Raw genomic sequence first — 54,504 nt, 5'->3', positions numbered from 1 at the left:
GAGGGCGCCGAGGAGCTCGTCGTGCTCCTGGCACGGGACCGTCTGGACTTCGACCTGCTCGAGCTTGAACTCGTGGGACATGTCCTGTGGCCGGCCGGCCACGGCCAGCATCCGGTCCGCGAGGGCAAGAGCTCTGCCCGAGTGGGGGTCCACCACGAGCAGCTCTTCCTCTACCCCAAAGGTGCGCATTACGTCATTGTGTCAGCCTTGGTCGATCGTGCTCATGTCGCCATAGCGTGAACCGACGACGGCGTCGCGCGGCACGGCTTCCTCGAGGGACTTGAGATCGTCGTCCGAGAGCTGGATGTCCCGGGCCGCGGCGTTCTCCTCGAGGTACTTCACGCGCTTCGTCCCGGGGATCGGGACGACGTCGTCGCCCTGCGCCAGAACCCACGCGAGCGCGATCTGACCGGGGGTGACGCCCTTCCGCTCCGCGACCGCCTTGATCTGCTCGACGAGGCGGAGGTTCGACTCGAGCGCGTCGCCCTGGAAGCGCGGGAAGTGGCGGCTGCTGCGGGAGTCCCCTTCCTTCGAGAGGGACTCGGCCGTGATCCGGCCGGTGAGGATTCCGCGTCCCAGCGGGGAGTACGGAACGAGCCCGATGCCGAGCTCGCGGATGGTGGGGAGGATCTCGTCCTCGAGGTCTCGCGTGAAGAGCGAGTATTCCGTCTGGAGGGCCGTGATGGGGTGCACGGCGTGGGCCCGCCGGATCGTCTGCGGCGATGCCTCCGAGAGGCCGAGGTGCCGGACCTTGCCGGCCTCGACGAGTTCGGCCATCGCGCCGACGGTCTCCTCGATGGGGACCTTCGGGTCGACGCGGTGCTGGTAGTAGAGGTCGATGTGGTCGACGCCGAGCCGGGACAGCGAGGCGTCGCAAGCCGAGCGCACGTACTCAGGGCTTCCGTTGATGCCGAGGCGCTCGCCGTTCTCGCCGCGCACGTTGCCGAACTTCGTCGCGAGCTGGACCTCGTCCCGGCGTCCGGCGATCGCCCGGCCGACGAGCTTCTCGTTGGTGAACGGTCCGTACATGTCGGCGGTGTCGATGAAGGTGATGCCGAGATCGAGGGCTCGGTGGATGGTCTCAATGCCAGAGGCTTCGTCCGGCAGCCCGTAGAACTCTGACATCCCCATGCAGCCGAGGCCCATGGAGGAAACGGTCAGGGGCGAAACGGTACCGAGCGTTCTGCTTTGCTGAGTCATGTCTACAGCCAACCCCTAAGGGTGCACCCCAAGTCAAGTCCGGTGGGCAACTCCCGGGGACTTCTCAGGCACGACGGCGGGCCCGCACCTCGTGAGGTGCGGGCCCGCGTTCCCTGTGGCCTGCTGGGACTCAGCCCCGGGAGCCTATCGGGCGGCGACGTCAGCCGTTGGCGCCGGCCGGGGTCGAGGTCGCCGTGTAGCCCTCGAGCTTGAGCGCGGCCTGGGCGTACTTGTTGGTGAAGGTGTCGGCGTAGTTGATCTTGGAGGTGTCGACGCCGATCGTCTTCTCCTCGTCGAAGATCGTCTTCGGGCCGCCCGCGGGCATGATGCCGTCAGGCAGGAACTGGTCCTTGTCCTGGTTCAGGCCCGAGATGTACTGGTCCTTCGAGATGGTGCTGTTCTGGACGAAGGACTGCGGGAGCTTGTCCGCGATGTCGGCAGCAGAGTGCGTGCTGATCCAGTGCATCGTGTCGACGAGGGCGTTGACCACCTTCTGCACGGTGTCCTCGTTGTTCTTGACCCAGTCGGCCTGGGCCAGGAGGCCGGCCGAGGGCAGGGTCCCACCGAGCGCTGCCTTGGCACCATCGGAGGTGGCGAGGTCGATGGCGGGCACCGCGAGGTTCTTGTTCTCGAGCGCACCGACAGTCGGCTGGGTCGTCATGACGCAGTCGGCAGAGCCGCGCTGGATGGCAGCGATGGCCGTGGCACCGGCGCCCACGGCGATGGTGTGGTAGTCGTTCTTCGACAGGCCGGCCTTCGCCGCGATGAACTGGGTCAGCTCATCGGTTCCGGAGCCGAGGTCGGTCACGCCGACCGTCTTGCCCTTGAGGTCAGCGCCGGAGTGGACGTTGGCCTTGGGGCTGCACATGATCCGCTCGCCCGGTGCGCCCGAGAGCTGCACGAGGTTGACGACGTTCTTGCCCTTCGACTGGAAGTCGACCGTGTGGATGTACCAGGCTCCGGCGAGATCGACCTGGCCGGACGCCATGGCGTCCTCCGCGCCGACGCCGCCCTGCTGCTCGGTCGAGAGCTCGACGTTCACGCCGTACTTCTTGTAGTAGCCGAGGCTCTCGGCGAGCTGGTAGGGGAGGTAGATCTGCTTGTCGATGCCGCCGACCATCATCTTGACGGTGGGCATCGACGAGGAGTTGGCACTGCTGCTGGAGCCTCCGCTGGCCGAGGTGCTGCTGCCCGCGGTGTTGCTGCCACAGGCTGCGAGCGTCAGAGCAATCGCTCCGGCCGCGGCAACAGAGTAGATGGCGTGCTTCTTCATTGGCGCACTTTTCCTTTTTCCGGTGATTCGGGTGTTTATCTGGTGGTAAATCGAGGAATTCTTTAGATTGCCTGCGCCTCTGAACGGTTCGGTGGACGCCACTTCAGCAGCGAGTGCTCCAACAGGCTGATGAGGTATTCGGCGGCGAGCGTGATCACGGCGATAATCACCATGCAGGCAAATACCGTATTGGGATCGAAGGTCCCCTGCGCCTGGCTGATGATGAGGCCGATTCCCTTCTGCGCTCCGAGCACCTCGGCGACGAGGGCGCCGATGATCGCGAAGCCGAAGGCGGTGTGCAGGCTCGCGATGATCCAGGTCATGGCCGAGGGGATCGTCACGTGGGTCGCCACCTGGAGGGGTGACGCGCCGAGGACGCGGACGTTGGCCACGAGGTTCTGATCGACCTCACGGACGCCCTGGAAGGCGTTGAAGAAGACGACGAAGAAGACGAGGACCGCAGCCAGCAGCACCTTCGGGAAGACTCCGAGGCCGAACGCCACGATGAAGATCGATCCGAGCACAATACGGGGAATCGAGTTCACAATCCGGATGTACGGACCGATGACTGCGGAGAGGTAGCGGTTCGAGCCGAGGAGAATTCCGAGCACCACCCCGACGAGCGTCCCGAGCAGGAAGCCGTAGAACGCCTCCTGGACCGTGACCCACAGGTTTTCCCAGATCGTGCCGAACGCGGTCCCCTCGGTGAAGAGCTTGACGAGGCTGTCCCAGATCATGGAGGGCTGCCCGAAGAAGAACTTGTCGACCCAGCCCTCCTCGGTGAACCACTGCCAGCCCCCGACGACGGCGATCGCCAGGACTGCGCGGCCCACCCAGATCCACATCGTGCGACGCCCGTGGGCGTTCTTCGCTGGTGCCTTCACTTCGAGCGCCTGCTCCTTGTTGCCGTTGCGCGAGTTGCTCTGCGCTACTGCGGTCATGCTGCTGCACCTGCCGTTCGCTGGTAGGCCCGGGTGACCTCGTCCTTCAGGGACTCCCAGATCCGCCCCTGGAGGTCGAGGAAGCGCTCCTCGTGGCGGATCTCCTGGACGTTGCCGCGGGGGCGGGGAAGGTCGACGTCGAAGACGTCCTTGACCGATCCCGGGCTGCTGGTCATGATGACGACCCGGTCGGAGAGCGCCACGGCCTCGTCGAGGTCGTGGGTGATGAAGAGGACCGAGGGACGGAGCTCCTCCCAGAGCTTGAGCAGCTCGTTCTGCATGATGGCCTTCGTCTGGACGTCGAGGGCGCCGAACGGCTCGTCCATGAGGAGGATGCGCGGGTTGTTGATGAGCGCCGCTGCCATCGCGACGCGCTTGCGCATGCCGCCGGAGAGCTGATGCGGGTAGCGGTCCTCGAAGCCGGCGAGCCCCACCCTGCGGAGCCAGTCCCGTGCGAGCGCGGTGGCCTCGCGCTTCGGGGTCCCAACGAGGACCGGGCCCATCATGACGTTGCCGAGGACGGTCTTCCAGGGGAACAGCGCGTCTGCCTGGAACATGTAGCTGACGCCGCTCGTGATGCCGTCGACGATGTGGCTGCCGACCTTGACCGAGCCGGCGCTCGGCTTCTCGAGGCCCGACACCTGGGCGAGCGTGGTTGACTTGCCGCAGCCGGTGGGGCCGACGATCGAGCAGAACTGGCCGGGCTCGACCGTGACGGTGACGTCGCGGATGGCAGTGAACGTCTCACCCTTCGGGGTGAGGTAGCGCTTGGTGAGCCCCTTGATTTCGATGCGGGCGGCATCGTCGGCTGCGCCGTCGGCGGGCGGGCGTTGCGGATGGTTTACACCCATGGTGCAAAGACCTCTCTGTCTTTCGGAAAAGACCTCTCACGTCTTTCGGTGGAGGTCGCTGGGATTATGAGCCGGGCGCTCGTTCGAACCGGCGTCAGGTCAGCCGGCGGGCCGGAAAATTTGCACTGACGTCATTGTCTGGGGGATCCTTTCTTCATACCCGGTGAGCTGAATCACAGCGTCTGCACCAACAGTAGAAAGGACTGCGACGATGCAGCCAGAGTTGCGCGGATTGCGAGGATTCTTAGCTTTCTTTCACGTTTTGAGCCTTTTGATCGCGGGTGAATGGAATGAAACTCGCTAGAAACTGGTGGCGCCGCCGGCCCCTCGCGTCCCAGATCCTGGTCTGGACGCTGTGCATCCTCCTGCTCGTCGTCGCCCTCGGGGGCTTCGTGACAAGCCAGATCACCCGCCAGAATCTCGATGACCAGTACCGCCTCCGTGCGCTCGGGATCGCGACGACGGTCGCCCAGATGCCCGAGATCGCAGCGGATCTCGAGGCTAAGGATCCGAATCATCAGATCGAGGCCCTCGCCGAGGACGTGCGCCGCAGCGCGCACCCCGACTACGTGGTCGTCGCCGACCGGGACGGGATCCGCTACTCGCACCCCAACCCGTCGCTCATCGGCAAGCGGCTCGAGGAGCCCGTGGAGGTCCTCGACGGGCAGACGCACGTCGGTACCGATCCCGGCAGCCTGGGGCCTTCCGCCAACGCGAAGGCGCCCGTCTTCGACGCGAAGGGAAACGTGATCGGGGAGGTTTCGGTCGGCATCCTCGAGGCGGCCGTGGACACCGCGATCGGCCGCGAGGCCGGCCTCATCGTGGGCTACTCCGCTCTCGTGCTGCTCATCGGGGGCGTCAGCTCGGTCCTGCTCGCCAGGGCGATCAAGCGCGCGACCTTCGGTCTGGAGCCCGCCGAGATCGGCTCGCTCCTCCAAGACCGCGAGGCCCTGCTGCACGGCATCAGGGAGGCGATGATCGGTTTCGACGATGACCATCGGGTCACGGTGATCAACAACGAGGCGCGGCGCCTGCTGGGGCTCGAAGGCGTCGTCCTCGGCCAGCGGATCGAGGACCTCCTGCCGGAGGGGAGGCTCCGGGACATCCTCTCGGGCAGCGCGGATGGCGCTGATCAGGCGGTGCTCACCGACGAGGCGCTCCTCGTCGCGAACCGGATGCCGGTGAGCGTCGGGGGCAGGAGCATCGGCGCCGTCGTCACGCTGCGGGACCGCAGCGAGATCGAGGCCCTCGTCCGGGACCTCCGTTCCACGGAGGGCCTCATGCAGGCCCTCCGCGCCCAGGAGCACGAGTACGCGAACAGGCTCCACGTCGTGAGCGGCCTGCTCGAGCTCGGCGAAGTAGAGCAGGCGCGCAGCTTCATCTCCGGTGTCGCGGACACTTCCCGTTCGCTCGGCGAGGGCCTCCGCGGCCGCATCGAGCCTCCCGAGCTCGCGGCCCTCATCCTCGCGAAGATCACGGTTGCCGGCGAGCAGGACGTCAAGCTCACCGTGACGGACGACTCCCAGCTCCGCCAGCCGTTCCTCGGCACCCAAGACCTCGTCACGATCGTCGGCAACCTGCTCGACAACGCGGTCGACGCCGTCGTGGGCCAGCCGCCGCCGCACGAGGTGACGCTGCAGCTCGACGACTCGTCCGGGATCTTCATCTCGGTGACCGACAGCGGCCCGGGCGTGCCCGCAGAGTCGATCGACGCCGTCGTCCGCGACGGGTACACGACAAAGGTCCCGCGCCCGGGAATGCGGCGCGGGATCGGTCTCGCGCTCGTCGCGAGGATCGTCCACCGGGCGGGTGGCACGATGGACGTGTTCGCCGGGCCGGGCGGCCGCTTCGAGGTGTGGCTCCCGGCGCCGACCCCGGCGCACCCGACGGAAGGAGTGGCGGCACTATGATCCGGACCCTCGTGGTCGACGACGACTACCGGGTGGCGCGAATCCACGCCGCACACATCGAGCGCGTTCAGGGGTACGAGTGCGTCGGCGAGGCGCACACGGCCGCGGAGGCGCGGGAGGCCGTCGCCCGCCTCGAGCCCGACCTGCTCCTGCTCGACGTCTACCTGCCCGACGAGGACGGGATCGCCCTGCTGCGCTCCCTCCGCGAGACGCACGACGTCGACGCCATCATCATCACCGCGGCCCGGGACGTGGCGACCGTGCGGGCAGCGATGCGCGGCGGGGCGGTCTACTACCTCGTCAAGCCCTTCGGCTTCGAGCAGCTGACCGCTCAGCTGGCGACGTACAGGCGATGGCGCACCGAGGCAGAGTCGCGGCACATCTCGGGGCAGAACGACGTCGATGCGCTCTTCGCAGCCCGGCACGCACCCACACCGGGGCCCGCCTCCCGCAGCCTCCCGCCCACGATGCAGAAGGTGCTAGACGCCGTCCGAACGGCCGAACGCCCCCTCGGGGCCCAGGACGTCTCGGAGCTCATCGGCATCTCGCGGCCGACGGCCCAGCGGTACCTGAGCGAGCTTGAGCGGAAGGGGCGGCTCGAGCTGACGCTCGAGTACGGGACCACGGGGCGCCCCGTCAACATGTACACGGTTCGGCCGGGGGCCTGAGGCCGGCCGGGCTCAGCTCGCCGAGGGCGCGCTCACCAGGTGCGGCGGCTCGCCGAGCGGAGGATCTGCCGCCGGTTCCTGACGGCCGCGTGAGTGCGCCCGATCTTGGCCGCGATCTCGGCGAGCGAGAGGTCCTCGTTGAGCACGAGGGCCTCCTCCTCGGGAGACCAGGGCGCGCGGTGGCGCTCGTCGTCGGCCGTCGCGCGGTTCCGCCTCCTGGGGCGGCTCTCGTCCGCCTCCGCGCCGCTGTTCTCGGCCCACCAGGCCGCCCCGGGCGGGAGCATCCAGGCCGGGCCGAGCGCCCCCGCAAGGGCGTCCTGCTCGGGCTCGGGGAGCCGTCCGGCCTGATCACGCCGCCGCTGGCGGAGGAGCCACACTCCCAGTGACCGCTCGGCCGGGGTGATGATGCCGCCCGTCTGGGGGAGACGGCCGTTGGCGGCCTTGAAGTCGGCGACGGCGGAGAGCCGGCGCCGGAATTCGGGGCGGAGTTCGACGGCCGGGGAGGATTCCGGCGGAGCCCACGTCTTCCCGGGCGGAGGCTCCGGGAGCGCCACGGACCCCAGTTCGGGCACGCCCGCGAGCTCGCGCAATTGCAGAGCGAGCTCACGCAGTACGTGGGGTTCCAGAGTCATCCCTTTGAGATTAGCCCCCTTGAGGAGAAAAGACGTGCCCGGTTTGGGCCCGACCCCTCTGTTTCCGTGGTCAGTCGTGCCCGGGACACGCACCTGAGGTCATGAAAATGGCCTGCTAGGCTTGCGCAAGGATTGCACGAGCAGGACGAGGAGGCCCCATGCCAGCGACGCTGACGGACGTGGCCAGACGTGCGGGCGTCTCGCTTGCGACCGCGTCGAGGGCCTTCAGCGACCCGGGCAGGCTCGCGCCGGAGACCCGCCAGAAGGTCGTCGCTGCTGCCGAGGAGCTCGGCTACGAGATCCCCGGCCAGAGCGGGCCGCGAACCATTGGCGTCGTCGTCCCCGACGTCGCCAACGCCGTCTTCGCCGCCCTCATCAAGGCCCTCCAGGAACGCGCGTGGCCGGGCCGGCACCGCATGCTCCTCGCCCACACCGCCGAGTCCCCCGACCGCGAGCGCGAGCAGGTCGGCGCGCTCGCCGGGGTGGCGGACGGCATCGTCCTCTGCTCGCCACGCCTGCCTGCCGGCGAACTCCGCGGACTCACCGGAACGGTGCCGACCGTCGTCGTCAACGGCGAAGCCGAGCTCGCGCCGAGTGTCCTCCTCGATGCGGGCGAGGGCCTTCGCCAGGCCGTCGAGCATCTCTCCGCACTCGGGCACCGCAGGCTCGCGTACGTGCCCGGGCCGCCGTCGTCGTGGGCGGACACCCAGCGCCTCGACGCGGTGACGCAGCTGTGTGCGGAGCGGCAGCTCGAACTTGTCACGGTGGGTCACCAGAGCGCGACGGTCGACGGCGGGGCGGCCGCTGCGGCGTCGGTCGTCGCGAGCGGCGCCACGGCCGCCATCGCCTACAACGACCTCGTGGCCGTCGGCCTGCTCGCGGGCGCTCGGCTGCTCGGCCGGCACTGCCCCGAGGACCTCAGCGTGGTCGGCATCGACGACCTCGACGTAGCGGCCGCGGCCGAGCCCGGCCTCACGTCTGTCCGGGTGGCCATCGAACAGGGCGGAACGCTCGCCCTCGACCTCCTCCTCGGGATGCTCGCCGGGAAGCCCTACACCGCGTCGCCGGTGCGGCTCGGGGCGCAGCTCATCGTCCGTGGCTCGACGTCCGCCCCGCGATTGGCCCCCATCCCCCAAAGCTCCCCCATCCCCCTAGAGAAGAAGTGAGAATGACCCGCTCCATCGCCGCCGTCGATGTGCTCCTCACGAGCCCGTCCCGCAACTTCGTCACGCTCAAGATCACCACCGACGACGGAATCGTCGGCTGGGGTGACGCGACCCTCAACGGCCGGGAGCTCGCCGTCGTGAGCTACCTGCGCGACCACCTCGCGCCGGCGCTGCTCGGCAGGGATGCGGACCGCATCGAGGACACGTGGCAGTTCCTGTACAGGGGCGCGTACTGGCGGCGGGGCCCCGTGACAATGGCGGCGATCGGCGCCGTCGACCTCGCCCTGTGGGACATCAAGGGCAAGGCCCTCGGCGTGCCGGTTTACCAGCTCCTCGGCGGGGCTGCCCGGGACAAGGTCCTCACCTACACGCACGCGACGGGGTGGGACCTGCCGGAGCTGCTGGACTCGATCGAACAACGCCGGGAGCAGGGCTTCCGCGCGGTCCGCGCCCAGTCGGGGGTGCCGGGACTCGACAAGGTCTACGGGGTGACGCGCGGGGCCGCGTCGTACGAGCCCGCCGGTCGCGGCGGCGGTCCCGCAGAGGAGGTCTGGGACACCTCCGCGTATCTGCGGCACGCGCCGAAGGTCCTCCACGCCGTGCGCGAGCACGTGGGCCCCGAGCTCAAGCTCCTCCACGATGTGCACCACCGGCTCAATCCGACCGAGGCCGGGCGCCTCGCCCGCTCGCTCGAGGACGTGGACCTGTTCTGGCTCGAGGACGTCACGCCGGCCGAGAACCAGCGGCTCCTCCGTGCTGTCCGCGCGCAGACCACGGTGCCGCTTGCGATCGGCGAAGTGTTCAATACGATCTGGGACTGCGAGCAGCTCCTGAGCGAGCGGCTCATCGACTACATCCGGACCGCGGTCGTGCATGCGGGCGGCATCTCGCATGTGCGGAAGATCCTCGCCCTTGCCGAGGTGTACCAGGTCAAGGGCGCGCCGCACGGGCCCTCCGACGTCTCCCCCGTCAACCTCTCCGCCTCCCTGCACGTGGGCCTCGCGACGACCAACTTCGGCATCCAGGAGTACATGGGCTATGACCCGCTCGTCTCCGAGGTGTTCCGCAGCAGCTACCGCTTCGAGGACGGCTACCTGCACCCCGGCGACGAGCCCGGACTCGGCGTCGAGATCGACGAAGAGGCCGCCGCCCGCTTCCCGTACTCCCCCGCGTACCTGCCGATCGCGAGAGATCTCGACGGCACGATGAAGGACTGGTGATGATGGCCCACTCCCAGCCCCCTGCCCCCGCGGCGCTTCCCCGCCTTTCCGCGGCGTACGACGGCGCTCCTCGCCGGGGCGCGCTGCGTCCCGGGATCGTCCACCTCGGCCTGGGCAACTTCCACCGGGCGCACCAGGCCGTCTACACGCGGGCCGCGCTGGACGCCTCCGGCGCCACCGACTGGGGGATCGTGGGCGTCGCGAACCGCTCCGATGCCGTTCCGCAGGCCATGCACGCGCAGGACCTCCTGTACACGGTGGTGGAGATCTCGCCCGGCGGTGCGTCCTTCTCGATCCCGGGCGTCCACACCGACGCGTTCACCGCGGCCGGCGAGCCCGAACGGGTCGTCGCATCGATCGCGGCGCCCGGGACCCGCATCGTCTCCCTCACGGTGACGGAGAACGGCTACTACTACAGCCCGCGCACCGGGCACCTCGCCGTCGACGACCCCGCGATCCAGCACGACCTTCGGGAGGCGGCGCGACCGAAGACGCCGATCGGGCAGATCGTGCGCGGGCTGCAGGCACGGGCCTCTGGCCATGGTGAAGCGATCACCGTACTCAGCTGCGACAACCTCGCCGACAATGGGCACCACACCGAGCGGCTCGTGAAGGAGTTCGTGGGACTGTTGCCCGGGGGCGAGGCCGAGGAGCTGCTCGCGTTCGTCTCGGATCACGTCACGTTCCCCTCGACGATGGTGGACCGCATCGTGCCCGCCACGACGGACCATTACCGGCGGCTTGTCGCGGAGGGGCCCGGCTACCGGGACGACGTTCCCGTCCCCGCCGAGCCGTTCACGATGTGGGTCCTCGAGGACCGTTTCGCCGGAGGCCGGCCCCAGTGGGAAGCGGGCGGGGCCGTGTTCTCCGACGAGGTCGCGCGATACGAGGAGCTCAAGGTGCGGCTCCTCAATGGCACGCACTCGCTCCTCGCGTACCTCGGTGCGCTGACGGGCGCGGCGACCATTCCCGAATCCGTGCAGCACCCGGAAATCGAGGCCGCGGCTCGCGCCGTGCTGCGCGACGAATACCGGCCGAGCGTGACCGCGCCGCGCGGCGTCGACCTCGACGCCTACGAGGAGGAGCTCTTCACACGCTGGCGCAACACGGCCCTGGGCCACCGGACGAGCCAGGTCGGTTCCGACGGCTCGCTCAAGCTCCGGCAGCGGATCCCGGCGCCCGCGCTCAATCTGCTCGACGCCGGCCGGGTGCCGCACTTCCTCGCCCTGACCACCGCCGCCTACCTCGCGTGCCTCGCTCCCCTGCCCGGTTTCGACCCCGGCCCGAGTGCGGCCGCGATGGTGGACCCGGCTCGGGCCGCCATTGCGCGCGCTGCCGAGCTGTCGTCGTCGTCCGCCGAGCTGGCACGCCGGGTGCTCGCGGAGCAGCATCTCCTGGGCGAAGAGCTCGCGGGGCGCGACGGATTCATCGAGCGGACGGGCGAGCTCCTCGATGTCATCCGCCAGCGCGGCGCGCTCACTGCCGCTGCGGAGGCCCGGAGCGCCTCGGCCGCGTCCTAGGCGTCACGAGGGGAGGGCTCGATTCACCTCGGGCCCTCCCTCGGTGGCTGGCTTCAGTGGCCGCCGGCCGCCAGGTAGTCGGCCGCGCTGTAGTGGATGCGGAGGGTCTTGATCATCCCGCCCTCGAACTCGAAGAACTCCGCGAACCGGACCGTGGCATTCGGGAGGGCTGCGTCGTACAGCACTCCAGCGCCTTCGTCCGTCGCCACCGCCTCGATGAAGGTGATCTGGCGGACTGCCTCGATGAAGCCCTTGACCCCTTGCGCGAAACGGGCGGCGCCGGCAACCCGGCCGGCGGTGGGCCCCTCGAACTCGAAACCGTCGGCCAGGAAGGGCAGGAGCTCCTGGCCGTCTCCATAGCGTTCGACGCCGCCAAGGAGGATCGCGTAGTAGCTGCGGAGCGCTGCCGAGGTGTCGATAACGCCTTCTGCAGTCATGGGGTCCTCCTCGATGACCAGTCCTCGGACCAGTCTGATGCCGGCTCCCCGAGATCTCCAGCAGGAGTTCTCAGCTGCCGTGGACGAGCCCCTCGGCCAGCCGCTTCCCCTCCGCTTCGAGCCACGAGATCCGCCGTTCGATCCGCTCCCCCGCGCCCTCCTGCCACATGCGGAGCCATCCCCCGCCGTCGTGCTCGGCCCGGTACTTCATGAGGTACCAACTGCGCTCGCTGCGGCGGAGGGCGGTCGGGACCAAGCGTTCGCGGGCTTCCGGGGCGAGGCCGTAGGCATCGGCGATGAGGCGGGTGCGGGCGACGGCGTCCACCCCCTTGAGCGGGTCGCTTCGGTCCTCGTCCGGGGCGAACGGGGCCCACCACATGCAGAGGTTGAAGACCTCGTCGACGCGGGTGGCGGGCTTGGCGAGGTCGAAGTCGATCAGGGCGACGGCCTCACCGTCCCGGAAGACCACGTTTTCCGGGGTGATGTCCAGGTGCCCGACGAATTGGGGCTCCTCGGGCGGGGCTGCTGGCATGCCCGGGATTTCGGGGGCGGCAACCGCTTGAAGCATGGCCGACGACGGCGCGAAGCCCACCATGGCGTCATCAAGACGCCGGACGAGACGGGCCAGGGAGACGAGACGATTCTCGTTCGCGAGCCACTCCGGGTGAGGGCGGTTGGCTACCTCGCCCTCCACAAAGGTGAGCGTTTCGCGGCCTTGATCGTCGATGCCGAGGAACCGTGGGGCACCGTCGAATCCCCTTTGCTCGAGGTGCCTCAGGATCGCGTGGACAAGCGGCGAGTGAGGGCCGATCGGACGGCGGACGGTGTCGCCCACGCGCACGACGCCTTCGGTGACGTCGCCGCCGGGGAGGGGGATCTCTGGGTCCGAGTCGGCCACGCCTCATCCTATTCGCGCACTTGTCAGGCCTCCGAACCGAGCTAGGCGAGGGACGCTATTTTGTCGGCCCGGGGGCCTAGCCTCGCAGAACGGACCTGGGGCGAAGGAGTCAAGATGACAAAGCTAGGAGTGGGGGCCATGCGCTATCGCGGAGCGAGCCAAACGATTCGGGGGTTCTTGTCGCTGCATCGCGGACTCACCCACACCATCCATGCACTCTGCTCGGCCCAAGGCCCCGATGCGCTGAAGAATCATGCGGCTGATGCCCTGCAATGCCTCATCGGCAACGATCCGGTTCACCCGGCCCACTCGATCACCTTCTCGGGCTACGGATCCAGAATCACCTTGCGATCTTCGGACCTATGACCTTCGTGAAGGCAGTTGCGGCCGAGTACGACCTGGATTTCATCGCTGAGGAGTACGGTCTCTACCGCGCTACGGTGTACTCATAGCTCAGGGGCATTAGATCCTCCTCCACGAGCTGCCAATTGCGCTTGACTTCAATCGACCCTTTGCCGCAGGAGACCGTGCCATCGCCAGCCCGTTCCCACGGCACCGCGTGGACGAGGACGAGATCCGTGTTCTCGAAGGCCTGGGCATGGCGCACTTCGTTGCGCGTGAGCACAATCTTTTCGATGCGGCCTTGGGATCCTTTCACTTCGACGTGCCGCTCCTCGTCGTGCCGGACGAGGTGTAGATCGTACGAGCGGCTCAGTCCGACGTCCTCAACTTGGTACCCCTTACGTTCGTAGAAGTCCACAGCCTGTTGAACGGCGGCGTGTTCGATCGCTTTGCGCAGCACCGGGTCAAGGCAGATGCCGGCATATCTTTGCCTCCGATCGCGAAGCAGGTCCTCGATCGGCGGATAACTTTCAAGTTTCTCATTCGCCGGGCACTGGGCAAGACCGTAGACACGGGACAGCACCGCATATTTCAGAGCGGCTTGGGCGTTGGTGGCGGGCTTGTATCCATCGATATATCGAAAGCCAGCGTCGTGTAAAACGTGGCTGATGTTTTGGAACTTGTACTCAACAGCACCGTGGCTTCGCCCCGTGAGCGCCTGGACCTCTCGGTTGTAACGAGCTTTCACGTAACTGCGTGAAGCTAACTCCTCCTCGAGCATGCAAAAGTAGGCGTCCACGGTGACGCTGATCTGCGCCTCCGACCAAGGAACCCGGTCCGATCCCGATTCCGAGGAGTTGTCCTGTCGAGTTACCGCAGTCAATCGTCTTGGTCCTCAGCATGCCAGCGGCCGCTAGGACACCCTTACCGGCCGGAATTCACGTTTGTGACAAGGCTATCGGACCGATATCAGGAATTGGGGATGTAACTCGCTATCGAGAATGGCCAGACCCGCCCTACGCCTTCTTCTCCCGCTCCATCCGTTCCCGCCGCTCCCGTTCCTCGCGGTGTCGGCGGATCTGCTCGTGGATCAGCTGCTCTTCCTCGGAGAAACGGAGGTCGTTGGCTTCGTCGCCAGCGTCGCCTGGGGCGGTGTCCTTGCGCTCGGGCCGGGTCTCGGCGTCGTCGTCAGCGGGATCGCTGTGGGTGTCGCGCTGCTCATTCATGCGCACACTGTAGACCTGCGTCCTTCGACGCAAAATAGCGCAGTAGGCAACAGGGACGCGCGTTAAGATCACAAAATGAGCACCCCTCCCCCGCTCGCTATCACAGGTGTCACAGGCACCGTCGGAGGCCTCGTTGCCCGCGAACTCGCGGGAAAGGGCACGGAGCTGCGGCTCCTCGCGCGCACGCCGGCGAAGGCACCCGAGCTGCCCGGCGCCGTCGTCCTTCGTTGCGACTACGGGGACCGTGCGCTCTGCGAGCGCTCGCTCGAAGGCGTCGAGACGCTGTTCATGGTGTCCGGCCGTGAGAGCGAGAACCGGCTGGACGAGCACAGGGCGTTCGTGGATTCCGCGAGAGCAGCCGGAGTGCGGCGGATCGTCTACACGTCGTTCATGGGGGCGGCGCCGGATGCAGTCTTCACGCTCGCCCGCGACCACTTCCACACCGAGGAGCACATCAAGGCGGCCGGACTCGACTACACGTTCCTGCGCGACAGTCTCTACCTTGACTTCCTCGAGCCCTTCGGCGGCCCGGAAGGTGTCATTCGCGGGCCCGCCGGCGAAGGCAGGGTCGCAGCTGTGGCTCAGGCCGACGTCGCCCGTTCAGCCGCAGCGGTGCTTCGGGACCCGAAAGCGCACGCGCGGACTGCGTACACGCTCACGGGCCCCGAAGCACTGACCCTCGAGGAGGCCGCGGAGATCATCTCCGACGTCCGCGGCCGTCCATTCCGCTTTCACAACGAGACGATCGAGGAAGCCTACGAATCGCGGAGGAAGTGGCCTGCCCCGCCGTGGCAATACGGCGCCTGGGTCTCGACCTACACCGCGATAGCGGCGGGCGACCTCGCCGAGGTGACGGACGACGTCGAACGCCTCACCGGCCGCCGCCCCCTCAGCCTCGCCGAGCTGCTCGCGGGCTGACTACTGCTCTTCGCCGTAATGCGCGGGGTCGTCGCTCGCGTCGCCGCCCTTGATGTCGGCGTCGGGCACGTCGATTCCCGCCATGGCCTGGTCGATGTTCGACATATCGCGCGGGACGTTGTCCTTCTGGGGCATGTTCCCGTGAGCCTGCTCGCGGATGAGCTGCTCTTCCTCGCTGAAGCGAATGTCGTTCGCCTGGTCTCCGCTGTCCTTGGGCTCGTCGTCGGGGTTGCCTGGCTTGTACTCGTTCTGAGCCATGCTCTCGTCGCTGTTCAGATCGTTCTCGCTCATGCCCGGCCAGTACCCGCGCAGGGTCTGGGTCAATCATTGCCGCGGGGGTAACCTTCCCGTGTCTCTGTCCGCAGCACAGGAGGACGCAATGAACGTTTTGGACGACGCCGTCAACCGCCTCGAGCGCTGGCAGTTCCTCGACAAGATCGGCGACCCGCTCCGGAAGGCGACGCAGTTCGCGGTCAAGCCCCGGATGGTCCGGAATCTCCTCAGCGGCATCCCCACAGGGCATCCGCTGCACGCGGTGCTCACGGACATCCCCATCGGCGCGTGGACCATGGCCTCGCTGCTGGACCTGGTCGGCGGGGAATCGAGCCAGCAGGCCGCCGACACCCTCGTCGCCGCAGGGCTCGTGACCGCGGTCCCGACAGCAGCTTCCGGCCTCAACGACTGGTCGGACACCTTCGGCGAGACGAGCCGGGTCGGCGTGGCACACGCTGCGCTGAACGTCACCGCCCTCAGCCTCTACGCCACCTCGTTCCTCGCGAGGAAGGCCGGCCGGCGCGCGACGGGCCGCGGCCTCGCGCTCACTGGGCTCGGCGTCCTCCTCGCGAGCGGCTACCTTGGCGGCCACCTCGCCTACACCAAGGGCGTCAAGGTCAACCACACCGCTTGGCACGAGGGGCCCGCCGATTGGCAGGATGCCCTCGCCGAGAGCGACCTCGAAGATGGGAAGCCGAAGCTCGCGAAGCTCGGCGACGTCCAGGTCATGGTGGTGCGCGACCGGGGGCAGATCCTGGCGCTCGACAACATCTGCACCCACGAGGGCGGTCCGCTCAACGAGGGCAAGATCGAGAACGGCTGCGTCACCTGCCCGTGGCATGGGAGCCAATTCCGCCTTTCCGACGGAGCCGCTGTGCGCGGTCCTGCTGCCGCGCCGGAGCCCAGCTACGAGGCGCGGGTCCAGGACGGGCGCGTGCAGCTGCGGGCGCGGCCGTAGGGACGCGACGCGTGAGCGCACGTTTGCTGCGAGAGCGCACGTTGCAACGCGTGGAAACGTGCGCTCTCGCCCCAGACGTCCGCCCTCGACGGAACACGCCTCAGGCCGACCAGTGCTTGGGATCGCGAAAGCGCAGCAAACGGAGGAGACCACAGGGGGTTCCCTGTGGTCTCCTCCGTTTGCTCGGGTTTGGCGGCTGGGACCCGCTGCGAGTGGCGTGGCAGGAGCGGACGACGGCGGGAGGTCACCCCGCGCTGCGGGTGCGCTTCTTCGCAGCGGGCTTCTCCGCCGCGGTCTCCTTTTCCTCGCTCTCGCTGCCTCCCTTGGACGCTTTGCGGCGGCTCTCCACGCTGCGCCGCAGCGCCTCCATGAGATCGAGGACCTCGGCACCCTCGCGCTCCTCGGGTTCCTCGCCGAACGTGGCCTCGGTGTCCACGGCCTCGCCCTGCTCGAGCTTCGCCTCGACGAGCTGACGCAGCTGCTCCTGGTACTCGTCCGTGAACTGTTCGGGGGTGAAGTCCGTCGAGAGGCTCTCGACGAGCGAGGACGACATCTTGAGCTCCTTGTCCGAGATCTTCACGTCCTCGGACAGGATGGGGAACTCGGCCTCGCGCACCTCGTCCTGCCAGAGCAGGGCCTGCAGCACCATGACGTCACCGCGGACGCGGAGCGCGCCGAGCCGCGTCTTCTGGCGCAGGGCGAATTTGACGACGGCGGTGAGCTCGGTCTGCTCGAGGGTCCTGCGGAGGAGCTGGTACGGCTTGGCACCGATCTTCTCGGGCTCAAGGTAGTAGCTCTTCTCGAAGAGCATCGGGTCGATCTGCGAGTCAGGGACGAACTCGACGACCTCGATCTCGCGGCTCCGCTCGACCGGGAGCGACTCGAGGTCCTCGTCCGTGAGGACGACGGTGCGGCCGCCCTCCTCGTACGCCTTGTCGATGTCTGCGTACTCGACGGTTTCGCCGCACACCTCGCACTTGCGTTGGTACCGGATGCGCCCCTTGTCCTTGTCGTGGACCTGGTGGAGCTTCAGGTCGTGGTCCTCAGTGGCGCTGTACACCTTAACGGGCACGCTCACCAGGCCAAAGCTGATGGCACCCTTCCAGATCGACCGCATGACCCCAGTGAACCGCAGAATCACGGGCTTGGCGAGTAGCGGCCCGCAGCCGGCCCGTCGGTTGGGGTTTCGCGAGGGGAGTCGAGCTCGGGTCCTGCCGGACAAGACGGCCGGGAGGAGGTTCGCTGCTCGCGGAATCTCTTGAATCGCCGCTGTTCTGGGTAATGATGGAACAGCGCAACCCCATGGCGCTGGCGTCCGACGCACACCGGACGCTCATCTGACTGAGGAAGCGGGCCAGGCCACGTGCCCGCTGGAACGGAGGACAGCATGGGACTCGACGACAAGCTCAGCAACAAGGGCGAGGAGCTCGGCGGCAAGGCCAAGGAAGCACTGGGCCGCTCGAACGACGATCCGGAGCTCGAGGCCGAGGGCAAGCGTGACCAGACTTCCGCTGGCCTGAAGCAGGCCGGCGAGAAGGTGAAGGACGCTTTCGAGGACGTCAAGGACGCCTTCAAGAAGCACGACTGAGAGCGCCAAAGGCGGCCCTCCCCGACAAGGGAGGGCCGCCTTTTTCATGCGCTACGGCCTGAGGATCTTCTCGACATCGAACGACGCGGCCGTCTCGAGCTGCGAATAGGTGCAGCTCTCGGGGTCCCGGTCGGGCCGCCAGCGGCGGAACTGTGCAGTATGGCGGAAGCGGTCGCCCTCCATGTGGTCGTAGGCGACCTCGACGACAAGCTCCGGGCGCAGGGGGACGAACGAGAGGTCCTTCCCGGCGCTCCACCGGCTGACCGCTCCCGGCATCCGCGTCTGGGCATGCGCATCCTGATTCGCCCAGTCGCCCCACGGGTGGGACGAGAGGTCCGTCTCGAGGAGCGGCTCGAGCTCTGCGACAAGGCTGCGTCGCTTCGCCATCGGGAAGGATGCGGCGACGCCCACGTGATGGAGCCGCCCCTCGCCGTCGTACAGCCCCAACAGGAGCGAGCCGACCGCACCGCCCGTCTTGTGCCAACGGAATCCGGCGAGGACGCAATCCGCGGTGCGCTCGTGCTTGATCTTGAACATGGTCCGCTTGCCGGGCTCGTACGGCTTGTCGAGGCGTTTTGCGACAATCCCGTCGAGCCCTGCGCCCTCGAATTCCGAGAACCATTTCCTGGCCTGTTCCAGATCGCCCGTCGAGGGCGTGAGGAAGACGGATTCCGTCCCGCCGTCCAATGCCTCGCGGAGGGTCTCGCGCCGTTGTTCGAACGGCGCGCGCAGGAGATTCCTGTCTCCGAGGGCCAGCAGATCGAACGCCACAAGGGCCACCGGGGTGTCCCGTGAAAGCAGCTTCACCCTACTTTCGGCGGGGTGAATTCGCTGCTGGAGCGCCTCGAAATCAAGGCGCCCGTCTCGAATGAGCACAATTTCGCCGTCGACCACGCATCGGCTGGGAAGGGCCAGCCGAAGCTCCTCGACAAGTTCCGGGAAATAGCGAGTCATCGGCTTGTCGTTTCGGCTTCCGAGCATGATCTCGTCGCCGTCCTTGAACACGACGGTCCGGAAGCCGTCCCACTTGGGCTCGCTGTGGCCCACGTCAGGGATCTCGGGCACAGCGCGGGCGAGCATCGGTTCGACGGGCGGCATCACGGGAAGGTCCATGCGCATATCCTGCTTCGCTTCTGGGTATCCAAACAGGGCGGAGGCGTTTTTCAGGCAGACCTTCAATCCTGCCGCGCCGCGTGGAAGGGTGGCGCCATGGCAGCGAATCGCGAGAGGGTTGAGGTCGAGGGCCGTGAAGTCCGCCTCTCGAATCTGGACAAGGTGCTCTACCCCGAAGCTGGGGTCACCAAGGCAGACGTTCTCGATTACCTGCGGACCGTCGCCCAATACATGATCCCAGCGGTGCGGGACCGGCCCGCGACGCGCAAGCGCTGGGTGCACGGCGTCGGCACTGCGGACGAACCGGGCCAGGTGTTCTTCCAGAAGAACCTGGACAATTCCACGCCTGCCTGGGTCAAACGGGTCACGCTGCACCACAGGCACTCGACCAACACGTATCCGCTCATCAACGACCTCGCAACGCTGATCTGGCTCGGCCAGATGGCCGCGCTCGAGATCCACGTGCCCCAGTGGCGTGTGGACGGCGACGACAACATGCTCAACCCGGACCGGCTCGTGCTCGACCTCGACCCCGGCCCGGGTGCGGGGCTCCCGGAGTGCGTCGAGGTCGCTCGCCTCATCAAGCCGATCCTCGACGACATCGGACTGGCCACCGTCCCCGTGACGAGCGGCAGCAAGGGCATCCACCTCTACGCCAAGATCGACATGAGCCAGACGTGGGAGAACGTCTCGGCCGTCGCCCATGAGCTTGCCCGCTCGCTCGCCGCCGACCACCCCGACCTCGTAGTCAGCGACCAGAAGAAGACGCTCCGCGAAGGCCGGGTCCTCGTGGACTGGAGCCAGAACAGCGGCCAGAAGACCACGATCGCGCCATACTCCCTGCGCGGACGCGCCCAGCCGATGGTCGCGGCGCCGCGGACGTGGGAGGAGATCGATTCACCCGATCTGGCACACGTGCGCTACGACGAGATGGCGTCCCGCATCGAGAAGTACGGCGATCTGTTCGCCCCACTCCTGCCGGACGAGTACCGCACCGACGACGACGGGACGCCCCCTCCGTCGTCGTCCGCCAGCCCGCGGCGCAGCAAGGCGACGGGCAGCAAGGCGACGGGCAGCACCGACCGCCTCGCCGCCTACCGGGCCAAGCGGGACGCCGCAGCGACCCCCGAGCCGGTGCCGATGGAACCGCCTACGCCGGGCAACGGGAACACGTTCGTGATCCACGAACACCACGCGCGGCGCCTGCACTGGGACCTTCGGCTCGAGCACGAGGGCGTACTCGCCTCGTTCGCGCTCCCGAAGGGCGTCCCGACCGATCCCGGCCGCAACCACCTCGCCGTGCACACCGAAGACCACCCGATCGAATACCTGACGTTCTCGGGAAGCATCCCCAAGGGCGAATACGGCGCTGGCTCGATGTTCATCTGGGACACCGGGACGTACGAGCTCGAGAAGTGGCGGGACGACAAGGAGATCATCGTCATCCTCTCGGGGCGACCGGGGGGCGGACTCGCGGGCATCGAGGACGGGAAGCCCGTGCGGCTCGCGCTCATCCAGACCGGGAGCGGGGGCGACAAGAGCAACTGGCTCATCCACCTCATGAAGGACCAGGCGAAGGGCCACTGGCGACACGGGGCCCGGCAGGAGGAGGACGGCGGGAAGGCCTCCGCCGGGTCGGAGCACAGTGAACCTGCCGCAGTCACCGCGAAAGACGCGGCCACCACGAAAGACGCGGCCCGAGCGAAAGGCGGCCCCGCGCCGTCGCCCATGCTCGCGCAGAGCGGAACCCCAGGTCTGGTCCGGGGGGAGGACTGGGCGCTCGAGATGAAGTGGGACGGCGTGCGGACAATCGTCGACGCCCGGGGACCGCTCAAGCTCATCAGCAGGCGCGGGCTCGACACGACGGGCACGTATCCCGAACTCGCCGCCCTCGCCGACCTGGGGCCGGCGATCCTGGACGGGGAGGTCGTCGCCATGGACTCCCTCGGGCGGCCCTCCTTCTCGCGCCTGCAGCAGCGCATGGGCCTCACAGATCCGACTGACGTTGCGACGGCACGCAGGCAGGTGCCCGTCCGGATCGTCCTGTTCGACCTGCTCGAGTTCGAGGGCCGGGACCTTACGCCCCTGCCGTTCCGAGAGCGGCGCGAGGCGCTCGAACTCCTCGCCGAGGGCGGCCTCCCGGCGAACGTCCAGCTCTCCCCGATCTTCCACGGCGAGGTTGACTCGGTGCTCGAAGCCTCTGCCGAACACGGCCTCGAGGGGATCGTGGCGAAACGGCTTTCGGCCCGATACGAGGCAGGGAAACGGTCCGGGGCGTGGATCAAGATCAAGCACGAGCGCACCCAGGAGGTGGTGGTCGGCGGTTGGCGCACGGGGAAGGGCGGCCGGGAGAACACGATCGGCTCGCTTCTGCTGGGAATCCCGGACGACGACGGCGGGCTGCGGTACGCGGGCCGAGTCGGGACGGGCTTCACGGAGCGGGACCTGGCGGAGATCGCCAAGAAGCTGCACCGTCTCGAGCGCAAGACGACTCCCTTCGGCGACATACCCCGGGAGGACACCGTGGACGCGCACTGGGTCCAGCCGAAACTCGTCGGCGAGGTGCGCTACGGGGAGTGGACCGACGCCGGCCGGCTCCGTCACCCCGTGTGGCGCGGCTGGCGGCAGGACAAGGACCCCGGGGAGGTCACGGTCGAACAGTAGGGTGCGTTTTGTTGAACAATTCGTCGCAATCGTGCATGCTTGAAGCATCACACTTGCGACGGAGGTCACATTGGCACGCAACGATCGCGAGGGAATCGCCAACAGCGGGATCGATCTCAACAGCGACGTCGGCGAATCCTTCAGCAACTGGACTTTCGGCGACGACGCCGCGATCTTCACGAGCGTCTCGAGCGCCAACGTCGCCTGCGGCTTCCACGCCGGGGATCCCCACCACATCCGCAGGACGTGCGAAGCGGCAGCCGAGGCGGGCGTCACGGTCGGCGCCCACCCGGGCTACCGGGACCTTGCCGGATTCGGGCGCAGGTTCATCGACATGGACCCGCGGCAGCTGACCGACGAAGTGGTGTACCAGATCGGTGCGCTGCAGGGGCTTGCCCGAGCGGCCGGGACCGACGTCCGCTACGTCAAGCCGCACGGTGCCCTCTACAACACGATCGTCCACCACACGAAGCAGGCCGAGGCAGTCGCCCGCGCCATCCACGAAGTGGACCCGAGCCTACCGATCCTCGTCCTCCCCAACTCCGAGATTCAGCGGGCTGCCGAGGAAATCGGCCTCCGGCCCGTCGTCGAGGCATTCGCCGACCGTGCCTACAACCCCGATGGGACCCTGGTCTCCCGCCGCGAGCCCGGCTCGGTCCTCCACGACCTGGACGAGATCGTCGAGCACGTGCTCCGCATCCTCGACGGGAAAGTCCGCGCCATCGACGGCAGCATCGTCCCAATCGCCGCAGAGAGCATCTGCGTCCACGGGGACACAGCGGGGGCAGTCGCGATGGCGGCCCGCATCCGTGCCGCCATCACCGACGCCGGCGTCCAGATCCGGAGCTTCGCCCAGGCATGACAGTCAAGCAGACCCCCGCCGGACCGAAGCCGGCGGAGCAGGCCGCGCAGCCGCAGGGCCCAGCGCACGTGCCGCCCACCGTCGTCGGCATCCGCCCTTCCGGCGACAGGGCCATCCTGGTCGAGCTCTCCTCGCTCGACGCCGTCCTGAGCCTCCAGCGGCAGCTCGATGCCGAGCCCGTACCCGGCCAGTGCGAGGTCGTCGCGGCGGCGACCACTGTCCTCGTGGCGGCTGACTCCCCCGAGGCTCTGGGAGCCATCGTGCGGCGGGTCCGTTCCCTCGACCTCACGTCAAGCGGTCAGCGCGAGGGCGAGCTCGTGGTCATCGAGACCGTGTACGACGGCGCCGACCTCGACGAGGCGGCCAAACTGGCGGGCCTGAGCCCGGAAGGCCTGATCGCCGCGCACTCGGGGCAGGTCTGGAATGCGGCGTTCGGTGGCTTTGCGCCCGGCTTCGCCTACCTCGCGGGCGACGGCGTGCTCGACGTCCCGCGGCGGTCCTCGCCGCGGACGGCCGTTCCGGCCGGGGCGGTCGCGCTGGCGGGCACGTATTCGGCCGTCTACCCTCGGCAGTCACCCGGAGGTTGGCAGCTCATCGGCAGCACGTCTGCCCGCATGTGGGACCTCGAGCGCGCGGACCCGGCGCTCATCCGGCCCGGCGATCGCGTCCGTTTCGAACCCGTGCGGGAGAGCGCACGCCTCAGCGAGGCCCCCGTGCAGGCGCACGACGACGCGGCGGGCGCCGCGGCGGGCGCCGAGACAAGCAGCGCGGATCTCTTAGTCGTCGCCACCGGCATGCAGTGCACGATCCAGGATCTTGGCCGGCCCGGGCTCGGGGCCCTCGGCGTGAGTGCGGCCGGGGCCATGGACCGCGCGGCCCTGCGGCGCGCGAACCGGATGGCGGGCAACCCCGAGACGGCCGCGGTGCTCGAGGTGCTGTTCGGCGGCCTCGCCCTCCGCGCCGCACGGGACCAGGTCCTCGCGGTCACCGGGGCGCGCGTTCCGCTGCGCATCAGCCGCGACGAGACCGTGGGCGCGGACGACAGCGGGGCCGCGCCGTCCGACGTCGTACGCCGCCCAGCGCTCGACGCACCGTTCGCGCTTCTCGCCGGCGAGACCCTCACGCTCGGCGCGCCCACGGCCGGACTGCGCAGCTACGTCGCAGTCCGTGGCGGCCTCGACGGCGCCGAAGTCCTCGGCAGCCGCTCCACGGACACGCTGTCCGGGATAGGGCCCGAGCCCCTCCGCCCCGGAAGCCCGCTCGTGGTCCTCCCGCCCCGCGGCACGCACGTCGTCGGCGCACCCGAGACCCCGCCGGGCCTGCCGGAAGGCGCGGCCGTGCTCCGTGTGGTCCCGGGCCCGCGGCACGACTGGTTCACGGACGCCTCGACGGAGGCCTTCTACTCGGCCGAGTGGACCGTGACGCCCCAGTCGAACCGGGTCGGCCTGCGCCTCTCCGGCCCCCAGCTCGAACGCTCCCGCGACGGCGAGCTCAAGAGCGAGGGCACGACCCTCGGTTCCGTGCAGATTCCGCCCAACGGACAGCCCGTCCTGTTCCTCGCGGACCATCCGGTGACGGGCGGCTATCCGGTGATCGGCGTCGTCGTGGATGCCGACCTCGACCTTGCCGCCCAGCTGCCCCCGGGTGCGCGCGTCCGGTTCGCAGCAGTCACACCACCCTCGCAAACGTTCCAGCCCGGCATGGCCGACGCCCGCCCTGCCCTCCCGTAAGGAAACCTCAATGCGCATAGTCCTCATCGCCAACCGCGGCGAGATCGCCGTCCGCGTGGCCCGCGCATGCGACGATGCCGGCCTGACGAGCGTCGCCGTCTACGCAGACCAGGACGCCGACTCCCTCCACGTCACGGCGTGCACGGAGGCGTACGCGCTTGGCGGGATGTCGCCCGCCGAGACGTACCTCGATGCGGGGAAGATCCTCGCAGTCGCCGCACGCTCGGGTGCGGATGCCGTACACCCCGGCTACGGCTTCCTCTCCGAGAACGCCGACTTCGCCCAAGCGGTCCTCGACGCAGGGCTCACGTGGATCGGCCCCTCCCCCGAGACCATCCGCCTGCTCGGCGACAAGGTGAGCGCCCGCGCCGTCGCCGTCCGCGCCGGCGCGCCGCTCGCGCCGGGCAGTGACGGACCCGTGGCCAGCGCGGAGGAAGTGCGCGAGTTCGCAAAGGAGCACGGCCTTCCGGTCGCGATCAAGGCAGCCTTCGGCGGCGGTGGCCGCGGGCTCAAGGTCGCTCGCACCATGGCTGAGATCGAGGAGTCCTTCGACTCGGCCGTGCGGGAGTCGCGAGCTGCGTTCGGGCGCGAGGAGTGCTTCGTCGAGAAGTTCCTCGACCGGCCGCGGCACGTCGAGGCCCAAGTCCTCGCGGACACCCATGGGAACGTCATTGTGGTCGGGACCCGTGACTGCTCGCTCCAGCGCCGGCACCAGAAGCTCGTCGAGGAGGCGCCCGCGCCGTTCCTCACTCCCGAGCAGAGGGCCCGGATCCACGAGTCGGCCAAGGCAATCTGCCGCGAGGCAGGCTACGTCGGGGCCGGGACGGTCGAGTACCTCCTCGATCAATCCGGCACGCTGAGCTTCCTCGAGGTCAACACCCGCCTCCAGGTCGAGCACCCGATCACCGAGGAGACGTCCGGCCTCGATCTCGTCGCGGCCCAGCTCGCAATCGCCGACGGCGGCCACCTCCCCGTGCTCGAGGATCCCGAACCGCGCGGCCACGCGATCGAGTTCCGCATCAACGCCGAGGATCCGGGGCGCGGCTTCCTGCCGTCGCCCGGAACCGTGAGCCGCTTCTCCGTCCCCACGGGCCCGGGCATCCGGGTCGATTCGGGAGTCCGGGACGGCTCCGTGGTGCCCGGCCAGTTCGACTCGCTGCTCGCGAAGCTCGTCGTGTGGGGCGCCGACCGGCAGCAGGCGCTCCGACGAGCCCGCCGAGCGCTCCGCGAATTCGAGATCCACGGACTCGCGACGGTCCTGCCGTTCGACCGCGCAGTCGTGGACAGCCCGGCGTTCGCCGCCGAGGGACAGCTGGGCGTCTACACGACGTGGATCGAGTCCGAGTTCGCCTCCGAGCTCACCGCGAACCCCGAGTTCCGTCCGGCGGTTTCCGACGGCGGCCGGCGTACCTTCGCCGTCGACATCGACGGGCGCCGCGTCACCCTCGGCATCCCCGAAGAGCTCTTCGCGGGGCTCGCCGCCGGGGCCGGAGCAGCTTCGGCAGGGCAGGGCACGACGGCGTCCGGCGAGGGCAGCGCAGACGGCACCTCGGCTGCATCCTCCGACGGCGCGCCGGCGCATCTCACAGCGGGGATGGGCGGCACCGTCGTCAAGTGGCTCGCCGAGCCCGGCGACGCTGTCGAGGCGGGGGACGGCGTCGTCGTCATGGAAGCCATGAAAATGGAGACGACCGTGCAGGCGCACCGTTCCGGCAAGCTCGGACAGCATGCGGCAGCGCCCGGCGATGTCGTGGCCCCGGGGGACGTGCTCACGACGATCGGCTAGTCCGAAGCAGCCGCCGCTAGGGTGGGACCCATGACATCTGAGGGGGTCTTGGCCAGCCTGCGCCTGGAGGCCGGGGCCACGAAGCATGCCGAGACGAGCACATGGGTCGCAGCGCAGCTCCGCCAGCTGATCGCCGACGGCCAGCTGGCGCCCGGCGCCAAGCTGCCCGAGGAGGCGCTGCGCGAGGCGCTCGGCGTCTCCCGCAACACCCTCCGCGAGGCCTTCGCGACGCTCCACGCCGAGCGGGTGGTGGTGCGCTTCCCCAACCGCGGCGTCTTCGTAGCCCATCCCACCGCTGACGACATCCGTGAGATCTACCGCGTCCGGCGGTTCGTCGAACCGGCGTCGCTCCTGTGGTCCCCCTCAGGGCCGACCGAGGACTTGGCGGAGATCGTGCGCGAGGCGCGGGGCGCGGCCGAGGCCGGTGACGTGCCTGCGATGGCCAACGCGAACCAGGAGTTCCACCGTGCGCTCGTCGCGCGGGCCGGGAGCGAGCGCCTCGACAGCCTCATGAAGCAGATCCTCGCCGAGATGCGGCTCGTCTTCGCCTCGATGGCCTCGGATCCGAGATTCCACGCGCCCTACGTCGAGGACAACGCGCGGATCGTCGAACTCCTCGAGGCTGGCCGCGCCGCAGACGCCGCCGAGCTCATGGCGGACTACCTCGGCCGAGCCGAGCGGCAGCTTCTCGCGGCGTGCAAGGTGCCCGGTTATCTGGGCTCAAGGCCCAGGTAGCGATTTGTGGCGGTCTCCGCCGGCTTCGGAGGAGACCGTGTAAGTGACGTCGAGGAATTCGCCGTGGCGTTCGGCCGACGTGAGATGCAGTCGGTCGCTTTCCAAGCGGCGCGGGAACAGCCTGGCGCCGGCCGCGAGCGAAACGGGCGCGAGGGTGAGCTCGATCCGGTCGAGAGCGTCGACGTCGGCAAACTGTCCCGCGAGCTCGCCTCCTCCCGCGACCCACACGTCCTTTCCGTCGGCTGCCGCGAGGATCTCCGGCAGGACGCCAAGGACGGGGCCGTTCACGAACCTCACGTCTGCACCGTCCGGCACCGTCAGCCTGCGGGAAGTGAAGACGTACGTGGGACGGTCACCATAGAACTCGCGCCACTGCTCGGGCCGCCGCAGCACCTCGGTGTGCTCGAGGAGCCATTCGTAGGTTGTCGATCCCTCAACAATTACTCCTATGTGCTCGAGGAACGACGGCTGGTCGGGAGTGTCAGCGTCGTCCACCGCGAACAGCCAATCAAGGGAGTTGGACTCGTCGGCGATGAATCCGTTGAAACTCGTCGCCGTCCGGTAGATCACATCAGTCACGGCACCAGACGCTACGCCGGTCCCCCGACATTTTGAGCTTTAGCAGCCTGTAGCGCGCTCAGGCAGACGGTGCGCACCTTTTCCACAACCGCGCAGAGTACAGCCGCCTCCGGGGTGGCGGCGGCAAGCAGCTCATCGACTCCGTCAACGTTCGCCCGCTTGAACAACTGCTTCTCGTTGGTGACCCATATCCCCCGAGCCGCAAGGACGGCGTGGGCTGCGCAGGTTGCAGCCCTTGCGACGAGGCCAACGCATTGGGTCAGCCGACCCGATGCGGCGTGGTACCTCGTCGCGTAATTGAACTCTGCTTCTGCCTGCTCCCACCAGACATCGGGAGCGTGCTCTCGCAACGCCGGAGGATAGGAGACATCGGGAAGATCGCCGACAAGTACTCGCTTCGTTGCCAGTTCCGCCAGCACCACGTAGGACGGGAGGCCAGCAAGGTGAAACCACAGCGGTTCGGTCTCGAAGGTGCCTTCACGAGCCGAAGCGAGCGTCCGCTCCACGACGTCCAAGTCGCGGTAGTGCACATCAGTGGCGCGGCCGTCGATCGTCAGCCACGCGCCACCATTGAATACGGTGTTGGGCACCGCGCTCCAGCCGCCGATTTCGCCGACAGTGCCTGGCCAGCCGATGTCACGCAAAGTCTGCGGGTCGAAGGCGCCCCGGTAATAGAGGGAGAAGTCCCAGTCGCTGTCTGCACGGCTGGTGCCCTCGACTCTAGATCCGCCCAGCGTCACTGCTTCGACAGCCGGAAGCGCTCCCAGATGATCACCGACATAGGCGATGAACGCCTCATCATCCATGGCTGCAACGCTAACAGCGCCACCATCGTGGAGCGCGGCCAAGGGCACTCTTCTATTGGCTCTGACTGCGCCCGTTATTGAAAGGCACGGTGCGCCGTCTCAGAATGCGGCGGATTGTTCCACAACCTTGCCTAATCGTTGAACAAAAGGCTATGCTCTGGATCACACGCCATTCGGCACTCCTTCCCTGGACCGCACTCCCTCCGGAACGGATCATCATGCTCGTACTCATCGGGGTTCTTCTGGTGATTGTTGGCTTTGCCATCCGCCTGAACCCACTCGTCGTCGTCACTGTCGCCGGCATCGTCACAGCCCTCCTTGGCGGCCTAAACCCCGTCCAGATCCTCGAGGCCTTCGGCACCGGCTTTGCCAGCAGCCGCTCGGTCACGATCTTTGTCGCCGTGCTGCCGGTCGTCGGCATCATCGAGTTCTTCGGCCTCCAGGAGCAGGCCAAGACCCTCATCGGCAAGCTTGCGCGGCTCACGGCAGGGCGCGTCCTGCTCGGCTACCTCGCCGTACGGCAGCTGACCGCTGCCGTAGGCCTCAACAGCGTTGGCGGCCATGCGCAGACCGTGCGCCCGCTCGTCTTCCCCATGGCCGAGGGCGCGGCGCTGCGCCGCTATGGCCACGTCCCCGAGCACATCAAGGAGCGCATCAAGGCGCATTCGGCCGGCGCGGACAACGTGGGCGTGTTCTTCGGCGAGGACGTCTTCGTGGCGGTCGGCTCGATCCTGCTCATCACGACCTTCGTCGACACGACGTACCACCTGCACCTGGAGCCGCTCCAGCTCGCCCTCTGGGCCATCCCCACGGCGATCGCGGCGTTCCTCATCCACGGCTTCCGGCTCCTGCGCCTGGACAAGTCGCTCGACAAGGAATACCGGGCGCTTGAAGCCACCGATCCGGCCGTTGCAGGAGAGACCAAGTGATCAACGTCGAAGCCGTCTACTGGTTCATCGGAATCCTCTTCATCGCGTGGGCCGCGCTCATCGTGAGGGACCCCAGGCATCCCCGCCGTTGGGGCAGCTCAGCCTTCTGGGGCCTGCTGGGCCTCTGCTTCTTCTACGGGTCGTGGGTCCAGGCGGCCACTGCACCGGGGTGGATCCTCGGGATCGCGGTCCTCGTGCTCGTGGTGCTCGCTGCCTCGGGGCAGCTCGCGGACGGCAGGGCCAAGACCTCAACGGGTCCCGAGCGGGAGGCCTACGCGGCCCGCTTCGGCAACAAGCTCTTCATCCCGGCCCTGACCCTGCCGATCGTCACGGTCATCCTCGTGCTTCTGGCCCCCGTCCTCGTCGTCGGCAAGACCCCGATCCTCGATCCCAAGAACACGACCCTCGTGGCGTTGGCCATCGGCGCGGTCGCGGCCGCCGTCGTCGCCCTCCTCATCCTCCGGCCCAAGCACCCGCTTACCCCCGTGTTCGAGAGCCGCCGCCATCCTCGAGTCCATCGGCTGGGCGGCCCTGCTTCCGCAGATGCTCTCCACGCTCGGAATCCTGTTCACGAAGGCCGGCGTGGGCACGGCGGTGAGCACGCTCGTCACAGGCGTCATGCCGAAGGGCTCGCTCCTCGCGGCAGTCATCGTGTACTGCCTCGGGATGTTCGTCTTCACGGTCCTCATGGGCAACGGCTTCGCGGCCTTCCCGATCATGACGGCGGCCATCGGCTGGCCCGTGCTGGTCCAGCAATTCCACGGCAACCCCGCGATCATCTTCGCCATCGGCATGCTAGCTGGCTTCTGTGGCACGCTGTGCACACCGATGGCGGCGAACTTCAACCTCGTGCCCTCGGCCCTGCTGGAAATGAAGAACAAGTACGGCGTCATCGGGGCGCAGCTCGGCACAGCCTTCCCGCTCCTGGTCGTCAACACCGCACTCATGTACTTCCTCGCCTTCTAGGAGCCGCACTCAGATGGAACTCGACCTCTTCCCCTCGGCTGCCCAGCACTGCGCCGGCGTCGTCCTCGACAACCTCAGCCGCGTCTACCCGTACTCGGCCCACCACACGCAGCTTTCGGACGACGACCGCCCGACCCCTTCGGAGCTGCACCCGTCCTTCTATTCGTCGTTCGACTGGCACTCATGCGTCCACATGCACTGGCTCGGCGTGAGCGTCCTGAACTCGGTGGCGAGCGACGGGGGCGACGAGGGCACGGCGGACGACGGCGGCCGCAGCCTCGATGGGGCGACAGCGGCTCGGCTGCGGGGTGCCCTCGGGGAGAACCTCACGGCCGAGAAGCTCGCGGTCGAGGCGGCCTACCTCGCGGAGAACCCCTCGTGGGAGCGGCCGTACGGGTGGGCCTGGCTCGTTCGGCTCGCGGCAGCCTGTGCGGCGTCGCCGGACGATGAGATCCGCGGCTGGGGACGCAGCCTCGAAGGGTGCGTCGACGTCGTCGCCCGCCTCGTCCCGGAGTGGCTCGCCAAGGTCGAGTACCCGGTGCGGCACGGGCTGCACACCAACTCCGCTTTCGGCGTCGCCCTCCTTCTCGACGCCTTCCGGGCGCTCGGACGGACCGAGGCAGCCGAGGCCTGCGAGCGCGCCGCGCGCCGCTGGTTCGGTGCCGATGCGGGGTGGGCCTCAGAGTGGGAGCTGAGCGGGCAGGACTTCCTCTCCGCCGGCCTCAGCGAGGCGGACCTCATGCAACGGGTGCTCCCGGCCGACGAGTTCGCGGAGTGGTTCGTCCGGTTCCTGCCGGGGCTGCGGGCCGAGTCGCGCATGCTCGCCGTGGTCGGGGTGACCGACGAGTCCGACGGCTACATGGTGCACCTGCACGGGCTCAACCTGAGCCGCGCGGGCCAGATCTCGCGGGTCCTGCGCGCGCTTCGGGCCGCGGAAGCACCCTCGGCGGCTTCGTCCGAGGCTGTGCTCGCCGGGGCTCTCGAGCCGCTCATCCGCGCGGGCCTCGGCGCTCTCGAGAGCGAGGACTTCATGTCGACCCACTGGCTCGCGAGCTTCGCGTGGGACGCCTTGGAGTCGATCGGCGAGCTTACGCCTGCCTGACCACATCGATGAGGACCTTCCCCACGGTCCCCTCCTCGACGGCGTCGTGCGCCGCCGCGGTCTTCTCCAGCTCATAGCGGGTCAACGGGAGTCCGTGCTCTGCGCCCACGCGGAGCGCGCCGTCGGCGAGAGCCGCCGAGACTGCGGCGACGGCCGCCCTCTTCTGCTCGTCCGTCACTGTGTAGGTGAGGATGAACTGGAAGCGCACGTTCTTCCCCATGCTCGGCCGAACGGGTATCGAGAGGACCTCGTCGTTCGAGGATGAGGCGTAGATCGAGATCGTCCCGCCGTTCCTGAGCGCCTTGAGGTCGGATTCGAGGTTGGCGGCGGCGTTGACGTCGACGATCACGTCAGCGCCGTCCCCAGCCACTCGGTGCACTTCTTCGGCGACGTCCTGCTCGCGGTAGTTGACGACGACGGCGGCCCCCGCCTTGCGCGCGAGATCGGCCTTCGCCTCGCCGCTCACCGTGGCGATGACAGTCGCTCCGGCCCACTTGGCGAGCTGGATCGCCGCGTGGCCCACAGCACCGGCGCCGCCCGTCACGAGAACCGTCCGGCCCTCGAGCGCGCCTGGCGCGAGCTGAGCCGGGCCGTGTTCGCTTGCGGTGAGTGCGCGGTGAGCGGTGAGGGCGGGAATCCCGACGGAGGCCCCGGCGTCGAACGACTCGCCGTCCGGGAGCGGGACCGCCTTCTCGCGCGGCACGACGACGAACTCCTGCGCCGTGCCCTCCGCGCCACCGTAGGCGACATCCCACAGCCACACCCTGTCACCGGGCTCCAGTCCGTCCACGCCCGGGCCTACGGCGTCGACCACGCCGGCGCCGTCCTGGTTCGGCACATGCCAGCCGTCGAGCTTGCCGTACGTGCCGCCGGCGCGCGCCTTCCAGTCCGTCGGGTTGACACCGGAAACGACGACGCGGACGCGCACCTCGCCCTCGCCGGGCTCTGGAATCTCGCGCTCGCGCAGCTCGAGGACCGAGGATCCCCCGGTTCGGTTGTACATGATTGCCTTCATGAACCGCTCCTCCCCTTGATCACGGAACTGCAAACCGCCTCCCGGCGGCAACAGAACAGCTAGTCCTGGAAGTACTCGATCCGGGCGCCAATCGAGTTGAGGCGCTCGGCGAGGTCCTGGTACCCGCGCTCGATCACATAGATGTTGCGGAGCTCGCTCGTCCCGCGGGCCGCCAGCATGGCCAGAAGGATGCACGCGGCGGGACGGAGTGCGGGAGGGCAGCCGACCTCGGCGGCACGCCACTTGGTCGGCCCGTTGACGTAGATGCGGTGCGGGTCGAGGAGCTGGATCTGGCCGCCGAGCCTGTTGAGCTCGGTGAGGTAGATCGCGCGGTTCTCGTAGACCCAGTCGTGGATGAGGGTCTGGCCGGTCGCGTTGGCCGCGATGACGGCAAAGAACGGCAGGTTGTCGATGTTGAGCCCGGGGAACGGCATCGGGTGGATCTTGTCCGTCGGCGCGACGAGCTCGGAAGGCAGCGTCGTGACGTCCACGAGCCGGGTGTGGCCGTTGCGGGCCATGTACTCGCCGGAGATCTCGAGCTTCTGGCCCATCTGCATGAGGGTGGCGAGCTCGATCTCCATGAACTCGATCGGCACGCGCCGGACGGTCACCTCGGAGTTCGTGACGATGGCCGCGGTGATAAGGCTCATGGCCTCGATCGGATCCTCCGAAGGCCAGTAGTCGATGTCCTGCTCGATGCGCGAGCGACCACGGATCCGCAGCGTGGTGGTTCCAACGCCCTCGACCTCGACTCCGACGCTCTGGAGGTAGAAGCACAGGTCCTGGACCATGTAGTTCGGCGAGGCGTTGCGAATCACCGTGAGGCCCTCGCGGTGCGCGGCGGCCATGATCGCATTCTCGGTGACGGTGTCGCCGCGCTCGGTGAGCACGAAGGTGCGGTCGTGGAGGTCGGCCTCGGGCGCCCGGACCGAGTAGAAGCCGTTGGAGGCCTCGACATCGAGCCCGAAGGTGCGCAGGGCCTGCATGTGCGGCTCGACGGTCCGGGTGCCGAGGTCGCAGCCGCCAGCGTAGGGAAGCTTGTACTCGCTGCGCTCGTCGAGCAGCGGGCCGAGGAGCATGATGACGCTCCTGGTCCGGCGCGCGGCCTCGACGTCCATGGCCTCGAGGCTCAGCTTCGCGGGACGGCGGATCTGGAGGTCGCGCGGCTGCTCGCCGGGGGCGCCGGGGAGCCACGTGCATTCGACGCCGATCGAGGTCAGCACCTCGACGATGCGGTTGACCTCCTCGATGCGCGCGAGGTTGCGCAGGGTCGTGGTGCCGCGGTTGATGAGGCTCGCGCACAGGAGCGCGACGCCGGCGTTCTTGGACGTGTTGACGTCGACGGCCCCGGAGAGGCGGCGGCCGCCCTCGACCCGCAGATGGGTCATCTTGGAGGGGCCGATATTCAGGATGCGCTGACCGAGGATGTCCTCGATGCGCTGGAGCATCTTGAGGCTCAGGTTCTGTTTGCCCTGCTCCATGCGGGCAACGGCGCTCTGGCTCGTCCCCAGCTCCGCAGCCAGCTGCCCCTGGGTCCAGCCCCTGTCGCTGCGTACTCCGCGCAGGATCGCGCCGACGGTCTCAGCAGTCTGTTGTGCCATGCCGCCAAAATATCACCTATGCGATAGGGGACCGCAAATCGACCCACCCTTGGACGTGTCCGAGCGGTCTAGACCGCAGAACACCCCATACCATGAGATAAAGATCCTGTCACTAATCGGTAACGACTGAGAGTACATTCCCCGCCGGATCCTTGAACCAAGCAATCCCGCGGCCTTCTCCGCCCTCCCGATCACGCAGGATTCCATTCTCGTCGAGCGGCATATCCTCGCTGCTCGGGTAATGATCGGTGCGGATGCCGGCCTCGTGGAGGGAACGGACAGCCTCGTCCACGTTGGCGACCACCAGGTTCAGCACCGTATGGCTCGCCGGCACGTGATCCGGCTTGGGGTAGGCGAACACCTTGCCGCCGCCCGGGAGCGTCATCCGGAGGCCGCCCATGACGTCCTCGGCCTTGAAGCCGAGCGTCTCCGTGTAGAACTGGCGGGCCTTGGGCACATCATCGACGCTGAAGCTCGAGAACGACCCGACGATCTCGACCATTGCTGACTCCTTCCCTCGGGATTCCTTCCGCGGCAACGATCCCACTCCCGCTCGCCGACGCGCCAGAGGCGACGCAGCGCCGTCGTGCCCTGCTTCCCGGCGCTAGCCCCAGACCACATTCCAGGTCCCGAGCACGACGGCGGCGCCCACCGAGAGCGCGGCAACGGCGGCCCCTGCGACAAGCACCCACGCGTCGAGGCGGGAGTAGCTCGACTCGCGGGCCCACGTCCGCGGGGCCGGCCGCCCTTCCACCGTCCCGCCGAAGCCGCGGGCCTCCATCGCCACCGCCAGCCGGGTGGCTCGCCGGATCGCCTGCACGAGCAGCGCGAACGCCTGCCCGAGGAACGCCCTGAAACGGGCGATCGGACTGTGCCCGGTCCCGACCCCGCGGGCCCGGCGTGCGAGGCCCAGCGTCCGCCATTCGTCGACGAGCAGGCCCACCAGCCGCATCCCCGCGAGGGCACCGAGCACGAATCGGGCTGGGAGGCGGAGCTTCTGGGCGAGTCCGTCCGCGAGGTCGGTGGGATCGGTGGAGAACAGGAGGAAGACGCCGGGCAGCGCGACGGCAAGGCCACGCAGGCCGATGGCGACGCCGGTCAGCACCGAGTGCTCGGTGAACACCGCCGGGCCGAGCTGGAGCCAGACGGGTCCCGTCTTGGCGCCGAGCAGGGCGGTCGAGTACGCCGCGACCGCGGCCGCCGCGGCGAGTGGCCACGTTCGGCGGAGGAATGTCAGGGGGCGCACGCCGAGCAGCGGCAGCATGAGCAGCTCGCACGCGAGCGCCACCGAGGCGGAGACCCAATCGACGCTCAGCAGCAACGTGATCGTGATGCACAGTGCTGCCGCAAGCTTCGCGACCGGGTTCGCGCGGGCGAGGACGGAGTTCGCGACCTCGGGCGTGAGGATGTCGACGCTCACGCCGCCGCCTCGACCCGTGCGGCACGCCCGCCGTCGACCCGGAACACGGTGTCGGAGAGGGCGTTCGTGAAGTCCTCGTCGTGCGTGACGGCGAGGAGGGACGTTCCCTGCTCGAGCAGTTCGGCGAGGAGCCGGACCAGCTCGGCCCACGTGAGCGCGTCCTGGCCGAAGGTCGGCTCGTCGAGCACGAGGAGGCTCGGGCTCGTGGCGAGCATCGTCGCGACCGAGAGGCGGCGCTTCTCCCCTCCCGAAAGCGTGAACGGGTTCGCCTCCGCGAGCCGCTCGAGGCGCAGCCGCCCGAGGAGCCCATCGACGAGCGCCCGCACCTCCTTCTCTGGCCGCCGTGCGACCCTGCGCGGCCCGAACTCGAGCTCGTCGAGCACGCGCGGAGTCAGGAACTGGTGCTCGGGCTCCTGGAACACGGTGCCGATACGGCTCACGAGCTCGCTCGAACGCCAGCGGTGCGGACTCGGCCCCGCGCCACGGGCGAGAGCCGGGAGGGCCTCGAGGTCCCCGCCGAGCGCCGGCAGGAGGCCTGCGAGCGTGAGCGCCAGCGTCGACTTCCCGGCGCCGTTGGGCCCCGTCACACTCGCAGACTGTCCTGCGCGGAGCACAAGGCCGATCCCGCCGACGACGGGCGCCGACTTCGGCGAGCGTCCAACGGCGAGGGCCTCCGCCCTGAGCAGCTCGTCCGCGGCCCCCGGGGCAGTGGCCGAAGACCCGCGGAGGCGGCCCGGCGCGGCCTCGCCGGTGAGCGGATGCCAGCCGGGCACCCACACACCCGCGGCGGCCAGCCGCCGTCGTACGTCTGGGTCACCGAGCACCGGCCCGGGCTCGCCGTCCGCCAGCAGGCCGCCTCCCGCTCCAAGGACGATGACCCGATCCACGAGCTCGGCCCAGACCGAGACGCGGTGTTCGACGACGACGAGCGTCGCCCCCGTACGGTCCAGGCTGCGCCGGACGGCCTCGCGGACTTCCTCGACACCCTCGGGATCGAGGTTCGCGGTGGGTTCGTCGAGGAGCACGAGCCCCGGCTCCATCGCGAGGACACACGCGAGGGCGAGCCGCTGCTTCTGCCCGCCGGAGAGGGCCGCCGTCGAACGGTCGAGCGGGACGTCGAGGCCGACGTCGTCGAGCGCCCGGTGCACCCGCGGCCAGATCTCGTCCCGCGGAACGGCAAGGTTCTCGCAGCCGAACGCGACCTCGTCGCCCACGCGGGCCATCGCGATCTGGCCGTCCGGGTCCTGCAGCACGAGGCCCGCGCGGCCGCGCGCGCTCGGCGCGGGGACGCCGTCGACCGTCAGCTCGCCCCGTTCCTCGCCCTCCTCGGCGGCGCCCAAGACGCCGGCGAGCGCATGCAGGAGGGTCGACTTGCCTGCCCCGGACGCGCCGAGAAGGAGGACTCGCTCGCCCGGCGCGATGTCGAGGTCGACGCCGCTCACCGCAAACGCCTTCCTGCCGGCGTGGCGCCAGCCCCAGCCGCGCGCGCGGACCCGCGCCGGTCCGGAAGAGGTGCCGGGCATCTCAGACGTGCCGGGCATCTCAGACGTCCGCGGCGCGCCCCGAGGCGAAGGCCGAGAGTGCTCCCGTCTTCGCGAGGGCCCTGACCGCGAGCCAGCTCAGCAGGCCCGCAATCACGACGCCCGAGATCACGGCGAACACCGTGTACAGGACCTGCCAGCCGAACTCCCACGTCGGGAAGAACTGGATGACCTCGCTCACGCCCAGGGCGAGTCCCGAGAGGGCGCCCGCGAGGAGCGCAACGCCCAGGTTCCAGCGACGGTACGCGAAGAGCGCGAACGCGACCTCCGCGCCGAGGCCCTGGACCAGCCCCGAGAGGAGGACCGTCACGCCGAACTGCGATCCGAGGAGCGCCTCGACAACGGCCGCGAGGATCTCGCAGAACAACGCTGCGCCCGGCTTGCGGATGATGAGGCCGCCGAGCACGCCGGCCAGGAGCCAGCCGCCCGAGTAGAGGCCGCTCAGCGGGGCGAACGCGGCCGTGGCCACCTCGACGCCGGCGTAGGCCTGGTCCCACAGCCAGAAGATGACGCCGCACGCGACCGACACGACTGCTGCGACGACGATGTCAACGACCCGCCAGGACGCGGCGGGCTTCTTGATGGTGGTGCTCATGGTTTTCTCCCCCTGGGATCAGGAGGGGCGGCAACGTGTGCCTGAGAACTCGACTCCCTTCGCCGGTATTAGCCGGAGCAGGTTCGAGGGTCTGCGGTGGTCCGCACTCTCAGCGCCCTCTGCCCCCGGTTGGCCCGGCGGCACGGCGCTCCCCTGTCGTATGAAGTGGGGCCAGTCTACCGCTAGGCTGAACGGGAAAGCTCTGGCCAGCGGTACGACTGCACCGAATGCGAAGGAGAGACTGACGTGACGATGCTCATCAAAATGCTCGGGACGGTGATCGGCATCGGAGCAGGCTTCGTGGCCACCAAGGTGCTTGACAAGGCCTGGGAGACGGGCACGGGACACAAGCCTCCGAAGGACCCGACGAACCTCGAGGCCAGCCTCCGCGACACGCTCGTCTTCGCCCTCGTCGCTTCAAGCGTCGGCTCCGTGGTGCAGGTGTTCACGCAGCGGTACACGCAGAAGGCGATCGCGCGCTTCAACAACTCGCCCGAGAAGGTCTAGGGGCGCGACTCCCGCTTCGGGGCTTCCGGCTCTTCGGGGCCACGCTTCCCAACCTTCGGGCCGCGCTCCCCAGCATTCGGGCCGCGCTCCCCAGCATCTAGACCGTCCTCCCCAGCTTTAACCTCTCCGGCCCGCCGTCGAGCTTGAATCCTCCGGCCTCCCCCACCGTCGTCGGCGCTGAAGTTGGGGAGACCGGTCCGGAACCTGGGGAGTTCGGCGCTGAAATTGGGAAGGCCAGCGCTGAAGTTGGGGAGACCGGTCCGGAACTTGGGGTTCCTGCGACGGTTCAACCAGCCGCGCTTCGTCCAGCTTGTGCACGACGATGCGCGACCACCTCGCGCACTTCGGCCACCATGGTCTCGGGGTTGTCGACGATGTCGCTGTACGTGTAGCGCAGCACCTCGTAACCGCGGAGCTGCGCGGCACGATCCCGTCGGTAGTCCTTGGCACGCTGCAGTGGCTCATTGTGGACACAGCCGTCGGTCTCGACGTCGACGAACCCTTCGACAAGCACGTCCATCCAGCCCACGCCTTCGACCTCGACCTGGGACTGGACGCGGAGTCCGGCCCGGCGAAGGTGCTCCCTCGCGAGGGTTTCGAGCAGCGAGTCAGCGCCCGAGTCCACGGCTTCGAGCACCCGCCTCGCAGCAGCATTGCGGCGGCCGGGAAGGCGCTCATAAAGGAAGTCCAGTGAGAACCCCTTCTGGACTGCCGACTCGACCATGACCAGCGCCTCCAGCTCCGGAAGGCAACGGAGGGCGTGGAGCAGGACGTCGGCTCGGGATGCGACGTGGCTTCGCGGATCGGGTGGCCACCACGACTGCCGGTGGACCACTGCCCGTTCCGAGTCGTACCGTCCGTCCGATCGCAGGACGTGAACCTCCTCCGGCTCACGGACTACCCAGAGGCCATTACGCTGGGCGGCCGAAGCACACGTGAGCAAGGAATTAGTGGCCGCGCACCGGACAACGAGCGGGTCGGCGTCGGGGAGGGCGTAGATTCCACGCCGCGGACGCATCAGCGTGCCCGCTGTGAGCGCAGCCTCCAGTTCGGCACGCGAAACCCCGTCCCGGAAGAGGTCGCCGCGGCGCGCGACGCCGCCCCATCGTCTGAGCACTTCGAGAAGGTCGGCCATCTCGCCATCGTGCCAATCCCGGGCGGAACCGACGACGACGAAGACCGCCTATGTGGACAACTCGGGTCGGAAACTCCGGCAGTGACGTCCAAGTTCCCCCAACTTCCCCGTCGACCTCCCCAGCTTCTCCGCCACCCTCCCCAGCTTCTCCGCCACCCTCCCCAGCTTCTCCACCAACCTCCCCAGCTTCTCCACCAACCTCCCCAGCTTCTCCACCAACCTCCCCAGCTTCTAGACCGCCCTCCCCAGCTTCTCCGCCAACCTCCCCAGCTTCTCTACCAACCTCCCCAGCTTCTCCGCCAACCTCCCCGCCTCCGGACAGGATGGAAGCCGAAATTCCCGCGAATGGTGGCCGGGGCGGGAAGTTGACTGGTTGGGTTCTGGGCAGGAGGGACCTGAAGTTGGGGAAACCGGAACTGAAGTTGGGGAGACCGGTACGGGGCCCGGAACTGAAGTTGGGGAAACCGGTACGGGCCCAGCGCCGAAGGTGGGGAGACCGGAACTGAAGTTGGGGAGACCGGTGAGGGCCAGCGCTGAAGGTGGGGAAACCGGAACTGAAGCTGGGGAAACCGGTGAGGGCCCAGCGCCGAAGTTGGGGAGGACGGCGCAGAAACGGTGCAGAGCCACGACGTCCCGCGGAACCCGTCGCGCTTACGCGTCCTCGTCGGCCCGCTCGACGCGCGCGACGACGTCGTCGAGCTCATCGACCGTGAGGCGCGCCTTGTCGACGTGCTTCGTCCGGTAGCCCGCCCTCCCGACCATGTGGGCCGAGACGGGGACGGTCAGGAGCTGGAAGATCCACGCGACGACGAGGAGCGGCACGAGGGCCCACGAACGCAGCTCGAGCCCGAGCGCCGTCAGCAGGAGCAGCGACCCGAGCACTTGGGGCTTCGTCGCGGCGTGCATCCGCGTGAGCAGGTCGGGGAAGCGAAGCAGGCCGACCGCCGCCCCCAGCGACATGACGGCACCGAGCACCATGAGCACACCGGCGACGACGTCTATGAGGGCATCGGGATTCATGGCCGCCTCCGGTCCTGCACGAACCGGGCCACAGTGACCGAACCGACGAAGCCGATCAGCGTGATGGCGACGACGAGCGCGAGGTTGTCGGTGTTCCGGTTGGCAGCCATATTGACGATCAGGGCGGACGCAAGGACCACGAGCAGCACGTCGGCCGCGAGAACGCGGTCGAGGAGCGCCGGCCCCTTGATCATCCGCACGACGGCGCCGAGCGCCGCGAGCGCAAGCAGCACACTGCACACGAGAACGCTTCCGTGGAGGAAGGTCACTGGCCGGTCCCCCTTCCCGATGAGCCCGGCCGCGGCGCCCCAGGCGCGCCGCGCCTCGACGACCCCGACCCCGACCCCGACGAGCCAGGACCCGACGAGCCCCACCCCGAACCCTGGGCAGCGGGGCCCGGCCCGGGCCCCAGCAGCGTCTCGTCGTCGCGCAGCACCTGCAGCTCCTCCACTGAGCCCATGATCCGGATGAGTTCGGCCTCGGCCGCGAGCACGGAGCGGCGGAGCCTCTCGGCAGCCGCGGCGTCGGGTACGTCGATGCCGTGGACATAGAGCGTCGCGTTCGCGCGGTCGACGTCGACGATGAGCGAACCGGGGATGAGCGACGTCAGGTGGCCGGTCGCCGTCACCATGAGGTCGCTGTGGGTCCGCAGGGGCACGGCGACGATCGCCCCGCTCGCGGCCGGGCCCGCGACGAGGGCGAGCCACAGGAGCTTGAGGCTCGCCGCAATGGTCTGCCCCACGAAGACGAACGCGAACCGTACGGCATGGAACACGTTGAACCTGCCGCTCAGCTCGACGGGCGGGAGGTACAGGAAACGGGTCACGAGCAGGGCAAGCACAAGCCCGAAGACGAGGTTCCCGACGCTGAAGTCCTGCCACAGGGCACCCCAGACGATCACAAGCCACGCGAGCAGGGGCAGCTCGGTGCGGAGCGAGACACGGCGGATGGGGCTCACGGCTGCGCCACCCCCGTCTGCGCGGCCTGCTTCGCGGCCTGCTGCGCCGCCTCCTGCCCGAGGACGGCGGTGATGTAAGGGGTGCGGTCGAGCATGTCCTTCGCCGCCTGCTGGCTCACCGCGAACAGCGGCCCTGCGAACACGGTCAGGGCGAGGCCGAGCACGACGAGGGCCGCTGTGGCACCTACCATCGCCCGGGGCATCGAAGTGGCGTGCGCGGGGGCGAGGAGCGCACCGTCTGGACTCTCGGCGTCGTCGGGAGTGCGCCAGAACGCGCGCGCCCACACCCTGGCGAGTGCAAGGAGCGTCAGGAGGCTCACCGCGACGCCGCCGACGACGACGGCGAGCGCGAGCGGGGTCCCGAGCGTCACGCCGGCCTGGATGAGGCCGAGCTTCCCGAGGAAGCCGGAGAGCGGCGGGATCCCGGCGAGGTTCATCGCCGGGAGGAAGTAGAGGAGCGCGAGCAGCGGGGACAGCTTCGCGAGGCCGCCGAGCCGATCGACGGTCGTGGTCCCGGCCCTCCGCTCGATGAGCCCCGCGACCAGGAACAGGGAGGTCTGCACCGTGATGTGGTGCATGACGTAGAAGACCGCTGACCCGATACCGATCACGGAGCTCATCGCGAGCCCGAACACCATGTATCCGATGTGGCTCACGAGGGTGAAGGACAGCAGACGCTTGATGTCCGTCTGGGCCAGGGCGCCGAGGATGCCGACGACCATCGTGAGGAGCGCGACCACCATGAGCGGCCCGTTGAGCTGGTCGCCGGGGAACAGGAGCGTCTCGGTGCGGACCATGGCATACACGCCGACCTTGGTGAGCAGTCCGGCGAACACTGCCGTGACGGGCGCGGGCGCCGTGGGGTACGAGTCTGGGAGCCAGAACGAGAGCGGGAACACGGCTGCCTTGATCCCGAAGCCGAGGAGCAGCATGACGTGGAGGAGAAGCTGTATGCCGGGGTCGAGGTGGCCGAGCTTGACGGCAAGATCGGCCATGTTCACGGTGCCGGTCGCGGCATAGACCATGCCGATGGCGATCAGGAACAGGAGCGAGGAGACAACGCTCACGACGACGTACGTCACCCCGGCCCGGATCCTCGCCGTCGTGCCCCCGAGCGTGAGGAGGACGTAGCTCGCGGTGAGGAGCATCTCGAAGCCGACGTAGAGGTTGAAGAGGTCGCCCGCGAGGAACGCGTCCGAGACCCCCGCGATGAGGATGAGGAAGCTCGGGTGGAAGACGGAGATCGGCCCGTCCCTGTGGTCACCGTCCGCCACGCCCTGGGACACGGCGTAGACGAGGACGGCGAGGCTCACGCAGCTCGAGATCACGAGCATGAGCGAGGAGAACTGGTCCACGACGAGTGTGATGCCCCACGGAGGGACCCACTCCCCGATGGGCACCGCAACGGTCCCGCCACCCCACACCGAGACGAGGAGCGTCACCTCGAGCGCGAGGGTGAGCGCGACGGTTCCGATGCTCACGATCCGCTGCGCGCGCTCCTGCCTCAGGAGCACGAACGTCACCGCCGCGCCGAAGAGGGGAAGGACGACGGCGAGCGGCGCCAGGCTGGCCAGGTTCATCAGGGATCCTCTCCGTCCGGGGAGGCGCCCTCGGGAGAGGTGCCGTCGGGGGACCCGACGCCCTGGGATGCGCCGTCAGGGAAAACACCGACCGCATCGCGCGCCAGCAGCTTCTGCCTGGCGCTGTGCAGGGCCGCACGGTCCGCGGCCGCGGCTTCCTCGCGGTCCATGAACTCGCTCACGTCCTCGGGGAGGATCGCGTCCTCCTCGGGCTGGGAACCGGTCTTGGCCGCCACGCGACGGTCCTCGATGTCATCCGCGACCTCGTCACCACGCCCGAGCTGCCACGTCCGGTAGACCAGTGCGAGCATGATGCCGGTGACCGCGAACGAGATGACGATCGACGTCAGCACGAACGCCTGCGGGAGTGGATCGCTGTACGCCCGCGCGTCCGTGCCCTTGACGAAGAACGGGGCGAGGCCCGCGTAGCCGCCCGTGGTGAGGAGCAGGAGGTTGGCGCCGTTCGTCAGCATCATGAGTCCGAGGAGGACGCGGGTGAGGCTCCGCTCGAGAACGAGGTAGATCCCGCACGCGAACAGCACGCCGGAGATGATGAGCAGGGTCATGTTGGGGCTCATGCGCGCTCCCTCTCGTGCTCCCGCTCGGTCCGGGCCCGCAGCTCGCGCGCCGCCTCCGCGTGTGCGTGGTCCTCAAGCTGCTCGTCGATCCGGGAACCGAGGCTCCGCAGGACATCGGTCACGAGTGCGACGACGATGAGGTACACGCCGACGTCGAAGATCGTCGACGTCACGAACTTCACGTCGCCGAAGACGGGAAGCCACAGGCTGATGATCGCGCTCTGGAGGATCTGCCCGCCGACGAGCAGCGGTACGGCCGCGGACAGCGCCGCCGTCGCGAGCCCGGCGCCGAGCAGGACGCCGGGGTTGAACGGTGCCGCCTCGTGGAGCTCGAAACGGCCCCCGGCGAGGTAGCGGATGGTGAGGGCGATACCAGCCACGAGGCCGCCGGCGAAGCCGCCGCCCGGGGTGTTGTGGCCTGCGAGCAGCAGGTAGAGGGAGAACAGCACCATGCTGTGGAACACGAGCCTCGTGATGACCTCGAAGATGATCGAGCGCCGTTCGGGGGCAAGGGTTCGCCCGGCCACGAGCCACGCGTCGCGCTCGATCGAGGCGAATGTCCGGGCGACCGCGAGCTCGGCGCCCCCGCGCGAGGTCGGATCGACGCCGCGGACGCGCCCGATGCTCCCGGTCGCCACCTCGTGGGTGGGCCCCGGACGGCCTCCCCGGTGCCTGATGAAGATGAGGCTCGCAATCCCGGTGGCGGCCAGGACGAGCACCGAGATCTCCCCGAACGTGTCCCACGCCCGGATGTCGACGAGCGTGACGTTGACGATGTTCTTCCCGCCCCCCTCGCTGAAGGCGAGGTCGGGGAACCGGAGCGAGATCGGCGCCTCGGTGCGTGCCGCCATCGCGAACATCCCCGCGAAGACGATCACCGTGCCGAACAGCACCGCGATGATCATGCGCGTCAGGCGGTAGGCCCCGCCCGTGCGGTCGCGCAGCTGGGCGGGCAGCCGTCGCATGCCGAGCACGAACGCCACAAGCACGATCGTCTCGACGAGGAGCTGGGTCATCGCGAGGTCCGGGGCGCCTTGGAGGGCGAAGATCAGTGCGATCCCGTAGCCGGTCACGGAGACCATGAGCACGGCGAGGAAGCGCTTGTTGGCGCGCACCGCGGCGAGCGCACCGATCGCGATCCCGATGCCGGTGACGGCCTGAAGGGGAGATTTCGGGTCGACGAAGTAGGCGCTCCCGGGGATGACCGGCCGGGTCAGGAGCATGACCACGAGCGGGAGCAGGGTCGCGACCGAGAGGATCACCGCGAGGTAGAAGAACAGCGAGCCGCGCTGGGTACGGCCGGTCACCCAGATCGCGGCGTCGTCGACGGCGCCGACCATGCCATGGTACGCACGTTCGGCGTCTGGCAGGCCCGCGAGCCCGACTTGGAGGCGGTACACGGGGTCGCGGGCCCAGAACAGGAGCGCGCCGCCAGCCCACGCCGCGGCGGAGAGCGCGAGCGGGAGCCCGAAGCCGTGCCAGGCCGAAAGGTGGCTTGCGGCAAGCGCGTAGGGTCCCACCCACGCGTCGACGGGAGCGGGCCACAGGCCGTAGACGAGCCCGAGCACGGCAAGGACAATCGGAGCCGCGATGAAGAGCGGCGTGACGGGCTTGAAGTTTGTCTCCGGCAGGCCCGGCTTCAGTGCGAACGTCCCCCACACGAATCGCGCGCTGTAGGCCACCGTGAGTGCGGACCCGACGACAAACGCCGTGAGGATGGCGACGCCCGCGAATGCCGAGAGCGGGCCATGGGCCCCGAACGCGTCGGTGAAGGCTGCGAAGATGCTCTCCTTCGCTACGAAGCCGGCGAAGAGGGGGAGGCCCGCCATCGAGGCCGCGGCGAGCACCGCGAGGACTGCGAGGCCAGGCGCCCGGCGGTACACGCCCGAGAGCCTCCGGATGTCCCTCGTGCCGGTCTGATGGTCGACGATTCCGACGATGAGGAAGAGTGCGGCCTTGAACAGGGCATGGGCGACGACGAGGGCGAGGCCCGCGAGCGCCGCCTCGGGCGTGCCGAGGCCGACGACGGCGATCATGAACCCGAGCTGGCTCACTGTGCCGAACGCGAGGAGCAGCTTGATGTCGGTCTGCCGCAGGGCACGATACCCGCCGATGAGGAGGGTCGCGGCGCCAAAGCCCAGGACGACGGGGCGCCAGAACGGCGTCTCCGCGAAGCCGGGCGCGAGCCGCGCCACGAGGTATACGCCGGCCTTCACCATCGCGGCCGCATGGAGGTAGGCCGAGACGGGAGCAGGCGCGGCCATGGCTGCGGGAAGCCAGAAATGGAACGGGACGAGCGCCGACTTGCTGAGCGCACCCACGAGGAGCAGGAGCGCTCCCGCCGCGATCACGCCCGAGGTGCCCGGCGCCGTCGTCAATTGGGGCGCCCTGGCGAGGATCTCGGAGATGCGGTAGGTGCCTGCGGCTGTCCCGACCAAGACGATCCCCACGAGCATCGCGAGTCCGCCCGCCGTCGTCACGATGAGCGCCTGGACCGCCGAGCGCCGCGCGGCGAGGCGGGCCCGGGCGAAGCCGATCAGGAGGAACGAGAGAACGCTCGTGATCTCCCAGAAGACGTAGAGGGAGACGAGGTCGTCCACGGCGACCAGGCCGAACATCGTGCCCGCGAACGCGAGGAGCTGGCCCCCGAACCCACCGAGGCCGCCGTCGTCGTCCTTGAAATAGCGCGTGCAGTAGGCGAGCACGAGTGCTCCCACGCCCAGCACGAGCAGCTCCATGACCCACGCGAGCGGATCGATGCGGAACGCGACGTCGAAGTGCAGGGCCGGGACGAACGGATAGGTCTCGACGAGGCCGCCCCCGTACGCGGCACCGTGCTGGAACGCGAGCCACACGAGAGAGAGCGCAGGCACCGCTGCGAGGAGGAAGAACGACGCGCGGCCCCACCGCCGGAAGATCCAGGGCGCACCAGCCGCCACTGCATAGTGCAGGGCGATGACCGATACCACAGGGCGCCTCCGCTAGGTCAGTCGGTGTCGAGTCAAGGAAGTTGGGGTCGGGCGGTCATCAGTTGGGTTCGGGGAAAAGCGTGGTCGGAAACGACTGTGCCAGCCTATCAAGCGCTAGCATGCGAGCTATGCCGACTGCCGCGCCGCAGCCCTCTGAGCTCGAGCTCCGCTCCGCACCCGTCCGGAAGGGCCAGGTCCTCGCGTGGGCCGCGTGGGACTGGGGATCGGCGGCATTCAACGCCGTCATGACGACCTTCGTTTTCACCGTATACCTCACGTCCTCGGCGTTCGGTGGCGCCGACCATGCCTCCTCAGTGCTCGGCCTCGCGCTCGGGATAGGCGGTCTGCTCATCGCCCTGCTCGCCCCCGTCTCCGGCCAGCGCTCTGACGCGGGGGGCCGCCGCAGGCTCTGGCTCGGGATCCACACGGGCGTGGTCGCCCTGCTCACCGGGCTGTGCTTCTTTGCCTATCCGCGGCCGGAGTTCCTCTGGTACGGAGCGGGCCTCATCGCCGCGGGGCACGTGTTCTCCGAGCTCGCGGGCGTCAACTACAACGCGATGCTCGAGCAGATCGCGACGCCGAAGACGATCGGCCGAATCTCGGGGATCGGCTGGTCGGCAGGGTACTTCGGTGGCATCGTCGCGCTCCTCCTTGTCCTCGTCCTGTTCGTCCAGCCCGTCTTCCACTGGTTCGGCGCCTCCACTGCCGAGAGCCTCAATATCCGGCTCGTCGCCGTCTTCTCGATGCTCTGGATCGTGGTCTTCTCCCTGCCTGTCATGTTCGCCGTGCCGGAAGTCCGGCAGCGGCGTGCTGCCAGGCTGGGGATTGCCGCCTCGTATGCACTGCTGTTCAGGCGCATCCGCGCGATCTGGCGGACGAGCCCCCACACGCTCTACTTCCTCGTCGCGAGCGCGGTCTTCCGCGACGGGCTCGCGGCAGTGTTCACCTTCGGCGGGGTGATCGCGGCAGGGACGTTCGGGTTCTCGCTCAGCCAGGTGATCTTCTTCGCTGTCTTCGGGAACGTGGTGGCGGCCGTGGGAGCGATCCTCGGCGGGATTCTCGACGACCGAATCGGTCCCAAACGTGTCATCGTCGGGTCCCTCATTGGACTCCTGATCGCGGGATTCGCCGTGCTCGTGCTCGGGAACGGGACCTACGGCCTCGGCGGCTTCACGTGGCCCGGGGCCGCGACCTTCTGGGTGTTCGGGCTGTTCCTGTGCCTCTTCGTCGGTCCCGCGCAAGCGTCAGCGCGTGCGTATCTGGCGAGGCTCGCCCCTGACGGCGAGTCCGGCGAGCTCTTCGGCCTCTACGCGACGACGGGCCGCGCCGTGAGCTTCCTGTCGCCGACGCTCTTCAGCCTCTCGATCGCGATCGCGACTCCACTCGTCGCCTCGGGTCAGGCGCAGCGGTGGGGCATCCTCGGCATCATGGTCGTGCTCCTGGCCGGACTGCTCGTCCTGCTCCCGGTGCGCCCGCCGGCGAAGGTGGCCCCCGCCGTCGTGCCCGAGCTCTGACCCGTTCCGGGGCGCCGGATTAGAGTTGCTCCTATGAACGTGGAGGAGACCGAGCTGCCCGGGTTCGGCGTGCGCAAGGACTTCATGACGCAATCCGGGCGGCGCATCGGCGTCGTCACGCACCGCGACGGCGAAACCGAGCTCATCATCTCCAAGTGGGAAGACCCCGACTCGTGCCAGGCCTCGATCCCGCTCACGGGCGACGAGGCCGCGGCCCTCGGCAATCTGCTCGGGAGCCAGCGGGTCGTCATGCAGCTCACCGAGGAGCACAAGGAAGTGCCGGGGATCGTGACCCGACAGTTCACGGTCCTCGCCGACTCGCCCTACAGGGACCAGCCCATGGGCCGGGCCAGCATCCGGACGCGCACCGGCGTCTCGATCGTCGCGATCATGCGGGAAGGGGAGGTCGTCCCCTCCCCCGGGCCCGACGTCGTCCTCCGCCGCGGGGACCTCGTCGTCGCCGTGGGAACCGAGGAAGGGCTGGAGCAGACCGCGGCGATCCTCCGAAGGGGCTGACCCGTGGATCCACTCGCGCTCGCGCTCATCGAGCTCGGCGCGGTCGTGTTCGCCCTCGGGCTCCTCGCGCGCGTTGCCGGGCGGATCAGCATGTCCCCCATCCCGCTCTACCTGCTCGGTGGACTCGTGTTCGGGGCTGGCGGTCTCGTCGACCTCGGCGGCGTGCGCGAGTTCTCGCACCTGGCGGGCGAGATCGGCGTGATCCTGCTCCTGCTGCTGCTGGGCCTCGAGTACACGGCCAAGGAGCTCTTCACGGGGCTGCGGCGCTCGTGGCAGGCGGGAGTGGTGGACGCCGTCCTCAACATCATCCCCGGTGTGGGGGTTGCGCTGCTCCTCGGATGGGGAGCGCTCGGAGCAATCGTCCTGGGCGGCGTCACCTACATTTCCTCCTCGGGAATCGTCGCCAAGGTCATCACAGACCTCGGGCGTCTCGGCAACCGCGAAACCCCGACCATCCTCTCGATCCTCGTGTTCGAGGACCTCGCCATGGCGATCTACCTCCCCATCCTCACCGCAACGCTCGCCGGGGTGAGCTGGCTCGGCGGCCTCCAGACCGTCGCCGTCTCGCTCGCCGTCATCACCGTCGTGCTCGTGGTCGCGCTGCGCCTCGGACATCAGGTTTCGAGGGCTGTCCACAGCGAGAACTCCGAGGTCTTCCTGCTCAACGTCATGGGACTCGCGCTGCTTGTGGCGGGGCTGGCCTCCGCGATGCAGGTCTCGGCCGCCGTCGGGGCGTTCATGCTGGGGATCGCCATCTCGGGTACGACCGCTCACCTCGCGTCCCGCCTGCTCGAGCCGCTGCGGGACCTCTTCGCGGCGATCTTCTTTGTCGCGTTCGGGCTCAACACGGACCCTCGGTCGATCCCGCCCGTCCTGGGGTGGGCCCTTCTGCTCGCGCTCGTCACAGCCCTCACCAAGATCGCCACCGGCTGGTGGGCGGCGGCCCGGGCCGGCATTGCGGTGCCCGGCCGGGCCCGGGCGGGCGTCGCGCTGATCCCCCGGGGCGAGTTCTCAATCGTGATCGCGGGCCTCGCAGTGACGTCGGGCGCCGTGTCGAATGAGCTCGCGGCACTCGCGACCGCGTACGTACTGCTGATGGCCGTCATCGGCCCCCTCGCCGCGCGGTTCGTCGAGCCGGCGGTGGGGGCGCTGCTCAGGGTCCGGCCCGGGCGGAAGGAAGCCACGGCTCCGGTCCCTTGAACCCTCCGGTCCCTTGAACTCTCCGGTCCCTTGAACCCTCCGGTCCGCCGGGGCTGCCTGGCTGGCTACCGGACGATAAGGACGTCGAGGGTCCGCGGACCGTGCACGCCTTCGACGCGCTCGAGCTCGATGTCGCTCGTTGCAGAGGGCCCCGAGATGAGCGTGAGCGGCCGAGTCGCGTCGAGCCGTGTGAAGCCCTCGGGCACGATCCCCACGATCGTCTCGACGGGCACCACGCACACGTGGTGGTCCGGGACGAGCGAGATCGCCCGTCGGCCTTGGTCCGGCGAACCGTCCAGGACGATCGTGCCAGTCTCCGCGATGCTCACCGCCGACGAAGTCACCACCGCGTCCAGCTCGTCGAGGAGTTCGACGCCGATGCGGGCTTCTCGCGAGTCCGTCACCTTCGATTCCTCGAGGGACGGGTCGAGCCACGCTGCCGGGAGGCCTTCCGGCACGACGAAGCGCTTGCCCTCGAGGCGGGTGCGGATCGCCTCCGCGAGTCGATCCGGCTCAACGACCTCGACGCGCGCCTTGTAGTCCACGAGCCTGTCGACGAGGAGCTCCACGAGGGCGTCCTCGTCGAGGCCGGACGCCGCGCGGTAGGCGCACGGGCCGCCGGCTGCGTCCCCGGGCTCGTCGCCCCGGGGTTCGCCGCCTGTCTGCCCGAGGGCCTCACGCACCCTCGCGAGGATCTCCTCGCGAGCACTCGTCCCGCTCATCGTGTCCCCCCTGAATCCGTATGGTCGTCGGCCGCTCCGCGCTCGCGCTTCTTCCACCAGTTCCTGAACGATTCGGGTGGCGGAGCCGGCACGTCGCGGCTCTGGGTCCAGCCCGCCGCGAGGCCGGGGAGCCGCGAGATCTTCCTGTCGCGCCCGGCGAGCGCCCGTGCAACGGGCAGCCCCTTTTCCAGCAGCCCGAGCCGGTTGCCGGAGGTCAGGGCCCAAGAGGCCGCCCCCATGGCGACGTCCATCTGGGTGGGGAGGCCCCGGCGTCGTCCGCTGCCCTTCCGGGGCGACCCGTCGTTCGGCCCCGCTGCCTGTCCCCGCCCATGCTTCGCCTCGACGTCCTCGCCCCGGAGGTAGACGAGGATCTCGGGGATGTTGATCTTGACGGGGCACGCGTCGAAGCAAGCCCCGCACAGGGACGAGGCGTAGGGGAGCGAAGCGTTCTCCTCTGCCTCGACGCCGGTGAGCAGCGGCGAGAGGATTGCGCCGATGGGACCCGGATACGTGGACCCGTAGGCGTGACCGCCCGTCCGCTCGTACACCGGGCACACGTTCATGCACGCGGAGCATCGGATGCAGTGCAGCGCGCTCCGGCCATGGCGGTCCGCGAGCGCGCGCGTCCGCCCGTTGTCGAGGAGGATCACGTGCACGTTCTGGGGCCCGTCGCCGGGGGTCGCCCCGGTCCAGAGTGACGTGTAGGGGTTCATGCGCTCCCCCGTCGACGACCGCGGGAGCAGCTGCATGAAGACCTCGAGGTCCTGGGCCCGCGGGAGCACCTTCTCGATTCCCATGATGGTGATGAGCGTCTCCGGCAGGGTGACGCACATCCGGCCGTTGCCCTCGGACTCGACAACGCCGAGGGTTCCCGTTTCGGCGATGCCGAAGTTGGCCCCGGAGATTGCGACCTTCGCCGAGAGGAACTTCTTCCGCAGGTGCGCGCGGGCCGCCATAGCGAGGCGCCGCGGTTCGTCGGTGAGCTCGGGGTCGACGTCGGGCATCTCGCGGAGGAAGATGTCGCGGATCTCGGTCCGGTTCCTGTGGATCGCGGGCACGAGGATATGGCTCGGCTTGTCGTGCCCGAGCTGAACGATGAGTTCGGCGAGGTCCGTCTCGAACGCCGAGATCCCGCGCGCTTCGAGGTACTCGTTGAGGCCGATCTCCTGGGTCGCCATGGACTTGACCTTGACGACGTCCTGGGAGCCGGTGGCCCGGATGAGCTCCTCCGCGATCCGGTTCGCCTCGGACGCGTCCCGCGCCCAGTGGACCTTGCCGCCGCGCGCCGTGAACTGCTCCTCGAACTGCGCAAGGAGCTCGGGCAGCCGCGACATCGCTTCAGCCTTGATCGCTGAACCCGCGTCGCGCAGGGCTTCCCAGTCCGGCAGCTCGGACACGACCCGGAGGCGCTTGTCTCGGATCGTGTGGGTAGCGTGCGCGAGATTCGCGCGCAGCTGCGCGTTGCCGAGCTCCCGGTGGGCGGCGTCCGGGAAGGGCTCGACGGCGGAGATGTTGCCGAATCCGCGTGGAGGCAGTGCTGGCATTCCGAGGCTGACCGCCGTCATCGCGCACCCCCCGCCAGGGCGAGTTCGCCATCGAAGCGGAGGGGGTCCTCGCGAGTCGATGCGAGCACCTCGGCGAGGTGGACGGTCCGGACCGGGGTCCCGTCCGCGGACGTCCGGCCCTCCCGGGAGAGCCCGCCGCCGATGTGCATGAGGCAGGAGACGTCGCCGCCGGCGCACGCGCTCGCGCCCGTCGCGCAGATGCTGTCGACCTTGTCGGCGAGCATCGCCGAGGAGACGTCGGCGTTCTTGACGGAGAAGGTGCCGCCGAAGCCGCAGCACTGCTCGGCTTCGGGGAGGGCGACGACGTCGAGTGCCTCTACGGTGCGCAGGAGGCTGAGCGGCCTGTCGCCCAGACGCAGGAGCCGCATGCCGTGGCACGAGGGGTGGTAGGTGATGGTTCCGGGAAGGTAGGAGCCGAGCTGGGCCGAGGCGTCGGTGATGCCGAGGACGTCTGTGAGGAGCTGCGAGAGCTCGTAGGTCCGCTCGCCGACGGCGTTCGCGCGAGCCTCGAGGGTGGCACCTGAGCCGCCTCCCGCGCGTCGGACCCCTCTCTCCTCCGCCCACCGGGCGACCATCGAGTGCTGATGCTTGACGGAGGCGACGCACGACCCGGAAGGGGCGACTGCGACGTCGTACTCCCCCGAGTCGAAGCCGCCTTCGAAGGCCCGTACGTGGTTCTCGACCACCGGGAGGGCTTCCCGGAAGTATCCCGAGTTCAAGTGCATCTGCCCGCAGCACGCCTGCCCGGCGGGGAACACGACCTCGTGGCCGAGCCGTTCCAGGATCTGCACCGTGGCCTGCGCGACGCGTGGGTACATCGCGTCCACGATGCACGTGGCGAAGAGCGCGATCTTCATGGTGTCCTCTCGGGCTTCATCGGGTCCTCTCCGGCCCGGGCAGGAGCGGCGCGAGCCATGTGGTCTGACCATAGTGTCAGGCATTGTCCCAGCCCGCAATGCAGACGCGGCTGTTGCGGCAAGATGGACCCATGCCTGCTGAACGCGCGAGCGAACGCGCCCACGACGCCGTCCTGCGCCACATCGAGGGCAGCCTGCGCTCTGGAGGGCTCAAGCTGGGTGACCGGCTTCCGGGCGAGAGGGCCCTGGCCGAGCAGTTCGGCATCTCGCGGGCGTCGGTTCGGGACGCGATCCGGGCTCTCGAGGTCATGGGCATCGTCCGATCGGGGACCGGTTCGGGACCGAACTCCGGCACGATTGTCGTCTCCGATCCGTCCTCGGCGCTGGGCTCGGCGCTGAGGCTGCACGTCGCGAGCCAGCGCCTCCCGGTCAAGGACATCGTCGAGGCCCGCGTCATGATGGAGACCTGGTCCCTCGCCCACGCCGCCGGCGCCGACTGGGAGCCGAACCAGGCCCTGGAGGCGCGGCGCCTCCTCGAGGCCATGGACGATCCGGACCTTCCCTCTCCCGCGTTCACGGCCCTCGACGCGCAATTCCACGTGGCGCTCAGCGCCCTCGCCGGAAACTCGGTCGTGAGCACCATGATGGATTCGCTGCGCGAGTCGATCCGCGAATACGTCGACGAGGCCGTCAGCGCCCGCGGTCGATGGCACGACATCGCGGCCGAACTGCGCCGCCAGCACTGGGGGATCCTTGCCGCGGTCGAGGCGCGCGACGGCGACCTCGCGGCCCGCCTCGTCCGGGATCACATTGAATGGTTCTACGCGCAGACCCTCTGAGGCCCGGAGCCGGGCTCGGACCGGGTCAGGCTCAGACCGGGGTGCGGTGGAAGTTCAGGTAGCTGCGCGACGCGGTGGGCCCCCGCTGACCCTGGTACCGGTTGCCGTAGGCACCGGAGCCGTAGGGGTGCTCGGCGGCGGAGGTGAGGCGGAAGAAGCAGAGCTGGCCGATCTTCATGCCCGGCCAGAGCTTGATCGGCAGGGTCGCGACATTCGAGAGCTCAAGCGTCACGTGGCCAGAGAAGCCGGGGTCGATGAAGCCTGCCGTCGAGTGGGTGAGGAGGCCGAGCCGGCCGAGCGAGGACTTGCCCTCGAGCCGGGCGGCGATGTCGTCCGGAAGGCTCACGGTCTCGAACGTCGAGCCGAGCACAAACTCGCCCGGGTGCAGGATGAACGCCTCATCGGCGTCGACCTCGACGAGCCTGGTCAACTCGGGCTGTTCGAGCGAAGGGTCGATGTGCGCGTATTTGTGGTTGTCGAACAGCCGGAAGAACCGATCGATCCGCACGTCGACGCTCGACGGCTGGACCATCGACGGCTCGTAGGGCGCAAGGACGATCCGCTCGGCGTCGATCTCGGCTCGGATGTCGCGGTCGGAAAGGAGCACCTCCCCAAAATACCGTAGTGGGAGGCCTGCCGGCCGCCGAACGGCGTGTCCGCACTCTGGTCCCCCATCCAGCATTCGGAAGCCTCTTGTCCAGCGGGGGCCCGTGTGGCATAAGCCACGTGCGCTGTGGCACACTGTCGCCTCGGAAACTGTGCTCCTCCCGGAAAGAGATCTATGTCCTCCCCCCAGTCCGAGTTCGACCGTCTTGAAGACCGTGGCCACGCGCATTCGAGGGACCATGTGATCCATGCCGAGGATGCCGGCTACCACAAGGGTCTCAAGGCCCGCCAGATCCAGATGATCGCGATCGGCGGCGCGATCGGCACCGGCCTGTTCCTGGGCGCCGGCGGGCGCCTCGCCGCGGCCGGGCCCTCCCTCGTGCTCTCCTACGCGATCTGCGGCTTCTTCGTCTTCCTCATCCTGCGCGCCCTGGGCGAGCTCGTCCTGCACCGGCCCTCCTCCGGGTCCTTCG

Annotated in this window: 55 protein-coding genes, 2 pseudogenes and 1 riboswitch (1 of these 58 only partly in view); of the genes and pseudogenes, 24 read left to right on the top strand and 33 right to left on the bottom strand. The window is 68.8% G+C overall.

All coding sequences use genetic code 11. From position 1 onward, the window contains the following. From E6A21_RS11935 to E6A21_RS11915, 5 genes are all read right to left on the bottom strand, one after another. Nucleotides 1-189 carry the 5' portion of a glutamate--cysteine ligase gene (locus E6A21_RS11935; RefSeq protein ID WP_138444384.1) on the bottom strand. The gene continues 1,020 nt to the left of window position 1, outside the view, so only the first 189 of its 1,209 coding nucleotides appear in the window; it begins with the start codon at nt 187-189; the stop codon falls past the left edge of the window. A gap of 12 nt (nt 190-201) precedes the next feature. After that, complete coding sequence (locus E6A21_RS11930; RefSeq protein ID WP_138444383.1) at nt 202-1,200, bottom strand: aldo/keto reductase; 999 nt, start codon at nt 1,198-1,200, stop codon at nt 202-204. A 160-nt stretch (nt 1,201-1,360) separates the two neighbouring features. Then, nucleotides 1,361-2,473: an ABC transporter substrate-binding protein gene (locus E6A21_RS11925; RefSeq protein ID WP_138444382.1), complete on the bottom strand. Its 1,113-nt coding sequence runs from the start codon at nt 2,471-2,473 to the stop codon at nt 1,361-1,363. A gap of 62 nt (nt 2,474-2,535) precedes the next feature. After that, a complete protein-coding gene (locus tag E6A21_RS11920) occupies nt 2,536-3,414 on the bottom strand; it encodes an ABC transporter permease (protein WP_138444381.1) in 879 nt (292 codons plus the stop codon). Then, entirely contained in the window at nt 3,411-4,265 is an 855-nt protein-coding gene (locus E6A21_RS11915) for an ABC transporter ATP-binding protein (protein ID WP_138444380.1), read from the bottom strand. Before E6A21_RS11915 ends, E6A21_RS11920 begins: the two co-directional genes overlap by 4 nt. 290 nt (nt 4,266-4,555) lie before the next feature. Between E6A21_RS11915 and E6A21_RS11910 the strand changes: the two genes are divergently transcribed. Beyond that, complete coding sequence (locus tag E6A21_RS11910; RefSeq protein WP_138444379.1) at nt 4,556-6,175, top strand: ATP-binding protein; 1,620 nt, start codon at nt 4,556-4,558, stop codon at nt 6,173-6,175. After that, nucleotides 6,172-6,843 (top strand): response regulator transcription factor, encoded by a 672-nt coding sequence (locus E6A21_RS11905; RefSeq protein ID WP_138444378.1) that lies wholly within the window; start codon nt 6,172-6,174, stop codon nt 6,841-6,843. The genes E6A21_RS11910 and E6A21_RS11905 overlap by 4 nt, the downstream gene beginning before the upstream one ends. A gap of 32 nt (nt 6,844-6,875) precedes the next feature. Here E6A21_RS11905 and E6A21_RS11900 read toward each other — a convergent pair whose 3' ends face one another. Further along, nucleotides 6,876-7,475, bottom strand: coding sequence for a helicase associated domain-containing protein (locus E6A21_RS11900; protein WP_138444377.1), 600 nt, complete (start codon nt 7,473-7,475; stop codon nt 6,876-6,878). A 158-nt stretch (nt 7,476-7,633) separates the two neighbouring features. Here E6A21_RS11900 and E6A21_RS11895 point away from each other — a divergent pair, with 158 nt between their 5' ends. The 3 genes from E6A21_RS11895 to E6A21_RS11885 are packed head-to-tail and all read left to right on the top strand — an operon-like array spanning nt 7,634 to nt 11,381. Beyond that, on the top strand, nt 7,634-8,641 hold the full coding sequence (locus tag E6A21_RS11895) for a LacI family DNA-binding transcriptional regulator (protein WP_138444376.1): 1,008 nt from the start codon (nt 7,634-7,636) through the stop codon (nt 8,639-8,641). A gap of 2 nt (nt 8,642-8,643) precedes the next feature. Further along, nucleotides 8,644-9,861, top strand: a complete 1,218-nt coding sequence (gene manD / locus E6A21_RS11890) for a D-mannonate dehydratase ManD (RefSeq protein ID WP_138444375.1) — start codon at nt 8,644-8,646, stop codon at nt 9,859-9,861. Further along, complete coding sequence (locus tag E6A21_RS11885; protein WP_246036435.1) at nt 9,861-11,381, top strand: mannitol dehydrogenase family protein; 1,521 nt, start codon at nt 9,861-9,863, stop codon at nt 11,379-11,381. The genes manD and E6A21_RS11885 overlap by 1 nt, the downstream gene beginning before the upstream one ends. Before the next feature lie 53 nt (nt 11,382-11,434). Here the strand turns inward: E6A21_RS11885 and E6A21_RS11880 are convergent, their stop codons facing one another. Continuing rightward, complete coding sequence (locus E6A21_RS11880; protein WP_138444374.1) at nt 11,435-11,818, bottom strand: nuclear transport factor 2 family protein; 384 nt, start codon at nt 11,816-11,818, stop codon at nt 11,435-11,437. A gap of 70 nt (nt 11,819-11,888) precedes the next feature. Beyond that, nucleotides 11,889-12,716, bottom strand: a complete 828-nt coding sequence (locus E6A21_RS11875; RefSeq protein ID WP_138444373.1) for a phosphotransferase — start codon at nt 12,714-12,716, stop codon at nt 11,889-11,891. A 114-nt stretch (nt 12,717-12,830) separates the two neighbouring features. On the opposite strand from E6A21_RS11875, the gene E6A21_RS11870 reads away from it, so the two are divergent. Beyond that, nucleotides 12,831-13,082: a hypothetical protein gene (locus E6A21_RS11870; RefSeq protein WP_138444372.1), complete on the top strand. Its 252-nt coding sequence runs from the start codon at nt 12,831-12,833 to the stop codon at nt 13,080-13,082. A 61-nt stretch (nt 13,083-13,143) separates the two neighbouring features. Here the strand turns inward: E6A21_RS11870 and E6A21_RS11865 are convergent, their stop codons facing one another. Together E6A21_RS11865 and E6A21_RS11860 are read right to left on the bottom strand one after the other, a co-directional pair. Further along, nucleotides 13,144-13,941, bottom strand: coding sequence for a protein NO VEIN domain-containing protein (locus E6A21_RS11865; protein ID WP_138444371.1), 798 nt, complete (start codon nt 13,939-13,941; stop codon nt 13,144-13,146). A gap of 133 nt (nt 13,942-14,074) precedes the next feature. Next, nucleotides 14,075-14,284, bottom strand: coding sequence for a hypothetical protein (locus tag E6A21_RS11860; protein WP_138444370.1), 210 nt, complete (start codon nt 14,282-14,284; stop codon nt 14,075-14,077). Between the two features lie 75 nt (nt 14,285-14,359). On the opposite strand from E6A21_RS11860, the gene E6A21_RS11855 reads away from it, so the two are divergent. Further along, a complete protein-coding gene (locus tag E6A21_RS11855) occupies nt 14,360-15,202 on the top strand; it encodes an SDR family oxidoreductase (RefSeq protein ID WP_138444369.1) in 843 nt (280 codons plus the stop codon). Here the strand turns inward: E6A21_RS11855 and E6A21_RS11850 are convergent, their stop codons facing one another. Beyond that, nucleotides 15,203-15,493, bottom strand: coding sequence for a hypothetical protein (locus tag E6A21_RS11850; protein WP_138444368.1), 291 nt, complete (start codon nt 15,491-15,493; stop codon nt 15,203-15,205). It lies immediately after the preceding gene. 88 nt (nt 15,494-15,581) lie between these two features. On the opposite strand from E6A21_RS11850, the gene E6A21_RS11845 reads away from it, so the two are divergent. After that, nucleotides 15,582-16,433 (top strand): Rieske (2Fe-2S) protein, encoded by an 852-nt coding sequence (locus E6A21_RS11845; RefSeq protein ID WP_138444367.1) that lies wholly within the window; start codon nt 15,582-15,584, stop codon nt 16,431-16,433. Nucleotides 16,434-16,677: 244 nt separating this feature from the next. Here the strand turns inward: E6A21_RS11845 and ku are convergent, their stop codons facing one another. Then, nucleotides 16,678-17,550, bottom strand: coding sequence for a non-homologous end joining protein Ku (gene ku / locus E6A21_RS11840; RefSeq protein WP_138444366.1), 873 nt, complete (start codon nt 17,548-17,550; stop codon nt 16,678-16,680). 270 nt (nt 17,551-17,820) lie between these two features. On the opposite strand from ku, the gene E6A21_RS11835 reads away from it, so the two are divergent. Then, nucleotides 17,821-18,021, top strand: coding sequence for a CsbD family protein (locus E6A21_RS11835; RefSeq protein WP_138444365.1), 201 nt, complete (start codon nt 17,821-17,823; stop codon nt 18,019-18,021). A gap of 51 nt (nt 18,022-18,072) precedes the next feature. On the opposite strand, the gene E6A21_RS11830 is transcribed toward E6A21_RS11835, so the two are convergent. Then, nucleotides 18,073-19,134, bottom strand: coding sequence for an ATP-dependent DNA ligase (locus E6A21_RS11830; protein WP_138444364.1), 1,062 nt, complete (start codon nt 19,132-19,134; stop codon nt 18,073-18,075). A gap of 96 nt (nt 19,135-19,230) precedes the next feature. Between E6A21_RS11830 and E6A21_RS11825 the strand changes: the two genes are divergently transcribed. From E6A21_RS11825 to E6A21_RS11805, 5 genes are all read left to right on the top strand, one after another. Continuing rightward, on the top strand, nt 19,231-21,798 hold the full coding sequence (locus tag E6A21_RS11825) for an ATP-dependent DNA ligase (RefSeq protein WP_138444363.1): 2,568 nt from the start codon (nt 19,231-19,233) through the stop codon (nt 21,796-21,798). Nucleotides 21,799-21,868: 70 nt separating this feature from the next. After that, nucleotides 21,869-22,660 carry a LamB/YcsF family protein gene (locus E6A21_RS11820; protein WP_246036434.1) on the top strand — a complete coding sequence of 264 codons (792 nt, stop codon included), beginning with the start codon at nt 21,869-21,871 and terminating at the stop codon, nt 22,658-22,660. After that, on the top strand, nt 22,657-24,390 hold the full coding sequence (locus tag E6A21_RS11815) for a 5-oxoprolinase subunit B/C family protein (protein WP_138444362.1): 1,734 nt from the start codon (nt 22,657-22,659) through the stop codon (nt 24,388-24,390). Before E6A21_RS11820 ends, E6A21_RS11815 begins: the two co-directional genes overlap by 4 nt. 10 nt (nt 24,391-24,400) lie before the next feature. Further along, nucleotides 24,401-26,176 (top strand): acetyl/propionyl/methylcrotonyl-CoA carboxylase subunit alpha, encoded by a 1,776-nt coding sequence (locus E6A21_RS11810; RefSeq protein WP_138444361.1) that lies wholly within the window; start codon nt 24,401-24,403, stop codon nt 26,174-26,176. A gap of 30 nt (nt 26,177-26,206) precedes the next feature. Next, a complete protein-coding gene (locus E6A21_RS11805) occupies nt 26,207-26,911 on the top strand; it encodes a GntR family transcriptional regulator (RefSeq protein WP_138444360.1) in 705 nt (234 codons plus the stop codon). Here the strand turns inward: E6A21_RS11805 and E6A21_RS11800 are convergent. Further along, nucleotides 26,897-27,490 (bottom strand): dihydrofolate reductase family protein, encoded by a 594-nt coding sequence (locus tag E6A21_RS11800; RefSeq protein WP_138444359.1) that lies wholly within the window; start codon nt 27,488-27,490, stop codon nt 26,897-26,899. The genes E6A21_RS11805 and E6A21_RS11800 overlap by 15 nt on opposite strands. Before the next feature lie 11 nt (nt 27,491-27,501). Beyond that, nucleotides 27,502-28,296, bottom strand: a complete 795-nt coding sequence (locus E6A21_RS11795) for a nucleotidyltransferase domain-containing protein (RefSeq protein WP_138444358.1) — start codon at nt 28,294-28,296, stop codon at nt 27,502-27,504. A gap of 218 nt (nt 28,297-28,514) precedes the next feature. Here E6A21_RS11795 and E6A21_RS11790 point away from each other — a divergent pair, with 218 nt between their 5' ends. The 4 genes and pseudogenes from E6A21_RS11790 (at nt 28,515) to E6A21_RS11780 (ending at nt 31,293) form a co-directional block, all read left to right on the top strand. Beyond that, nucleotides 28,515-29,225 carry a DUF969 domain-containing protein gene (locus tag E6A21_RS11790; protein ID WP_138444539.1) on the top strand — a complete coding sequence of 237 codons (711 nt, stop codon included), beginning with the start codon at nt 28,515-28,517 and terminating at the stop codon, nt 29,223-29,225. Next, nucleotides 29,222-29,668: pseudogene (locus E6A21_RS18175) on the top strand (5-oxoproline transporter, DUF979 family subunit); the annotation flags it as partial. The gene E6A21_RS11790 and the pseudogene E6A21_RS18175, both read left to right, overlap by 4 nt. A 100-nt stretch (nt 29,669-29,768) precedes the next feature. Continuing rightward, nucleotides 29,769-30,191, top strand: a complete 423-nt coding sequence (locus E6A21_RS18170; RefSeq protein WP_246036433.1) for a 5-oxoproline transporter, DUF979 family subunit — start codon at nt 29,769-29,771, stop codon at nt 30,189-30,191. A gap of 13 nt (nt 30,192-30,204) precedes the next feature. After that, entirely contained in the window at nt 30,205-31,293 is a 1,089-nt protein-coding gene (locus E6A21_RS11780) for a DUF2891 family protein (RefSeq protein WP_138444357.1), read from the top strand. On the opposite strand, the gene E6A21_RS11775 is transcribed toward E6A21_RS11780, so the two are convergent. From E6A21_RS11775 to E6A21_RS11750, 6 genes are all read right to left on the bottom strand, one after another. Next, entirely contained in the window at nt 31,280-32,308 is a 1,029-nt protein-coding gene (locus E6A21_RS11775; RefSeq protein ID WP_138444356.1) for an NADPH:quinone reductase, read from the bottom strand. The two genes, E6A21_RS11780 and E6A21_RS11775, sit on opposite strands and share 14 nt — an antisense overlap. Before the next feature lie 59 nt (nt 32,309-32,367). After that, nucleotides 32,368-33,909: a UDP-N-acetylglucosamine 1-carboxyvinyltransferase gene (locus tag E6A21_RS11770; protein ID WP_138444355.1), complete on the bottom strand. Its 1,542-nt coding sequence runs from the start codon at nt 33,907-33,909 to the stop codon at nt 32,368-32,370. Between the two features lie 112 nt (nt 33,910-34,021). Further along, a complete protein-coding gene (locus E6A21_RS11765; protein WP_138444354.1) occupies nt 34,022-34,411 on the bottom strand; it encodes a VOC family protein in 390 nt (129 codons plus the stop codon). Nucleotides 34,412-34,513: 102 nt separating this feature from the next. Next, a complete protein-coding gene (locus E6A21_RS11760) occupies nt 34,514-35,329 on the bottom strand; it encodes an energy-coupling factor transporter transmembrane component T family protein (protein ID WP_138444353.1) in 816 nt (271 codons plus the stop codon). Then, a complete protein-coding gene (locus E6A21_RS11755) occupies nt 35,326-36,870 on the bottom strand; it encodes an ABC transporter ATP-binding protein (protein ID WP_425471547.1) in 1,545 nt (514 codons plus the stop codon). The genes E6A21_RS11760 and E6A21_RS11755 overlap by 4 nt, the downstream gene beginning before the upstream one ends. 1 nt (nt 36,871) lies before the next feature. After that, nucleotides 36,872-37,465, bottom strand: coding sequence for an ECF transporter S component (locus E6A21_RS11750; protein ID WP_138444352.1), 594 nt, complete (start codon nt 37,463-37,465; stop codon nt 36,872-36,874). 37 nt (nt 37,466-37,502) lie between these two features. Beyond that, a riboswitch (TPP riboswitch) is annotated at nt 37,503-37,630 on the bottom strand. 87 nt (nt 37,631-37,717) lie between these two features. Here E6A21_RS11750 and E6A21_RS11745 point away from each other — a divergent pair. After that, the gene (locus E6A21_RS11745; protein ID WP_246036464.1) at nt 37,718-37,972 is read left to right on the top strand and encodes a DUF4235 domain-containing protein; all 255 of its coding nucleotides are present in this window, start codon (nt 37,718-37,720) and stop codon (nt 37,970-37,972) included. Nucleotides 37,973-38,258: 286 nt separating this feature from the next. Here the strand turns inward: E6A21_RS11745 and E6A21_RS11740 are convergent, their stop codons facing one another. From E6A21_RS11740 to E6A21_RS11705, 8 genes are all read right to left on the bottom strand, one after another. Continuing rightward, complete coding sequence (locus tag E6A21_RS11740; protein WP_138444350.1) at nt 38,259-39,107, bottom strand: type IV toxin-antitoxin system AbiEi family antitoxin domain-containing protein; 849 nt, start codon at nt 39,105-39,107, stop codon at nt 38,259-38,261. A 48-nt stretch (nt 39,108-39,155) separates the two neighbouring features. Further along, on the bottom strand, nt 39,156-39,326 hold the full coding sequence (locus E6A21_RS17910) for a hypothetical protein (protein WP_171041375.1): 171 nt from the start codon (nt 39,324-39,326) through the stop codon (nt 39,156-39,158). Nucleotides 39,327-39,758: 432 nt separating this feature from the next. Next, the gene (gene mnhG, locus E6A21_RS11730; protein WP_138444349.1) at nt 39,759-40,127 is read right to left on the bottom strand and encodes a monovalent cation/H(+) antiporter subunit G; all 369 of its coding nucleotides are present in this window, start codon (nt 40,125-40,127) and stop codon (nt 39,759-39,761) included. After that, nucleotides 40,124-40,396: an MrpF/PhaF family protein gene (locus E6A21_RS11725; protein ID WP_246036432.1), complete on the bottom strand. Its 273-nt coding sequence runs from the start codon at nt 40,394-40,396 to the stop codon at nt 40,124-40,126. Before E6A21_RS11725 ends, mnhG begins: the two co-directional genes overlap by 4 nt. Then, nucleotides 40,393-41,085 (bottom strand): Na+/H+ antiporter subunit E, encoded by a 693-nt coding sequence (locus E6A21_RS11720; RefSeq protein ID WP_342777868.1) that lies wholly within the window; start codon nt 41,083-41,085, stop codon nt 40,393-40,395. The genes E6A21_RS11725 and E6A21_RS11720 overlap by 4 nt, the downstream gene beginning before the upstream one ends. Continuing rightward, complete coding sequence (locus E6A21_RS11715; RefSeq protein WP_138444348.1) at nt 41,082-42,665, bottom strand: Na+/H+ antiporter subunit D; 1,584 nt, start codon at nt 42,663-42,665, stop codon at nt 41,082-41,084. The genes E6A21_RS11720 and E6A21_RS11715 overlap by 4 nt, the downstream gene beginning before the upstream one ends. Continuing rightward, nucleotides 42,665-43,243, bottom strand: coding sequence for a Na(+)/H(+) antiporter subunit C (locus E6A21_RS11710; protein WP_138444347.1), 579 nt, complete (start codon nt 43,241-43,243; stop codon nt 42,665-42,667). The genes E6A21_RS11715 and E6A21_RS11710 overlap by 1 nt, the downstream gene beginning before the upstream one ends. Continuing rightward, complete coding sequence (locus E6A21_RS11705; RefSeq protein WP_138444346.1) at nt 43,240-46,212, bottom strand: Na+/H+ antiporter subunit A; 2,973 nt, start codon at nt 46,210-46,212, stop codon at nt 43,240-43,242. The genes E6A21_RS11710 and E6A21_RS11705 overlap by 4 nt, the downstream gene beginning before the upstream one ends. Before the next feature lie 128 nt (nt 46,213-46,340). On the opposite strand from E6A21_RS11705, the gene E6A21_RS11700 reads away from it, so the two are divergent. From E6A21_RS11700 to E6A21_RS11690, 3 genes are read left to right on the top strand one after another with little or no spacing between them, the layout of a single operon-like run. Next, complete coding sequence (locus tag E6A21_RS11700; protein ID WP_138444345.1) at nt 46,341-47,726, top strand: MFS transporter; 1,386 nt, start codon at nt 46,341-46,343, stop codon at nt 47,724-47,726. A gap of 33 nt (nt 47,727-47,759) precedes the next feature. Next, a complete protein-coding gene (locus E6A21_RS11695) occupies nt 47,760-48,242 on the top strand; it encodes a cation:proton antiporter regulatory subunit (RefSeq protein WP_138444344.1) in 483 nt (160 codons plus the stop codon). 3 nt (nt 48,243-48,245) lie between these two features. Continuing rightward, nucleotides 48,246-49,442 carry a cation:proton antiporter gene (locus E6A21_RS11690; protein WP_138444343.1) on the top strand — a complete coding sequence of 399 codons (1,197 nt, stop codon included), beginning with the start codon at nt 48,246-48,248 and terminating at the stop codon, nt 49,440-49,442. Between the two features lie 65 nt (nt 49,443-49,507). On the opposite strand, the gene E6A21_RS11685 is transcribed toward E6A21_RS11690, so the two are convergent. The 3 genes from E6A21_RS11685 to E6A21_RS11675 are packed head-to-tail and all read right to left on the bottom strand — an operon-like array spanning nt 49,508 to nt 52,586. Next, entirely contained in the window at nt 49,508-50,164 is a 657-nt protein-coding gene (locus E6A21_RS11685) for a LutC/YkgG family protein (protein ID WP_138444342.1), read from the bottom strand. Beyond that, nucleotides 50,161-51,729, bottom strand: a complete 1,569-nt coding sequence (locus E6A21_RS11680) for a lactate utilization protein B (RefSeq protein ID WP_138444341.1) — start codon at nt 51,727-51,729, stop codon at nt 50,161-50,163. The genes E6A21_RS11685 and E6A21_RS11680 overlap by 4 nt, the downstream gene beginning before the upstream one ends. Beyond that, a complete protein-coding gene (locus E6A21_RS11675) occupies nt 51,726-52,586 on the bottom strand; it encodes a (Fe-S)-binding protein (RefSeq protein ID WP_138444340.1) in 861 nt (286 codons plus the stop codon). Before E6A21_RS11675 ends, E6A21_RS11680 begins: the two co-directional genes overlap by 4 nt. A 131-nt stretch (nt 52,587-52,717) precedes the next feature. Here E6A21_RS11675 and E6A21_RS11670 point away from each other — a divergent pair, with 131 nt between their 5' ends. Further along, entirely contained in the window at nt 52,718-53,425 is a 708-nt protein-coding gene (locus tag E6A21_RS11670; protein ID WP_138444339.1) for a FadR/GntR family transcriptional regulator, read from the top strand. Between the two features lie 31 nt (nt 53,426-53,456). Here E6A21_RS11670 and dcd read toward each other — a convergent pair whose 3' ends face one another. Then, nucleotides 53,457-54,032 carry a dCTP deaminase gene (gene dcd, locus E6A21_RS11665; protein ID WP_138444338.1) on the bottom strand — a complete coding sequence of 192 codons (576 nt, stop codon included), beginning with the start codon at nt 54,030-54,032 and terminating at the stop codon, nt 53,457-53,459. Between the two features lie 174 nt (nt 54,033-54,206). Between dcd and E6A21_RS11660 the strand changes: the two are divergent. Then, nucleotides 54,207-54,504 (top strand): annotated as a pseudogene (locus tag E6A21_RS11660) (amino acid permease); the annotation flags it as partial.

The organism is Sinomonas susongensis, assembly GCF_005877005.1.
GTDB lineage: Bacteria > Actinomycetota > Actinomycetes > Actinomycetales > Micrococcaceae > Sinomonas > Sinomonas susongensis.
This window is presented reverse-complemented; position numbering and strand designations above follow the sequence as displayed.

Excerpts from the sequence above, each read along its gene's own strand:
- E6A21_RS11750 (WP_138444352.1), bottom strand. The coding sequence starts at position 37,465 with ATGAGCACCACCATCAAGAAGCCCGCCGCGTCCTGGCGGGTCGTTGAC.
- ku (WP_138444366.1), bottom strand. The coding sequence starts at position 17,550 with ATGCGGTCGATCTGGAAGGGTGCCATCAGCTTTGGCCTGGTGAGCGTG.
- E6A21_RS11915 (WP_138444380.1), bottom strand. The coding sequence starts at position 4,265 with ATGGGTGTAAACCATCCGCAACGCCCGCCCGCCGACGGCGCAGCCGAC.
- E6A21_RS11905 (WP_138444378.1), top strand. The coding sequence starts at position 6,172 with ATGATCCGGACCCTCGTGGTCGACGACGACTACCGGGTGGCGCGAATC.
- E6A21_RS11695 (WP_138444344.1), top strand. The coding sequence starts at position 47,760 with ATGAACGTGGAGGAGACCGAGCTGCCCGGGTTCGGCGTGCGCAAGGAC.
- E6A21_RS11925 (WP_138444382.1), bottom strand. The coding sequence starts at position 2,473 with ATGAAGAAGCACGCCATCTACTCTGTTGCCGCGGCCGGAGCGATTGCT.
- E6A21_RS11860 (WP_138444370.1), bottom strand. The coding sequence starts at position 14,284 with ATGAATGAGCAGCGCGACACCCACAGCGATCCCGCTGACGACGACGCC.
- E6A21_RS11870 (WP_138444372.1), top strand. The coding sequence starts at position 12,831 with ATGACAAAGCTAGGAGTGGGGGCCATGCGCTATCGCGGAGCGAGCCAA.
- E6A21_RS11825 (WP_138444363.1), top strand. The coding sequence starts at position 19,231 with ATGGCAGCGAATCGCGAGAGGGTTGAGGTCGAGGGCCGTGAAGTCCGC.
- E6A21_RS11845 (WP_138444367.1), top strand. The coding sequence starts at position 15,582 with ATGAACGTTTTGGACGACGCCGTCAACCGCCTCGAGCGCTGGCAGTTC.
- E6A21_RS11795 (WP_138444358.1), bottom strand. The coding sequence starts at position 28,296 with ATGGATGATGAGGCGTTCATCGCCTATGTCGGTGATCATCTGGGAGCG.
- E6A21_RS11815 (WP_138444362.1), top strand. The coding sequence starts at position 22,657 with ATGACAGTCAAGCAGACCCCCGCCGGACCGAAGCCGGCGGAGCAGGCC.
- E6A21_RS11910 (WP_138444379.1), top strand. The coding sequence starts at position 4,556 with ATGAAACTCGCTAGAAACTGGTGGCGCCGCCGGCCCCTCGCGTCCCAG.
- E6A21_RS11765 (WP_138444354.1), bottom strand. The coding sequence starts at position 34,411 with ATGGTCGAGATCGTCGGGTCGTTCTCGAGCTTCAGCGTCGATGATGTG.
- E6A21_RS11830 (WP_138444364.1), bottom strand. The coding sequence starts at position 19,134 with ATGGACCTTCCCGTGATGCCGCCCGTCGAACCGATGCTCGCCCGCGCT.
- E6A21_RS11810 (WP_138444361.1), top strand. The coding sequence starts at position 24,401 with ATGCGCATAGTCCTCATCGCCAACCGCGGCGAGATCGCCGTCCGCGTG.
- E6A21_RS11880 (WP_138444374.1), bottom strand. The coding sequence starts at position 11,818 with ATGACTGCAGAAGGCGTTATCGACACCTCGGCAGCGCTCCGCAGCTAC.
- E6A21_RS11900 (WP_138444377.1), bottom strand. The coding sequence starts at position 7,475 with ATGACTCTGGAACCCCACGTACTGCGTGAGCTCGCTCTGCAATTGCGC.
- mnhG (WP_138444349.1), bottom strand. The coding sequence starts at position 40,127 with ATGAATCCCGATGCCCTCATAGACGTCGTCGCCGGTGTGCTCATGGTG.
- E6A21_RS11780 (WP_138444357.1), top strand. The coding sequence starts at position 30,205 with ATGGAACTCGACCTCTTCCCCTCGGCTGCCCAGCACTGCGCCGGCGTC.
- E6A21_RS11895 (WP_138444376.1), top strand. The coding sequence starts at position 7,634 with ATGCCAGCGACGCTGACGGACGTGGCCAGACGTGCGGGCGTCTCGCTT.
- E6A21_RS11670 (WP_138444339.1), top strand. The coding sequence starts at position 52,718 with ATGCCTGCTGAACGCGCGAGCGAACGCGCCCACGACGCCGTCCTGCGC.
- E6A21_RS18170 (WP_246036433.1), top strand. The coding sequence starts at position 29,769 with ATGCTCTCCACGCTCGGAATCCTGTTCACGAAGGCCGGCGTGGGCACG.
- E6A21_RS11835 (WP_138444365.1), top strand. The coding sequence starts at position 17,821 with ATGGGACTCGACGACAAGCTCAGCAACAAGGGCGAGGAGCTCGGCGGC.
- E6A21_RS11675 (WP_138444340.1), bottom strand. The coding sequence starts at position 52,586 with ATGAAGATCGCGCTCTTCGCCACGTGCATCGTGGACGCGATGTACCCA.
- E6A21_RS11710 (WP_138444347.1), bottom strand. The coding sequence starts at position 43,243 with ATGAGCCCCAACATGACCCTGCTCATCATCTCCGGCGTGCTGTTCGCG.
- E6A21_RS11715 (WP_138444348.1), bottom strand. The coding sequence starts at position 42,665 with ATGAACCTGGCCAGCCTGGCGCCGCTCGCCGTCGTCCTTCCCCTCTTC.
- E6A21_RS11680 (WP_138444341.1), bottom strand. The coding sequence starts at position 51,729 with ATGACGGCGGTCAGCCTCGGAATGCCAGCACTGCCTCCACGCGGATTC.
- manD (WP_138444375.1), top strand. The coding sequence starts at position 8,644 with ATGACCCGCTCCATCGCCGCCGTCGATGTGCTCCTCACGAGCCCGTCC.
- E6A21_RS11775 (WP_138444356.1), bottom strand. The coding sequence starts at position 32,308 with ATGAAGGCAATCATGTACAACCGAACCGGGGGATCCTCGGTCCTCGAG.
- E6A21_RS11740 (WP_138444350.1), bottom strand. The coding sequence starts at position 39,107 with ATGGCCGACCTTCTCGAAGTGCTCAGACGATGGGGCGGCGTCGCGCGC.
- E6A21_RS11850 (WP_138444368.1), bottom strand. The coding sequence starts at position 15,493 with ATGAGCGAGAACGATCTGAACAGCGACGAGAGCATGGCTCAGAACGAG.
- E6A21_RS11920 (WP_138444381.1), bottom strand. The coding sequence starts at position 3,414 with ATGACCGCAGTAGCGCAGAGCAACTCGCGCAACGGCAACAAGGAGCAG.
- E6A21_RS11755 (WP_425471547.1), bottom strand. The coding sequence starts at position 36,870 with ATGCCCGGCACGTCTGAGATGCCCGGCACCTCTTCCGGACCGGCGCGG.
- E6A21_RS11855 (WP_138444369.1), top strand. The coding sequence starts at position 14,360 with ATGAGCACCCCTCCCCCGCTCGCTATCACAGGTGTCACAGGCACCGTC.
- E6A21_RS11745 (WP_246036464.1), top strand. The coding sequence starts at position 37,718 with ATGCTCATCAAAATGCTCGGGACGGTGATCGGCATCGGAGCAGGCTTC.
- E6A21_RS11790 (WP_138444539.1), top strand. The coding sequence starts at position 28,515 with ATGCTCGTACTCATCGGGGTTCTTCTGGTGATTGTTGGCTTTGCCATC.
- E6A21_RS11770 (WP_138444355.1), bottom strand. The coding sequence starts at position 33,909 with ATGGCACAACAGACTGCTGAGACCGTCGGCGCGATCCTGCGCGGAGTA.
- E6A21_RS11930 (WP_138444383.1), bottom strand. The coding sequence starts at position 1,200 with ATGACTCAGCAAAGCAGAACGCTCGGTACCGTTTCGCCCCTGACCGTT.
- E6A21_RS11700 (WP_138444345.1), top strand. The coding sequence starts at position 46,341 with ATGCCGACTGCCGCGCCGCAGCCCTCTGAGCTCGAGCTCCGCTCCGCA.
- E6A21_RS11805 (WP_138444360.1), top strand. The coding sequence starts at position 26,207 with ATGACATCTGAGGGGGTCTTGGCCAGCCTGCGCCTGGAGGCCGGGGCC.
- E6A21_RS11885 (WP_246036435.1), top strand. The coding sequence starts at position 9,861 with ATGATGGCCCACTCCCAGCCCCCTGCCCCCGCGGCGCTTCCCCGCCTT.
- E6A21_RS11685 (WP_138444342.1), bottom strand. The coding sequence starts at position 50,164 with ATGAGCGGGACGAGTGCTCGCGAGGAGATCCTCGCGAGGGTGCGTGAG.